We start from the raw sequence: 56,731 nt of genomic DNA on the forward strand, positions 1-56,731 counted from the left end.
CCGGTGACTCGGCGCGGATCTGGGGCAGCCGGTCGTACTCCTCGGGCGCGATCACATCTTCGAGGAAGAACAGCCGGTACGGCTCCAGCGCGCGCGCCAACAGCACCACCTGCTTCGCGGTGAGTCGACTGTGCACGTCGTGCAGCAACTCGACCTCGTCGCCGAGCGCGCTACGGGCGGCGGCGAAGAGCGCCGGTGTGGTGCGCAGGTACTGCTGGACGTCCCAGCCGTCCGGGTACGGCTGCCCCGGGTAGCCGCCACCGACCCCGGCGGCGCCGTACGCGCCCAGGCCGGGCTGGCCCACCTGGAGACGTACGTGCCGGTAGCCGGCGGCCATGATCTCCCGGGCCTGGTCCAGGGTCTCGTCCACGGTCGCGCCACCGGCGTGCAGGTAACACTGGGCGGCGGTGCGGACCCGCCCGCCGAGCAGTTCGTAGACCGGCATCCCGGCCCGCTTGCCGGCGATGTCCCACAGTGCCAGGTCCACCCCGGCCAGGGCGTTGTTCGTCACCGGCCCGTTACGCCAGTACGACGAGAAGTGGACCATCCGGAAGATGTCCTCGATGTCGGCCGGGTGTCGGCCGATCAGCATCGGCGCCACGTGCCGCTCGATCGTGGCGACCACGGCGGCGAAGCGCTGGGTGAAGGTGGCGCAGCCGAGACCGTACAGTCCGGGTTCGTTGGTGTCGATCCGGACCACCACCAGCGGCGGTCCCTCGGGTGCGGTGACGATCGCCCGTACCCCGGTGATCCGCAACCCGTCGCGGGCCGGCCACGGAGCCTGGGTCTCGGGCAGTACGGGCAGCTCGACTTCGGTCATCGGTCCTCTTCGGCTCGCTGGGGGACGGTCACGGGGCCGGGTCGGCCAGGAACCGGTGTTCCGGCTGGAAGCCGAGCAGCTCCCGGGCGGCCTGGGTGTCGATCAGCGAGCGACGGCCGGGCAGGTCCGCGCGTCGGGGCACATCCGGGTGATAGCGGTCGAGCAGTTCGGCGGTGGGGAAGGGGGCGAGGGTGTCGTCGGCGGCGACAAAAACCACGTGTGCCCCGGGGCCGGGGCGGGTCAGCCCGAGCCAGCAGGCCCGGGCCGCGTCGCGTACGTCCAGGTAGCTCCAGAGGTCACGGGCGCCGACCCCCGGGTCCTCGGCGAGTTCGGCGGCCCGGTGGGCCAGCCGGTCGTCGTGGTGGCCGACAAACGGCAGCCGCAGTGCGACGATGCAGCCGCCGTGCCGGCGCGCCATCATCTCGACGGTCGCCTCGTCGGCCTGCTTGCCCAGCGCGTACGCGTCGGTGACCTGCAACGGCAGCCGCTCGTCGACCGGCACGTAGGCGGGGTGCAACTCGACCTCCGCCCAGGGCAGGCCGGTGACGGAGAAGCTGGAGGCGACCACCGTCCGCCGTACCCCGGCCAGCCCGGCCTGCTCCAGGACGGCGAAGGTCGCCCGGGTGTTGCGGGTGAAGACGCCCTGCGGGGTGTCCAGGGTGGGCGCCGGGATCGCGGCGAGATGCACCACGGCGTCCACCCCGACCAGCGCCGACCGGACCGTCTCCGGGTCACCGGCGTCACCGGTCACCACCCGGTCGGCCGGCAGGTCGGCAACCCGGTCGTCGGCCTCGTCGTTGCCCCGGTTGTCGGTTTGGTTGTCGGTTCGGTTGTCGGTTCGGTCGTCGATTCGGTTGTCGGTTTGGTTGTCGGTTCGGTTGTCGGTTCGGTTGTCGGGCAGGTCGTCGGTTCGGTCGTCGGTTTTGTCGAGGACGAGCGCGGTCGCCGGTACGCCCCGGGCGGCGAGGTCGGCCAGGACCGCCCGGCCGATCAGACCGGCGGCGCCGGTCACCAGGACCCGTCGTGGAGCTGAGCTGGTCACGTCTGTGCTGTCTCCCGGTGTACGCGGTGCGAGAACGGCGCGGTTCGTGTCGCCCGGAGCGGCCGCTGCCCCGCTCGGTCGGAGCTGGTGTCGCCCGGCGTCGGGTGCGTCCGCCGGCCCGCTCAGCCGGTGGTCGTCGCGGCGAGCCGCCGGACGGCGAGTTCGGCCAGCAGCGCGGCCCCGTCGGCGAGTACGCCGTCGTCGAACGCGGCCCGGGGCGAGTGGTTGCTCGGTGCCGACTTCGGGTCGTCGGTGACGCAGGCGCCGAGGAAGACGTACGCGCCCGGCACCCGGTCCAGCACCCGGGAGAAGTCCTCCGAGCCGGTCATCGGGTCGGCCAGGTCGGCGAACCGGTCGTCGCCGAAGACGTCGCGTACGGTCGCGGCCGCGAAGGCGTGTTCAACCGTGTCGTTGACCGTCGCCGGGTACTCCTGCTCGTACCGGACCTCGACCCGCATCCCGTGTGCGGCGGCGATGTGCTCGCACAGGGCCACCGCGTACTCGCCGGCCTGCGCGCTGGTGGCGGAGGAGAAGCTGCGTACGGTCGCCTCGAAGCTCGCGTCGTCGGGGATGATGTTGCGGCGGGTGCCGGCGTGGAACACGCCCACGGTCAGCACCACCGGGTCGAACACGTTGAACCGGCGGGTGACCATCGCCTGTAGGGCGGTGACCATCTCGGCGGCGACCGGGATCGGGTCGAGGGTGTGGTACGGGGTGGATCCGTGTCCGCCGGCCCCGACGACGCGCACGAAGAGTCCCGCCGACGCTGCCATCAGCGGCCCCGGGCGGGACGAGAAGACACCGCGCGCCAGGGTGCCGGCGAGCACGTGCAGCCCGTACGCGGCGTCGACCGGGCGACCGGCGGCGGTCAGCACCCCCTCGGAGATCATCGCCCCGGCACCGTCGAAGCCCTCCTCGCCGGGCTGGAACATGAAGACCACGTCACCGGCGAGTTCGTCGCGCCGCGCGCTGAGCAGTCGGGCGGCGCCGACCAGGCCGGCGGTGTGCAGGTCGTGGCCGCAGGCGTGCATCACCCCGTCGTGGCGGGAGGTGAAGGGCAGCCCGGTGGCCTCGGTGACCGGCAGCGCGTCCATGTCGCCCCGGAGCAGTACCGCCGGTCCCGGGCGGCCACCGCGCAGCACGGCGGTGACCGAGGAGAGACCGGTCCCGGTGGTGATCTCCAGCGGCAGCGGGCCGAGCGCGGCCAGCACCCGTTCCTGGGTACGCGGCAGGTCGAGGCCGATCTCCGGAATCTGGTGCAGCTCCCGGCGCAGCAGCGCCAACTCGTCCTGGATCGCCGCTGCGTCCTCGCGTAGGCCCATCTTTCCTCCCCAATCGCACCGCCCGGGCACCCCGCGTCCAGCGCGCTGGCGCCGGGCGGCGCACGACCGAATCCTAACGACCTTGACCGTCGCCAAGCCCCTTCCGCCACCGTCGGATGTTAGGAAGGGGCCCTTCCTCTACCAAAGACGATAGGAAGGGGCCCTTCCTTGCATCTGGTGTTGGGTTAGCGGTGTTGGCGGCGCCAGGCGGTCTCGCGGGCCTCGTGCGCTAGGTGCTCCTGCAACACCGCCTCCCGGACGCTGCGGCGCGAGCTGGCGAACAGGACGAGTTCGGTGCCGACGAGCGCGACGCAGATCGCGGCCAGCAGGGCCAGGGCCGCGAGCGCCGGTACCACGACGGCGAGCGGGATCAGCCCGCCGGTGAGCACGATCGCGCCCACCCGGGTCCAGGTGACCGTGCCCAGCATGCGTAACTGGAAGCCGAGGTGGCCGAGGAGGTAGAGGGCGAGTCCGCCGAAGAGCAGGGTGACCGCGATCGGATGCATCGGGCGGTGCCCGAGGTCGGGGTTGCCGACGTGTTTGAGTGCCTCCTTGCCGCCGAGGGAGAGCAGCATCAGCCCGGTGATGATCGGCAGGTGCAGGTAGATGTAGGCGTCCCGGGCGAGTCGTACCCGGTGCATCCCGCGCGCCGCGTGCAGGGCCTGTTCGGCGGCGAGCGCCACGATGTCGAAGTAGGCCCACCAGAGGGCGGCGCTGACCACGATGCCGAGCACCGCCGCGATGATCAGTGGCCAGGTGATCGGGTGCGGGATCAGGGTGCCGCCGACGCCGACCGAGATGATCAGTTCGCCGAACGCGACCAGCAGGATCAGGGAGAACCGTTCGGCCCAGTGTCCGGCCGAGGCGATCCGCCAGCCGTGCGGCGCGGCGAGGAACCCGGCGCTGTACTCGACCACGACGGCGAGCACCCAGAAGCCGATCTGGGTCCAGGTCCGGACGGTGCCGGCCGGCAGGTGCTCGGGCACCAGCGCGGCCAGCAGCAGGAACCCGGTGGCGAGTCCGATCGTGGTGCCGACCCGGGGCATCTGGGCCCGCAGGTGGCGCTGGTCGGCGGCGACGTTCCACTGCAGGACCACGAAGAGGATCCGGACCACGAAGTAGCAGCAGGCGAAGACGAGCGGACCGGAGAGGCCACCGCTGATGTCGACGAACGCCTCGGAGATGGTCAGGGCGATGACGAAGATGGCGGCCATGACGGTGAACAGCACCACCGGCACCATGCCCTCGCTGGAGCGGATGCTGTTGCCGGCCCAGGCGTAGGCGATCCAGCACCACCACAGCAAGGAGATGATCAACAGGGCGTGGACCAGGCCGACACCGGTGAGGTTGTCGGTGGTCGCGCGGGCGATGTTGAACAGGGCGTAGACGAAGACCAGGTCGAAGAAGAGTTCCAGCCGGTTGACCCGGCTGCCCTCGGCCGCCGCCCGGATCCGCAGCGGGCGCCGCGCGCCACCGTCGCCCATCGTCACGATCCCGCCTCCGTCGGCAGCAGGTGACGCACCTGCGGTGCCCCCTCGGCGAGCGCGACGGCGCGCTGTTCGGCCGCCCGGTCCTCACCGGTGAGCCGCCCGCCGTGCTGGCGCAGGTGCTCGTCCCAGGAGGGCAACTGGTACACCTCGACAAAACAGGCCGGGGACTCGCCCTCCCGGTACAGGCCCCAGCGGCTCGCCCCGGTACGTTGCCGCGAACCCCGTACGAGTTCCATCGCGTCGACGAACGCCACCTCGTTCTCGGCCCGGACCACGTAACTGACGATGACCACGACCGGGCCGATGCGCGGGTCGGGTTCGTGGGTCAGCCGCAGCGCCGGCCAGTAGCTCTCCGGGTCGAGTTTGCTGCCGCGCAGGTCCGGCAGCGGCCAGAGCCGCACGGTGCACGCACCGAGCAGCATCAGCACGGCGGCGGCCAGGTGCGCGGCGACCAGCCCGGCCATGTCGCCGACCACGCCCCAGACCAGCGCGCCGACCGCCTGTCCACCGGCGAAGACCACCTGGTAGACCGCGAGTCCACGGGCGCGTACCCAGCCGGGCAGGTAGAGCTGGATCTCGGCGTTCAGGTTCGACAGCACGGTCACCCAGGCCACGCCGGCCGGCACGAGCGCGACCAGCACCACCGGCAGGTTCGGCACCAGTGCGACCACGATCAGCGCCGCGCCGTAGAGCAGGCCGGCGACGAGCAGGAACGTACCGGCGGTCAGGTGCACCCGTACCCAGGGCAGCAGCACCCCGCCGACGATCGCGCCGACGCCGAGCGCGGCGAGCAGTATCCCGTAGCCGCTGGAGTCGAGGTGCAGTCGCCGGTTGGCGACCAGCGGCAGCAGCGCCCACAACGCGCTGCCGGGGACGAGGAAGAGCAGCGCCCGGAAGAGCAGCCGGCGTACGACCGGGGAGTGCCGGACGAACCGGCCACCGGCGCGGAGCGCGGCGGTGAACCGTTCCGGCACCTCGACCGCGCGGGCGTTCTCGGTACGCCAGCGGTAGAGCGCGGCTCCGAAGACCAGTACGGCGACCGCGTTGAGCGCGAACACCGGCGCGACGCCGGCCCGGGCGATCAGCAGCCCGGCGATCGCCGGTCCGATCGACCGGGCCGCGTTGACGCTGATCGAACCGAGCGCCGAGGCCGACTGGAGCTGGTTGCGCGGGACCAGTTCCGGGATGATCGCCGCCCAGCAGGGCAGGGTCAGCGCCTGTCCGACGCCGATCGCGAAGGTGAGGGTGAGCAGCAGCGCCGGTGGCATCCGGCCGGTCGCGGTCAGCACGGTCAGCAGCAGCCCGACCGCCGCCAGGTAGAGCTGGACCGCGATCAGCAGGTGACGCCGGTCGAACGCGTCGGCCAGCGCCCCGGCGGGGAGCGCGAGCAGCAGGATCGGCAGCATGCTCGCGGTCTGTACCAGCGACACCAGGGTCGAGGCGTTGCGCTCGTCGATCAGTAGCCACTGGGCGCCGACGGTCTGCATCCAGGTGCCGATGTTCGCCGCGAGCAGGGCCAGCCAGAGGTTGCGGTACGCGGCGCCACGCAGCGGCGCCCAGGCCGAGGTGGTGGGCTCGGCGGTCGCGGGGCCGGCGCTTACCACCTGCCGTCGGCGCGGAGGACTTCCTGGCCCGAGACGTACAGGTCGTCCGGCTCCAGGAGGAGCAGGCGTACGACCTCCCGGGCCACCTGCTCGGGCTCGGCGTACACCTCGTCGAGGAACTCGGCACCGACCCGCTCCTGGAGCCTGGTGTGCATCGGGCCGGGGTGGATCTGCATCACCTTGATGCCGCTGCTCCCCTCGGCCTGGGCCAGCGACTCGACCAGGCTCTTGCCGAAGTTCTTGGTGGCCCGGTAGACCGGGATGCCCGGTCGGGGCTTGTCCACCGCCATCGCGCCGATGACGACGATGTTGCCCCGGCCCCGCTCCCGCATCCGGATCAGCGCCTCCCGCAGCAGGTACGCCGTGCCGAGCACGTTGACCTCGATCGCCTCGCGCAGCGCCTCGGGCGCCATCTCCTCCAGCGCCCCGCCGGCCCACCTGGTGGCGCAGTGGGCGAGGCCGTCGACGGCGCCGTATCGGTGAGTGACGTCGGCGAAGGCGCGGGCCACCTGGTCGTACGAGGAGACGTCGCAGGTCATGCCGGCGCAGTCGAGCTCGCTGGTGGTGGCCTCGACCTCGTCGGTGACGTTGCCGAGGACGAAGACCCGGTGGTCGGAGGTCAGCATCCGGGCGACCTCGAGTCCCAGCCCGCTGGTGCCGCCGGCCACGACAAACGTCCTGGCGCCCATGTCACCTCCCGGTCGGCGGTGCCGTACCCACCGAGCCTGTCACCGACGAATCGGATTCGGGCCGCTAACCGGGGAAGTCGTCCGATCGGGGGGCGGCGCCAGGGGGTGGTCCGGCGGTGACCCGGTGGAGCCGCGGATGGTCCGGGGTGACCGGGAACCCGGCGCGAGGGCCGGCATGATCCACGGCCGCGTCATCTACTGTTGCCGGAGGCTTGGCAGGCCCGTACCTCTCCCTCAGGATGGACATACATGGCAAACCCGGCGATCCTGACCGTCGACGACGATCCCGCGGTGTCACGTGCGGTGGCGCGCGACATCCGGCGCCGCTACGGCGACCGCTACCGGGTGGTGCGCGCGGACTCCGGTGACGCGGCGCTCACCGCGCTGCGGGAGATCAAGTTGCGCGGCGAGCAGGTCGCGGTGATCCTCGCCGACTACCGGATGCCGGTGATGAACGGCATCCAGTTCCTCGAAGCGGCCATGGACCTCTTCCCGCAGGCCCGGCGGGTGCTGCTGACCGCGTACGCGGACACCGACGCGGCCATCGACGCGATCAACATCGTCGACCTGGACCACTACCTGCTCAAGCCCTGGGACCCGCCGGAGGAGAAGCTCTACCCGGTGCTCGACAGCCTGCTGGAGATCTGGGCCGCCACCCCGGACACCACCGCCACCGAGACCCGGGTGATCGGGCACCGTTGGTCCGCGCCGTCGTTCGCCGTACGCGACTTCCTGGCCCGCAACCTGGTGCCGTTCCGGTGGCTGCTCGCCGACGAGCCCGAGGGCGGGCGACTGCTCGCCGCGGCCAACCTCAGCGCGAGCGACGTACCGGTGGTGATCACGCCGGACGGCAAGGCCCTGGCCACGCCGAGCGAGGCGGATCTGGCCAGCCATGTCGGCCTGAGCACCACTCCCGCCTCCGACTTCTACGACGTGATCGTGGTCGGCGCCGGCCCGGCCGGTCTGGGCGCGGCCGTCTACGCCGCCTCCGAGGGACTGCGTACGGTGCTGGTCGAGCAGCGGGCGACCGGGGGACAGGCCGGACAGAGCAGCCGGATCGAGAACTACCTCGGCTTCCCCGACGGGGTCTCCGGGGCCCAGTTGACCGACCGGGCCCGCCGGCAGGCGCTGAAGTTCGGCGCGGAGATCCTCAGCACCCGCGAGGTGGTCGGACTGGAGGCCGCCGGCACCGCCCGGCTGCTCCGCTTCGGCGACGGCACCTCGCTCGCCGCGCACGCCGCCGTGCTCGCCACCGGGGTCGCCTACCGGCGGCTCGACGCGCCCGGCCTGGCCGACCTGACCGGCCGAGGTGTCTTCTACGGCTCGGCGGCCACCGAGGCACCGAGTTGCAGCGGCGACGACGTCTACATCGTCGGCGGCGCCAACTCGGCCGGGCAGGCGGCCCTGCACTTCGCCCGGTACGCCCGCCGGGTGCACATCCTGATCCGGGGCGACAGCCTCGCCTCGTCGATGTCGCGTTACCTGATCGAGCAGGTCGAACGCTCACCCTGCATCACCGTGCACCCGAACACCGAGGTCGTCGGCGGGACCGGTGACGAGCACCTGGAGACGCTGACGCTCTGCGACCGTCGCACCGGCACCACCCGTACCGTCGAGACGTCCTGGCTGTTCATCTTCATCGGCGCCGAGCCCCGGACGAACTGGCTCGAGGGTGTGCTCTCCCGGGACGAGCGCGGCTTCATCGTCACCGGACCCGCCCTGCTGCGCGACGGCCAGCGCCCCGCCGGCTGGTCGCTGCCGCGCGACCCGTACCACCTGGAGTCGAGCCTGCCGGGAGTCTTCGCCGCCGGGGACGTGCGCGCCGACTCGGTCAAGCGGGTCGCCTCCGCCGTCGGCGAGGGCGCCATGGCGGTCACGGTGGTCCACCGCTATCTGGAGGCGCAGTGAGTGACCAGGGCACGACCCTCCCCGCCGGGTCCGACCCGGCCGCCGCCGACCCCGGCGCCGAACGGCTGGACCGGGACCAGTTGCGCACCCTGTTCCTGTTCGAGAAGCTCACCGACGAGCAACTCGACTGGCTCGCCGAGCAGGGCCGGGTCGAGCACCGCGAGGCGGAGACCACCATCTTCGCCGAGGGTGAGGCGGCGACCTGCTTCTACGTGCTGCTCAGCGGCACGGTGATGCAGCTCGGCCGGGTCCGTGGCGAGGAGGTCGAGGTCACCCGGACCAGCCAGCGCGGCGTCTACGGCGGGGCGATCCGCGCCTACATGCCCGACGACCCCGACCAGCGGTACGCCAACACCCTGCGGGCGATCACCGACTGCGACCTGTTCGTGCTGCCGGCGACCACCTTCGCCACCGCCATGCGGGACTGGTTCCCGATGGCGGTGCACCTGCTGGAGGGGCTGTTCTACGGCATGCGCCGGACCCAGACCCTGCTCGGCGAACGGGAACGGTTGCTCGCCCTCGGCGCGCTCTCCGCCGGCCTCACCCACGAGCTGAACAATCCCGCCGCGGCCGCCGTACGCGCCACGGCGACCCTGCGCGGGCAGGTCGCCGGCATGCGGCACAAACTCGCCATGATCGCCGACGGTCGGCTCGACGGGTCCCGGCTGCACCACCTGGTCGAGTTGCAGGACGACGCGGTCAAGCGGGCCGCCACCGCCCCCGAACTCTCCGCGCTGGATACCAGCGACGCCGAGGACAACCTCGGCGACTGGCTCGAGGACCACGAGATCGGCGAGGGCTGGCGGCTCGCCCCGACCCTGGTCGCGGGCGGCATCGACACCGACTGGCTGGACCAGGTGGCGCTCGCCGTCGGCACCGAGAACCTCGACCCGGCCGTACGCTGGCTCACCTACACCGTCGAGACCGAGCAGCTCATGCGGGAGATCGACGACGCGGTCGGACGGATCTCCGGGCTGGTCGGCGCGGCCAAGCAGTACTCGCAGCTCGATCGGGCGCCCTACCAGACCGTCGACGTGCACGACCTGCTCACCGCCACCCTCACCATCATGAAGGCGAAGATCCCGGCGGGCGTACAGAAGGTCAAGCACTACGACCCGAACCTGCCCGCCATCCCGGCGTACGCGGCCGAGCTGAACCAGGTCTGGACCAACCTCATCGACAACGCGCTCGGCGCGATGGGGGAGACCGGCACGCTCTCGGTGAAGACCGGCAGGGAGGGCGACATGCTGGTGGTCGAGATCGGCGACACCGGGCCGGGTATCCCGGCCGAGATCCGGGACCGGATCTTCGAACCGTTCTTCACCACCAAACCGGTCGGCGAGGGGACCGGCCTCGGCCTCGACATCTCGTACCGGATCGTGGTGACCAAGCACCGGGGCGACATCCGGGTCGACTCCCGGCCGGGTGACACCCGGTTCCGGGTCTACCTACCGATCGACCCGCCGCCGGTCGTCCTCGCCGACGCCGAATCCGCGCCCGCCGAGTAGCACCGCCGGGGCGGAAAACGGGTTGCACCGGGGACTACGGTGCGAAGGATGAGCGACGACCGGGAAAAGGTGCTGCGTACGTTCCTCAAGGACGATCGACTCGTGACGATCCCCGCCAAGGCCGGCAAGCGCCGGGTGCTGCTGGAGCACATCGTCACCGCGTTCGAGCCCGGTGTACGGCTGACCGAGCGCGAGGTCGACGCCGTGTTACGGGGCTTCTACGAGCCCGACTGGGTGTCACTGCGCCGCTACCTGATCACCGAGGGACTGATGTCCCGGGAGAACGGCGTCTACTGGCGCACCGGCGGCCCGGTCGACGTCTGACCACCCCGCCACCGGCACGGGTACCCCGCCACGCCCGAACGCCGCACGGGTCCGGCACGCGACGCGCCGCCCCGGGTGGCCGGCAGGACCACCGGATGCTGGCAGGATTCATCCGGCAGCGCCCAGTTCCAGCCACCCCACGCGGAGGACCAGCGCGGATGCGCGACGACAAGATTGGCGACTTCCTGGACCGGCTCGCCGAGCGGATCCCCGCCCCCGGCGGCGGCGCCACCGCCGCCCTGCACGCCGCCCAGGCCGCCGCCCTGATCGGGATGGTCGCCCGCTACAGCACCGGCGAGCGGTACGCCGCACACGCGACCACCATCGACCGGATCCGCGACACCAGCGACGCCCTGCGCGAGGACGCGCTGCGGCTCGCGGCCGAGGACGCGGCCGCCTTCACCGCGGTCACCGACGCCCACCGGCTGCCGAAGGAGACCGACCCGCAACGCGCCGAACGCTCCGCCGCCATCGCGACCGCCCTGGTCGGGGCGGCACAGCCACCCGCCCGGGTGATCGCGGTCGCCGCCACCGTGCTGGCGTTGGCCGAGGAACTGCTGCCGATCGGCAACCCGAACGTCAGCACCGACGTCGCCGCGGCCGCCGAGGCGGCCCGGGCCGCCGCCACCACCGCCCGGGTCAACGTCGAGGTCAACCTCGCCAGCGTGCACGACACCACCGCCCGCGTCCCGCTGGTCGCGGCAACGGACCAGGTCGACGAACTCACCACCCGCGCGGACCGGCTGACCGCCGACGTACGGGAGGGGATCGCCGGATGAGCGGGCTGATCCTCAGCGGCCGGGAACTCGCCGCGACGATCCGGGCCGACACCGCCGAACGGGCCGCCGCGCTCACCGCCGCCGGCACCCCACCACGGCTCGCCGTCGTGGTCGCCACCGACGACGCCTCCAGCGCCTGGTACGTCCGCTCGATCAGCACCGCCGCGGTGAAGGCAGGCATCGTCTGCAAGGTCCTCGACCTCGGTGCCGACGCCGAGGTGGAGACGATCCGCGCCACCCTGGCCGACCTCAGCGCCGACAACATGGTGCACGGCATCGTGTTGCAGACCCCGCTACCGGCCGGGGCGAGGCTCGAAGACCTGGCCGGGGCGATCACGGTGGAGAAGGACGTCGACGGGGCCAACCCACTCAGCCTCGGCCGGCTCGCCGCCGGGCTGCCCGCGTACCCACCGGCGACTGCGGCCGCCGTAGTGGCGGTTCTCGACCACCACGAGGTCGAACTGGCCGGTCGGCGGGCGGTGGTGGTGGGACGCTCCACCGTGGTCGGTAAGCCGGTCGCCCACCTGCTGCTCGACCGGCATGCCACGGTGACCGTCTGCCACTCCCGTACCCCGGATCTGGCCGCCGTCACCTCGACCGCCGACATCCTGGTCGCCGCCGCCGGCCGGGCCGGCCTGGTCACCGCCGACCACGTCAAGCGCGGCGCGGTCGTGGTCGACGTCGGCACGAACCCCACCGAGGACGGCGGGCTGGTCGGCGACGTCGACGCCGAACCGGTCGCCGAGCAGGCCGCCGGCCTCACCCCGGTCCCCGGCGGGGTCGGCCCGGTCACCACGGCACTCCTGCTGAACCACACCGTACGGGCGGCGTCGACGCTGGCCTGAGCCGAGCGACGACCACGGTTCGGGCGACCCACGGTTCGGGGCCCGAGCTGACCGTCCACGGTTCGGGTGACCCACGGCTCGACCGGAACCATTGACCCGGTGGTTGCCGGCATGCTCCGATGGTCGGTATCGCCACGGCGTCGGGGGCAACCGCGCCGATCGGCGGAGCCGGATCAGACACCAGGTGGTCGCGACCGCCGTGTCCAGTGGCACCCCGCCGGGCCCGATCGGGAGCCACCGGACACCGAGGGCCGCTGCCGCCACCGCGCGAAATGACCGTGCTGGCGCTGCCGCCGGGGTCTCCGATCGGTGATGGGAAATGATGCAGGCTTCTCCGGAAAGAATCGAGTCCACCACGCCCGCCGTCTGGTGGCGTAACCGCTTTGTCTGGGTCGGCGTCATCCTGCTGGCGGTGTCGGCCACCGTCGTCCTCCTGGTCGACCGGGCCGGGTCGGGGCCGGCGCCGGCCGACGACCTGAACGCGCAACTCGACCGGCGGCTGGTGGCGACGCTGGAGCAACTCGACCCGGAACAGCACCAGGGCCACGGCGAGCACGCGAAGGACGTGACGGCGGAGACAAAGGTCGTCTGCGGCGTACGCGTCTTCGGCTTCGAACCGGCCGGGGCGACCGCCGTCTCCGAGGTGCGGACCGCGTACGGCTTCCACCTCTGCGGTGTCGCCGAACCGAACCGCCCCTGGGACTGGGCGGTGAAACTGGTCGGACCGATCGTCGTGGCCATGGGCACGGAACCGCCGACGGTGCAGGTGGCCGAGGCGACCAACGAGGTGTCGTTCGCTGACCGGGTCGGGCAGCTCTTCCCCGAGCAGTACCGGGAGCAGGCGCGGAAGGAGTCGCTGGGCGACGAGCGGATGCGCGAGCTGCGCCAACGCTACGACCAGGCGGCCGGCGTCTCCTGACCGTTCGACCGGGTGGAACCGGTGGCTATTCCGTCGGCCACCCGAGCGGGTTGGTGACCGACTCCCGGGAGATGCCGGAGCCGGTATCCGGCCACGTGTCGAAGCGCTCCAGGTGCAGGTGCGCGAAGAAGTAGCAGAACTCCTCGCAGTCGGCGTCGAGGACAGCCACCGCCGGATTCGCCTGGACCGCCTCATAGAACTCCCGGCCCATCGCGACTATGAACCCGCGCGCATACAGGAAGCCGTCGTTGGAACCGTCGGTAACCTCGTGAATGTCTGCGCGGTCGATGTCGTACAGCTTTCGCTCGACGACCCGGTCCAGGGCGACCAACTCCGCGGCGGAAAGCCCGCCACACTCCTCGCGCAGTGTGGCGAGGAAGGGAGCGAGCCACGCGTCGATCGCGTACAGCTCGCCGGTTTCGCTGCTGTTCGGATCCCGGTCGAGCAAGAACCGACGCAGGCCCGCCGGTTCCGGTCCCAGTCGTGCCCACGCCTCCTCCACCAACTTCCAGAAACGGTCCTCCTCCTGGGCTGTTGGCAACGAGTGGGAAAGAGCAGGATCGTCATCAGTCACCGGCAGACGATAACCAGACCCACCGACAACGAGGCTCGTTGCCGGCGGCCGTCTTCCCGACCCGACGGCTCGTTGTCAGCCGGAGCGCGGGCGGCGGCATGGCGGCTACGTCCGGTAAGGGGTGGTCGCGTCGCGGGTGACCGCACCCGTGGGCTGCGTGGATTTCCGGGCCGGGGTCTTGATCAACAGTTGGCGAGCGTCCGCCCGGTGGATCCATCGACGTCAGACGTTACAAGGCACCAACTCTAACTAGAGTTGCCGAGTAATTGCCAGATTACGTTCAAGAAACAACAACATGTACGTTAGTTCTTGCGAGCACCCACGAGGGGGCATACCGTACGTTGGTCGATTGCTGGGACGGCACGGGGGTGCGGATGGGCGGCCGTAGCGGGCGGGAAGAAGCGCGTCAAATTCCTATCGATTCCCTGGTCCCGGGGGATTCCCCCCGGCTCGGCGGCGAGGACTCGGAGCACGTCCGGCTGCTGGCGCAATCCGACGATCCGCTGCCGCCGATCCTGGTGCACCGCGCGAGCATGCGGGTGGTCGACGGGGCGCACCGGCTCCGCGCGGCCGTACTCCGTGGCGAGGAGACGATCGCCGCCGAGTTCTTCGACGGCGACGAGCGGGACGTCTTCGTCGCGGCGGTCCGCGCGAACGTGGGGCACGGGCTCCCGCTGACACTCGCGGACCGGGAGGCCGCCGCGGCCCGAATCGTCGCCTCGCACCCGCAGTACTCGGATCGGGCGATCGCCGCGATCAGCGGGCTGGCGGCCAAGACCGTCGCCGCCATCCGGAGGCGCGGTGGCGGAGGCAACGAGCAGGTCACGGCGCGGATCGGCCGAGACGGCCGAGTGCGGCCGTTGAGTAGCGCCGAGGCGCGGCGCGTCGCGAGCGAGACCATTGCCCGGCACCCGCAGGCATCGCTGCGGGCGGTGGCCCGGCTGGCGGGGCTGTCGCCCGCGACGGTACGGGATGTCCGCGACCGCTTGGGGCGGGGCGACGATCCGGTGCCGCCCGGGCAGCGAGAGGAGGGCCGAGGGCAGCTACCCGGACGCCGGCATCCCGGACCGGAGCGGCGTCACCCCGGTGCCGAGAACCGGGTCGGCCGTCCCGGCGGCGGTGTGGGGCGCGACCGGGCGACGCTGCTGCGCAACCTGAACCGGGACCCGTCGCTGCGGTTCAGCGAGTCGGGCCGGCACCTGCTGAGGTGGATACTCTCCCGGGCCAGTGGGCCTGAGGGCTGGGAGCAGGCAACCGAGAAGATGCCGTCGCACTGCGCGTACGTGGTCGCCGAGGTGGCGCGCGGCTGCGCCGAGGAATGGCTCGCTTTCGCCGATCGGCTGGAACGGCGGATGCGCGAAACCGGCTGACCGGAACGGCGGATTCAGCACCGCTGAATTGGCTGTCTGTTCATTCCGTCCGCCCGAGGAAGCTCCGTGGCTCTCGCCAATGGACCGGGTCCCGATTTCCACCGGTCCCGATTGCGGCTGAGCTTCTCCGGCGGGTCGGCGGGCTGGCCGTCACACCCGCCGCCGGCCGGGACGGGGCAGGTCCGCGACGCTCAGCAGCCGCTGTTTCAACGCGGTGAGCAGTTCGGCGACGTCGGCCAGGGCGTACCGCACCGGGTCGTGCCAGCACTCGATGGTCAGGACGTCGGCGCCGTGGCCGAGCATGAAGTGCAGTCCTGCCTCCTCCGCCAGTCCACCCTGGTCGGGGCGGCCGGTGAGGCGTGCCGATCCGAGCCGTACCGGTGGACCCGGCGTGTAGGCGTTCACCGTGACCACCGAGGGTCGGTGGTCGCTGATCGTCCGATCCGGCTCCACCCGCCGGAGCACCAGCGGGTACGGGACACCCTGGTGTGGCAGTTGTCGAGACCACGTCTCGCGGACCTCGGCGAGCAGGCTGACGAGATCGAGGGGGTCGGCGAACCGGAGGCGTACCAGCACCATGTTCGCGAACCAGCCGACGGTCCGGGTGAACGGGGGCCGACGCCCGTGCGTCAGGACCCGGAAGGTGACGTCCCGCTCGCCCGAGGACTCCGCCAGAACCGCCGCCACCGCCGCCAGGTACGCCAGGAAGACGGTGACCCGCTGGGAGGCCGCGGCCGAGACGACCGACCGGCGTTCGTGATCGTCGAACTCGATCCGGGCCGAGGTTCGCCGCCCGGAGAGCGGACCGGTCGGGTCGAGGCAGAACTTCGGTACGACGGGCCGGTTGAGCGCGGTACCGGCCAGGTGTTGCCGCCAGTAGCCCAACGAGGGCGGGTCGCCGGTGCCGTACCGCGCGTGTTGGTCCGCCGCGAACGCGCCGTACGAGTCGGGTCCGTCGGGATCCGGCGCCCGGCTGGCACCGGCGGCGAGGTCGGTCAGGACGATGTCGAGCGAGCTGGCGTCCATCACCAGGTGGTCGAAGGCGAGCGTGAGTACCTGGTGCCCGTCGTGGCGGGTGAGTAGCTGACCGGACCAGAGCGGCCCCTGTCGGCGGTCACGGAAGCGGTCGGCCTCCGCCGTGATCTCGGCCTGGACCTGGTCGGCGGTGAGTCCGGTCCGCACGAGCAGGTCCGGTTCCACCTCGTCCGGCACCAGCATGGCGGTGCCGTCCGGTGTCAGGTGGCCCCGCAGCGCCGGATGGGCTCGCGTGAGCCGGGTCAGCGCACGGCGCAGCCATTCCTCGTCCAGGTGACCGTCCACGTCGAAACTGGCATTGACATTGAAGGGGACGGGGCCGTGGATCCGGTCGCGGGCGAGGCGTGCGCTTTGCGCGTACGACAACGGCCAACGCTGTATTCCACCCGTCATCGGCCCCCCCATATACTGCGCGCACCCACGCCTGCGGGCAGGTTATCCGAGGAAGCGGAACGGCGGAAGGAATGCGATGGCGGAGTTCGACGTGCTCGTGGTCGGCGGAGTGGGCGTCGATACCATCGTCCGCATTCCCGACCTCGAAATACCGTCCGGCGACCACTACGCCGTACCGCCTATCCTGGACTACGTCGCACATTCGGGTAACGGCGTCGCGCTGGGCTTCCACGCACTCGGGCTGCGGACGAAGTTCGTCGACTTTCTCGGCGACGACGCCCAGGGCGCGCAGGTGCTGGCCAGGTACGCCGAGGTTGGACTGGACTTCGCCCACCTGCCCGCGCCGTCGGGCACGTCCCGCAGCGTCAACCTGGTCGACGACCAGGGCCGCAGGTTCTCCTTCTACGATCCGCGCCACCCGGCCGACCTGCGCCTGCCGGCGGACTTCTACCTGCCTTTCCTCACCCGGGCCAGGCACGTGCACGTCGCCTCGGAGCGGGGCGTCGGGGCGTTCGCCGACGCACGGCGGCTGGGGCTCACCACGTCCACGGACATCCACGCGTGGGACGGCGTGCGGTCGGGCCCGCTGGTGCGGGCCCGCGAGGCCGACCTGATCTTCCTCAGCGCGGCCGCGGCGCCGACGAAGATCGAGGACCTGATGTACACCCTGCTCGACGGGGGTGGCACCGAGGTGGTCGTGGCGACCGAGGGAGCGGCCGGCTGCCGTGTGCTGACCCGGGCCGAACGCAGGGTCCGCCGGTTCCCGGCGGTGGTGCCGGAGCGTCCCGTGGTCGACAGCAACGGCTCCGGTGACGCGTTCAGCACGGCCTTCATGAGCCGGTGGTTCGCCGGACGGCCGGTGGAGGAGTGCGTGCTCGCGGGAGCGGTGTCCGGTGCGTACGCCTGCGGCGCGGCCGGTACGCACGAAGAGCTGATCTCCGCCACCCAGTTGGAGGAGGCCGTCGCACGAGCGGCGGAGAGCCCACAGTGGCGGGCTGGCCGCCGCTAGAGGTGCGGGGTGCCCCGCCGGGGTGCGCGGGAAGACCCTCGACCGTGCGGTGGGCTGGAGAACCGGATGGGCCGGCGGACCCGGTGAGACCCGGCCCGCCGGCCCGCTGTCCGGCTGGACGGATCATGCCGGGGTGAAGTCGCTCAGCTCCGCCATGTGCTCGTCGCTGAGCCGCACCGCCGCCGCGCCGCAGTTCTCCGCCAGGTGCTCCAGGTTGGTCGTGCCCGGGATGGGTACGACCACCGGCGAGCGTTGCAGCAGCCAGGCCAGCGCGACCTGCGACGGCGTCGCGCCGGCCGCCTCGGCCAACGTGACCAGGCCACCTCCGTCACGGGCCAGCACGCCCTTGCCGAGAGGGAACCACGGGATGAAGCAGATCGACTCGCGGTCGCAGTACGCGAGCACCTCCTCCGAGCGGCGCTCGGTCAGGTTGTAGAGGTTCTGCACCGAGGCGATCGGGGTGATGGCCCGGGACGCCTCGATCTCGGCGACGGTCACCTCCGACAGTCCGATGTGCCGGATCTTCCCCTCGTCCCGCAGCGCGGACAGCTCGCCGAGTTGGTCGGCGAGGGGCACGTGCGGGTCGATGGTGTGCAACTGGTAAAGGTCGATGCAGTCCAGGCCGAGCCGGCGCAGGCTCATCTCCACGCACTGGCGCAGGTACTCCGGACGACCCACCGGCACCCAGACACCCGGCCCGGGCCGGACCACGCCACCCTTGGTCGCGATGGTGACGTCCCGGTACGGGTGCAGTGCGCGCCGGATCAGGTCCTCGCTGACGTACGGGCCATAGCAGTCGGCGGTGTCGACGAAGGTGACACCGAGTTCGACCGCGTGGCGCAGTACGGCGACGGCGTTCTCCGGGTCGGCCGGCAGCTCCCAGATCCCGGGCCCGGAGAGTCGCATCGCGCCGTATCCGAGCCGGTTGACCGGCAGGTCGCCGCCGATCGCGAACGTCCCGCTGGCCCGGGCGGGTTGCGTGGTGGAGGTGGTCATCTGACGGATCCCTTCGCTGGTCGGACTGGCGGTGGTGGGTCGAGCCGGCGCTGGTCCGGCGGATCGGTTGCCGTGGCCAGGTCGAGCAGCCAGGCGCGGCACGCGGCGGGGCTGTCGAGCACCACGTCGGCCAGGCGTTCGGTGTCGGGGTGCGCACCCGGTGTCCGGACGTGCGCGCAGCCGGCCAGCGCCAGCCTGCCCCGGCGGGCGAGCGCCCGGGCGGCGCGCAGCATCGGCCCGTCGCCGTGGTCGTCGCCGACGACCGCCAGGCGCCGGGGGCGGAACCGGCGGACCAGGTCCCGTACCGCGTCGCCCTTGTCCGGCAACGACGGTGGCCGGAACTCGGTCCAGCCGCGTCCGCGTATCTCCTCCAGACCGGCGTCGCGGGCCCGGGCGGTCACCGCGGCGAGCGCCTGGGCCGCCGCGTCGGGCGGGTCTCCCGGGTGGTGGATGGTCAGCATGAGCTGCTTGTCCTCCACGTGCATGTGGGCCGGGCAGGAGCGTCGAAGGTCGGCGGCGAGGGCGGCGAGGGCGCGGTGCGCCGCCACCGGTACCGGATGCCGTACCGGCACCCGCGAGTGCGGCGTCAGCGTCTCGGCGCCGTGCAGCCCCACCACCCAGGTGGATGCGCCGAGCACCCGGCGAGCGCTCTGGGCCCGGCGCCCGGTGACGCAGACGAACGTGACGGCGCGGGCCGTGGCGATCCGACGGCAGAAGCCGGGCAGCAGCTCGCGTTCGGTCTGCCAGTCGGGCGCGGCCGAGGTCGCGGGAACCAGGGTGCCGTCCAGGTCGGCGGCGATCAGCAGATCCACCGGCGGGTACCGGAGCAGCGCGGCGGGGCGCTCGATCCCGGTCACCTCGGCGCGGCGGTCACCGGGCGGTCGAGCAGCCGGAGCTGTCGTCCGGCCCAGACCGGCAGGGCGATGCGGGCGCCGGCGTCCCGCATCCGGGCCGCGCGGGCCCCGCGCTCGGCGGACGGCATGTCGATCGCCCTGTTGATCGCCCCCGCCAGTTCGACGAGGTCGAAAGGGTTCACCAGCAGGGCGTCCGCGCCGAGTACCTCGCTCGCGCCGCAGGTCGGCGTGATCACCAGGACCGGGTCGCGGGTGCCGATCACCGAGCACTCGAAGGCGGTCAGGTTCTGTCCGTCGATCACCGAGTTGACGAGCACCACGTCGGCCCGGGCCAGGCAGCCCAGCGTCAGCCGCCGGTCGTCGCCGACGAGCAGGCGTACCCGCTCCTCGCCGAGGCGGTCGTTGGCCTCGGCGACGGCCCGTACCACCCGGTCGCGGTAGTCCGCGTTGGCGGCGATGCCGAGCCGGTGCGGCTGGAGCCGTACCAGCAGCCGGGCGTCGCTGGACGGCCGCTCGGTCACCGCGTGGGCGAAGGCCGCGACCGCCCGATCCGCGTTCTTGATCGGGTCCGTCCGGCCCGCGTGCACCACCAGCGGGCGGTCGCCGGCCCACCCGGCCAACTCCTCCGGCCACAGCGGCGCCAGGCCGGACATCGCTTCGGCGCTGTAGCTGAGCGGCTCGACCGCGACCCGGGTCACCCGTCCGGCGTGTTCGACCGTGCAGTTGGCGTGGTCGACCCGGGCACCCGGCACCAGTTCCTCGACACCGCGCAGGAACTGCCGCCGCCAGCGGTCGGCGAAGAACGCCACCACGTCCGCCGCGAGCACCCCGGCGATCAGGTCGTCGACCATGGTGGTGGGCAGCATCGCGAGCCCGCTCGGGTCCGGCCAGGCGATGTGGTGGAAGTAGAGGATTCGCGCGTCGGGGTCGGCGTCGCGCAGCCGCCGTGGTACCAGGCTGAGCTGGTAGTCCTGAACGAGGTAGACGGCGCCGCGACGACCGGCTCGCCGCAGCAGCGCCGCCGCGATGTCCCCGTTGAGCGCGTGCAGCGACTCCCAGGCCAGCCGGCTCCGGGTGTCGAACGTCGGCTCGGTCGCCCCGTTCCACAGTCCGTGCATCGAGTGCCAGAGCAGCTCGGTGACCAGCCCGTACCGTTGCGGAGAGAGCGTCTCCGGGGCGTGCCGGACCAGGTGCAGGCTGATGTCCCGGCCGCCGGCCGAGCGTACGGTGAGGCCGTCCGGGTGACGGCGGGTCATCTCGATGTCGGCGTCCGTCGCGGCGCTGGCGACCACGGTGACCGCGAAGCCGCTCGCGATGTCGCCGGCGACGCTGCCGGTGCTGCCGTTGAGCCGGGGCACCACCTCGCCGTCGACCAGCTCGTGGGCGACCGGGGCGGCCTTGGCGGCGACGAGCACCGGCGGTTGGTCGGTTTGCATGGACTTGCTCCTCCCTCAGAATCCCGCCCGGTCGGACTCGACCCGCTCGCCGTCGAGGACGATGCTGTCCAGTACGGACACCCCGTCGGCGACGGAGCCGCCCGGCAGTACGACGCTGCGGCGGACGCTGGCACCGGCGCCGATCCGCACCCCGGGATAGATGACCGACTCCTCGATCGAGCCCTGGTTGCGCAGGTCCGTCGCGTAGAGGCTGTCGCGCAGCCCCGGACCGGTCGACACGGTCGAACGGACCAGATCCGGCGCCAGGGTGCGCGGCATCCGCTCCGGCAGCATGGTCGGCTCCGGACCGAGTAGCCGCAGGTGGGCCCGGTGGTAGCGGTCGACCGTGCCGATGTCCTCCCAGTAGTCCTCGACCGGGTACCCGGCAATCCGCTCACCCGCCGCCAGCATCGCGGGGATGACGTCGCGGCTGAGGTCGTACTGCCAGTCGGTGGTCCTCAGCTTCGTCAGATACCGGTCGAGCACCGCCTGGTCGAAGAGGCAGAAGGCGCTGAAGACGAGGTTGCTGGTCGGCCGCGCCGGCTTCTCCACGAACGCGGTGAGCCAGCCGTCGGCGTCGAACTCCACCATCCCGAAGAGCTTCACGTACTCGGGCAGGATCTCCTGGTAGCCGATGGTCAGGGCGGCGCCGGTGGACCGGTGGTGGGCCAGCATCGGCTGGTAGTCGTAGTGGTAGACGTGGTCGGCGTGCAGTACCAGCACGTCCCGGTACCGGTCGGTGAAGATGAACTCGGCGTTGGCCAGCAGCGCCTCGGCGGTACCGCGCTCGGGCGGGCGCGGCGCGAGCGCGGCGAGGTCCCGGCCCGATCGGACGTCGCGGTCGTGCGGGCCGAGGTGGATGTGCAACCGGCCCGGCAACTCCCAGGTCGACCGCAGATAGTCGATCAGCCGGTCCTCGTTGAAGTGTGACAGCAGGAGCACCTCGGTCAGCCCGGAGCGCAGCGCGTTGGCGATGCTGAAGTCGATGAGGTGGCACTGCCCGCCGAAGGGGACCAGCGGTTTCGGACGTTGGCCGGTCAGCCGGCCCATCCGCTCACCCCGACCCCCGGCGAGCAGCACCGCGCGTACGTCGTCCATCCCGGTCACCACGGCCTTCCCGCCCGTCACCATGTCCGCCCCTCCGGCGTCCCCGCCGGCAGCAGGGAACCCAGCAGCGCCAGGCCACGGGCGAGGCTCTGCTCCCTGGGCAGCAGGACGTCCTCGTGCTCCACGTACACCACGCCGGTGAAGCCCTCGTCGAGCAGCGCCGCGACGATCGCCGGCCAGTCGAGTTCGCCACAACCGAGCGCCCGGAACCGGATCGGTGGCTGCGGGCCGTACCGGCTCCACCCGTTGCCCGGCGGCTGTCCCGCGTGGCCGGAGCGCTGGAGGTCCTTGGCGTGTACCGCGTACATCCGACCCGCCCAACCCGTCACGGCGGCGACCGGGTCGTGGCCCATCGCGGCCAGGTTCGCCGGATCGACGCAGAGGTCGATCAGTTCCGCGTCCGGGTGCGCGGCGGCGAGCACCGAGGCACTGCTGATCCGGTCGTAGACGATCTGTTTGGGGTGCGGCTCCAGCAGGATGCGCAGGCCACTGTCCCGGGCGGCCGCCATGATCGGCTCGGCGTGGGCGAAGAAGTCGGCGACGTTCCGGTCCCAGCCGCCGGGGTCGCCCGGCCAGGAGAGCCAGTAGGCGAAGTCGGGGCAACCGACCAGCAGCCGTACGGCCGGCGCGCCGATCCGTTCGGCCAGCCGGATCGATCCGAGGGCGCAGTCGACGGCGTGTTCGCGCTTGCGTGCCGGCGTCCCGGTGGCGACCGGATCCGTGTGTCGACCGTGCGGCCCGAGCAGGAGTTGGGCGTCGCGGCTGTTGCTCACGCAGCCCACCCGGGCACCGACCAGCGCTTTCGCCACCTCGTCGAGGTAGTCCCGGTCACGCAGGCAGCGGCGTGGGTCGACCAGCCCCAGCGGGGTGTCGGTCGGCAGGTCGAGCCAGAGGTCACCGAGGTCGCTGGTCACCTCCAGCGCACGGCGCAGACCGAGGGGGGAGTGGGCGGCGAGGCAGACGCCGAGCTGGATACCGGCCGTGTTCACGGTCGTACCAGGCGGACGTGCGGGCGTAGGGCGGTCGGCGGGACGAGCCGGCCGCCGGTGTCGACGACGTGCCGCAGCGCGTCGGCCACCGTGGTGACCGTGTCGGAGATGAGTTCCACCCTGTCGACTCCTTCCGTGCTGAGCCGGGCGCGTAGCGCGGCGAAGAACTCGGGGCAGCCGGTCAGCACCCCGCCCACGGCGGCGACCGCGTACCCGGGCGGCAGTTCGAGCCGCTCGGCCACGGTGCGGACGCCGAGCGCCAACTCGGCGACGGCGGCCTCGACCAGCCCGGTGGCGACCGTGTCGCCGCCCAGCCACGCTCGGCAGACCACCGGGGCGAGCCTGGCCAGGCGCTGCTTCGGGAAGGGCTCGCCGGCCAATTCCCGGGCCAGTTCGGTAACCTGGCGACCGGCTCGGGCTTCGAGCGCGGCGACCAGGCCGGTGGCCGGTCCACGGCCGTCGGCCGCGCGGACCGCCGCGCGCAGCCCGCGCCAGCCGAGGTCGAAGGCGCTGCCCTCGTCGCTGCCGAGGTACTCACAGCCACCGACCCGCCGGGTGCGACCGCGGTGGTCGGCACCGAGGAAGCCCGAGCCGGTGCCGCAGACCACGGCGACTCCGGTGCCGCGCAGGGCCGGCGGCCCCCACAGCATCGGCACGATGTCGTTGGAGAGCACCAGCTCGAGGCCGACCCGGTGGTGTGCGGCGACCCGCCCGACCCGGACGGACTCGCCGCGCAGGCTCTGCTCGTCGGCCGTCGCGCTGGCCAGCCAGCCCACGCCGGGGTCGGCCCCGATCCAGTCGCGCACGTCGGTGAGGATCCGGGCCAGTACGGCGTCGGCCTCGTCCGCCGCGACGGAGGCGCGGTTGACCGTCGGGTATTCGGCGATCCGGGGCGGGCCACCCACCGGCTCGACCCGTACCCGGGTTCGGCTTCCGCCCGCGTCGATGGCGAACCGGGCGGCGGTCATGGTGCCGCCGCGTCGGCGGGTCCCGACACCATGCGTCGCAGCCCGGCGGCCGGGCTCGCGGGCGGCCAGTGCGCGGGTAGCAGGGCCGCGTAGTCGGTGCAGGCGAGGCTGGAGTAGCGGGGCCGGGACGCCCACGCGGTGTCCCGGCGCAGGCAGGGGAGGACCAGATCGGGATCGGCGCCGGCGGCCGCGTAGGACAGCCGGGCGAACTCGTACCGGCTCAGCTCCTGGTGCCCGGCCAGGTGCTCGATCGTTCCGCCCGCTGATCCGGCACCCGCCGGTGTCTCGACCCGGGCCGCGACGACGCGGGCGACGTCGTCGACGTGGATGGGCGTGAACGACTGGTCGACGGGGGCCGGGAGCGCGGCACCGGCCGCCGCGGCGGCGAGGCAGAGCTGGGCGTACGTCGGCCGGTAACCTGGGCCGGCGGTTCCGTAGACCAGACTGACCCGGAGCACGTCGCCCCCACCGGCCAGCACGATCCGTTCGGCCTCGACCTTCAGTCGGCCGTACGCGTTGCGGGGCGCCACCGGATCGGTGGGGCGCATCAGGCCCCGCTCCCCGGAGAAGACGTTGTCGGTGGAGATGAGCAGGACCGGTACGCCGGAGCCGGCGGCCAGCCGGGCCACCCCGCAGTGGATCCGGGCGGCCCGTTCCTCGTTCTCCTCCATCCAGCTCACGTCGCTCGGTCCGTGGGTGAGGACGATCCGGCCCGGCCCGATCCGGTCGAGGTCGGCGCGGAGCGCGGCCCGGCCCGCCGGCAGGTCGAGGTCGTGCCGCAGGTGGGCCCCGGTCGACCGGGCAGGGTCCGGGTCGCCGGTCCGGGCCGAGCGGGCGACCGTCACCGGGGCCCGTCCCTGCCCGCTCAGCTCGCGACGGACCGCACCGCCGATCAGGCCCTGCCCGACGACGACGGTGGTCATCGTCGCGACCCGGCGAACTCGTCCAGCGCGATCTGGATCTCCCGGTCGGCCACGTCGTCCGCGATGACGACCTCGCCCAGCGCCGTCGGCAGCACGAACCGCAGGCTGCCGTCACGGATCTTGCGAATCTGGCCCAGCGCCGCGACCACGGCCGCCGGGTCGACCTCGACGGCGAGCCCCGGCAGGCTGGTCGGGAGTTCGACCCGGGCCAGCAGGTCGACGAAGCGGCACAGACTCTCCCGGTCGAGCAGCCCACGACGCTCGGCGATCTGCGCGGCGGTGACGATGCCGATGGCGACGGCTTCGCCGTGCAGCACCGGGCCGTAGCCGGTGACGGTCTCCAGGGCGTGCCCGACGGTGTGCCCCAGGTTGAGAGGGCGGGCGAGGTCCAACTCGTACGGGTCACGCTCGATCAGACGGCACTTGACCGCACTAGCGCCGTGGACGAGCCGACGCAGCGTGTCCGGGTCACGCGCCAGGATCTGCTCCCGCTCGCTCTCGATCAGCTCGAAGAGGTCGGGGGAGGCGATGATGCCCTTCTTGATCGCCTCGGCCAGGCCGGCACGTAGCTGCCGGTCGTCCAGCGTGTCCAGATAGCCGATGTTGGTGACGACCGCCTTCGGCTGGTAGAAGCCCCCGATCAGGTTCTTCGCGCTGTCGTGGTCGACGGCGACCTTGCCGCCGAGCGCCGCGTCGACGTCGGCCAGCAGGGTGGTCGGCACGTTGATGTACGGCACACCGCGCATGTACGCGCTGGCCACCCATCCGACGGTGTCGATCACCACGCCACCGCCCACCGCCACCACGACGTCGCGACGCCGAACCTCGCTGCCGGCCAACCAGTCGAGCAGCCCGATCGCGGTGGAGATGCTCTTGTTGGCCTCGCCGGGTGGAAAGGACGTCATCGACACGGAGACGCCACGGGTCGCGAGGGTTTCGGCCAACCGCCGGGCATGCCGGGCGGCGACGATGTCGTCCGTGACGATGGCCGCGCGCCGACCGTCCAGGTCGTGTACGAGGCGCTCAATGGCTTCCGACTCGTCGCGAACGATGTGCACCGGATACCAGTCGGACCGGATCGCCGTACTCATCAACGTTCCGGCGTCCACGTCAGGAATGGTGAGGCGATCGGACACGAAATGGTATCCACGTGCTCGACCTGCCATGCGTGAGCCCCCGTACATAGGCCGGAAGAAATGCGGAAGCGGCGCACGCCGCTAGCGGTGGAGCGGGCGGCATCGTGATTGGTCCGCGTTCGTCATGCCATGGTTTCCAGCGCCCCTCGACATGTCAATGCTTCGATCCGAGTCGCTTCCCGTCGGCCGGGAAGAGGCTGATACTTGCCCCTGCGATTGGCTGTCCTGAACCGGCCTGTTGCTCGATCCCCGGTAGCTGGAGGAAACCCGTGAGTGTGGACGAGCCCTGTGTCGTCGGCATCAACTTCGGTCATGACGGTGGAGCGGCGCTGCTCACCCCGACCCGGATGGTCGCGATCGGTGAGGAACGACTCAACCGGAGCCGGTACTCGCCCGGCTGGCAGGCATCGTTGCTCTACTGCCTCCGTGCCGCCGGGTTGCGGCTGTCCGACGTGGACCTCGTGGTGGCCAGCAACTACGGCCAGCAGATCACGGTCGCCGAGACGGGCCTGTCATTCCTCGGTGTCCCGGACGACCGGGTGCGGGTCGTCGACCACCACCTGTCGCACGCCTACACGGCCTTCTGCCTGAGTGAGTTCACCCACGCCACGGTCATCGTCGCCGACGGGGGCGGCAACAACACCGACACCGAGACGTACTACGCGGGCACCCCGGACGGGCTCGTCCGACTGGGCGGCAATGACCCGGGACGCCCCCGGGCCGGCGCGATCGGCGCCACGTACGAGGCCTTCACCGAGTACCTGGGCTGGAACTTCCAGGAGGCGGGCAAGACCATGGCGCTCGCTTCGTTCGGAGATCCGACGACGTTCGCCGACGTGCTCTTCGACGTGGTGGACGGGCGGGTGACCGGACGGCTCGACCAGACGCACGCGCGTGGCGTGGTCGAGTACGCCCGCCGGCACGGGTTGGACTTCGGCCCGCTCGGCTCGCTCGGCGCCGACCAGCGGGGGATCGAGGCCGCCGCGTTCCTACAGGCGGAGGTCGAGAGGGCGCTCTGCGCACTGGTGACGCAGAACGTGGCCGAGGTCGGGTACGACAACGTCTGCCTGGCCGGCGGGGTCGCGCTGAACTGCGTGGCCAACGACCGCATCCGCCGCCTGCCCGGCGTCGCCGACCTGTTCGTGCCGCCGGCCGCCTCCGACCGTGGCCAGGCGTTGGGCAACGCCCTGTACGGCATGCACCTGCTCACCGGGGAACTGCCCCGGCCGGCGTTCAGGTCCGACTCCCTCGGCCGCGCCTACAGCGACGCGGAGATCGAGCTGACCCTGCGTCGGGATCCCCGGTCCGGTCTGGTCGAGCGGCGCTTCGCACCGTTCAGCTACCGGCGGGAGAGCGACATCGCGGCCTGCGCCGCCCAGCTCATCGCCGACGGGAAACTGATCGGCTGGTTCACCGGTGGCAGCGAACTCGGCCCCCGGGCCCTCGGGTACCGGTCGATGCTGGCCGACCCGCGTACCGTCGAGAGCCGCGACGCCCTGAACAACCGGATCAAGCATCGCGAGCCGTTCCGGCCGTTCGCCCCGGCGGTGCTCGTCGAGCGCTCGACCGACTGGTTCGAGCTGGACGGCCCGTCGCCGTTCATGCTGCTGGCGCCGGCCGTCCGGCCGGAGCGCCGGGACGCGATCCCGGGCGTCGTGCACGTCGACGGCACCGCGCGGGTGCAGACCGTCGACCCGGCGGTCGCGCCGCAGTTCGGCGCGCTGATCGAGCACTTCGAGAAGATCACCGGGGTGCCGGTCGTGCTCAACACGTCGTTCAACGACCGGGAGCCGATCGTCGAGACCCCGGCCGACGCGCTGGCGACGTTCCAGGACAGCGACCTCGACGCGCTCTGCCTCGGCGACTACCTGGTGGAGAAGGTGTGAACACCGGACCGGACGGCGTCCGAGGCGACGGGTGTTCAACTGCGGTACGGCCGCGGTTGAACACCGGCGTTCCCGGTGCACACGGCGTTCCCGGTGCACACGGTGTACCCGGCGCTCCCGGCGCAGACGGTCACCGGTAGCGGAAGCGCTGGATCTTCCCGGCGTGTGACCGCTCGAACTCCGCGATCACCTCGATCGAGGTCGGCACCTTGTGCGGGGCGAGCAGTCCCGCGCAGTGCGCGCGCAGGTCGGTGGTGTCCGGCACGCTCTCGGCGTCGGCCGGCACGACCAACGCGTGCACCCGCTGCCCCAGCAGCCGGTCCGGTCGACCCACCACCAGCGCCTCGCCGACCGCCGGGTGCGCGACGAGGGTCTGTTCGACCTCGCGGGCACTGACGTTGGCGCCACCGACGATGATGACGTCGTCGACCCGGTCGACCAGGAAGAGGAAGCCGTCCTCGTCCAGGTATCCGAGGTCGCCGACACTGAAGTAGCCGCCCGGTCGACCCCGCAGATGCCCGGTCTGGGCCGCGGAGAGCCGACGGGTCCCGGCGGTACGGAGGTAGACCTCGCCGACCTGTCCGGGGGGCAGGACGAGGCCCTTCTCGTCGAGGATCCGCACCTGTGTCATGTAGGGGCGCCCCACCGTGCCGGGGCGCTGCAACCAGTCCGTACCCCGGCTGACGACGGCGCCGACCATCTGGGTGCTGGCGTACAGCTCGTACACCCGGTCGGCGCCGATGCTGTCCATCCACAACCGCTTCACCGCCGCCGGGCACGGGGCGGCGGTGTGCAGGAGGCCGGCCAGCCGTGCGCCGAAGCTCCGCAGGAACGCCGGATCGGCGCCGATGACCGCCATCTGGTGCGGGGTGAGCTGGCACCACGTCGGCGGTACCCGGCGTACCGCGTCCCGTACGGCACCCGGCGCGAACCGGTCGACCAGCACCACGTGGTTGCCGTGCACCAGGCCGGTGAGCGCGCAGGTGAAGGGGGCCGCGTGCGACAGTGGACCGAGCACCAGGTGGTCCGCGTCGGGTCGCCACCCCACCGCACCCAGCAGCGTCGACTGACCGGAGAGCTGGTCGGCGGGACGACCCGGGACGGGCACCAGGCGGGGCAGGCTGGTGCTACCGCCCGACGGCAGGTACCAGGCGACCGCCGGCTCGGCGGCACCGACCGCCACGGTCGCCGCCGTGCGGCCCGCCGTCGTCGGCGCGGACGCGTCCCGGACCGGTGCGACCAACTCCGACCCGTCGAAGGCGAAGATCTCCTCCCGGGGACGGCCGACGCTGCTGAACAGCCGTACCAGCTCCGGCGCCGTGCTCTCCGGCGGGACGACCAGCGGCGTACGCCCCGCCCACCAGGAGGCGAGCACCGCCACGAAGAACCCGATGCCGTTGGGGAGCGCCACCACCGTGTACGGGCCCGGCGGCTCGGCCAGCAGCCGGGCGGCCTGCGCCTCGGCGAGTGCGACCAGCTCGGCCCGGGTCAACGAGGACCATCCCCCGTCGGCGCCCCGGGCGGACACCGCCGTCCGGTCCGGCTCGACTCCCGCCAGCTCCCGCATCCGCCGGTACGTCGACAGCGGCCCCGGGGGCAGCACCGGGGTCACCGGGCCGTCCCGGCATCGACCTGCGCGGTCAGTTGTCGGACGGTCCCGAGCTGGTACAGGTCGGCGGCGAAGACGGCGATGCCGCACTCCTGTTCCATCCGCTCGGCGATCGCCACCGCCGCGAACGAGTCGCCGCCGAGATCGAGGAAGTCGTCCTCGGCGCCGACCCGGGGCAGCCCGAGCCCGTCGGCCCAGATCGCCACGACCGCCTCCTCCAGCGGGGACGTGGGAGCCGCGTACCGGTGCCGCTCGACCTCGACCTCGCGCCAGTCGTCGCCGAGCAGACCGGCGCCGTCGCGGGGGATGTGGTCGACGACGACGACGGTCTCCGGCGCCTCGGCCGGGTTCGCCGTTCGGTCCACCCGCAGCCAGGCGTCCAGGGCGGTCAGCCGACCGGCGGCGGCCACCAGCAGCACCCCGCCCTCCTCGACGAGTGCGTGGTCCAGGAGATCCCCGTCGACCGTGAGGGCGTCGCGGAGCTGTGCCTGCGTGACCATGTCACCTGCCTCCGTCCGCTGGTTCACCGTGCTGGGTCCGGGTCAGCCCGTCCAAGAGCCGCGCCACCGGTTGGTTGCGCCGGGTCAGGAGCGATTCCGCGAGCCTGGTCAGCTCGCCCAACAGCCGTTCGGCCGGCTCCCCGTCGTAGTGCCCCGGATCGTGCCAGAGCACCAGGTCGAGGTTGCCGTCGTCGTCCGGCGTGCCCTCCAGCGCCAGCGGAACGTCGAGATAGCCGGGCTGGTCGGCGCGGATCCTCCAGCCACCTCGGGCACCGCCGAGCTGGATCGTCCCGGCGATCCCGGTGCGCAGGCAGACCAGTGCCAGGGGTGCGTCGGCCGCCGGGGTGTCGGTGGGGTCGCCCGACCGTGGCTGGTGCGAGCCGTACGGAGCCGAGGCGAACGCGGCGCGGTCGTCGCGCTCGCGTCGGACCGCGCGCAGCACCTCGGTCACCGGCACCGTGCCGTCCGGTACGAGCGTGAGCAGGGCACGGGTGTGCACGGGACCGACCAGCTCGCGGGTCCGGGGGTCGTCGCGGTTGTCGAGCGGCACGCAGACGCGTACCGGGGCGCCGGACGCGTCGGATCGCCCGAGTGTCAGCCCGAGGAGCAGGGTGAGGACGTCGTCGAGCCCGACGCCGCACTGCTCCGCCAGCCGGGACAGCGCCACCAGCGAACCGGCGGGCCAGCGGGTCCGGGCCGCGAGCCGGGCCACCGGCCGGGCCGCCGCCGGAGCTCCGGCCCGCTCGGCCGGGTACGTCGCGCGCTGCCAGGCCGCCCAGTCGTAGAAGCCGGGCGCGGCTGCCGCCAGTGTCGTCGCGCCGCTGTTGTAGGCGCGGGCCAGGTCGGCCAGGAGGATCGGCACCGACCCCTCGTCCGCCACCAGCCGATCCAGCGACAGCGACAGCTCCGTGTGCCCATGCGCCGCTTCGAGTCGGGCTCGCCAGAGCGCACCGGAGGTGCCCGTGCCGTGCGTCGTCGGGTGGGTCGCCGGCCGTTCGTCGACGGCGTCGAGCAGCACCGAGGGGCTGTCGTGCAGGGCCAGCTCGCCGGCCGGGCCGAGGAACGTACGCAGCACCTCGTGGCGGGTCGCGACCGCCCGCAGCGCCCCGCGCAGCCGTTCCTCGTCCAGCCGTCCGGTGACCCGCACGTCGACCTCGACGGTGGCGCCACGTGGTCCCGGCCCGGCCCAGGGCCCGTCCGGACGGAGCCGGGCGAGTTGTGCCCAGCTCTCCTGCGGAGGTCCCGGCGGTCGGGCGGGTAACGCCGCCGGGGGGTCACCGTCCCGTTCCGCCGTCAGCCGCGAGTACACCTCGGCGAGATCCTCCGCGAGGAACAGGTCGGACGGGTCGAGCACGACATTCCAGCGGGCCTGGATCTCGGCGGCGAGGGCCGTGATGGTCAGTGAGTCGGCACCGAGTTCGAAGAGGTTCGAGTCGAGCGTCGGCTCGGCCGTGGTGGCGGGCAGAAGGAACGCGCACAGCTCCAGGAAGGCCGCCGCCGACGGCGACTCACCCGCCGAAAGTGCGGCGTCGAGTTCGACGTTGATAGATCCCATGTGTACGCGTGCACACTCCTCTCGACCCGCGCTGCCGCCCCGACCAGCCTGTCTCCGCGCGACACAATGCACCGCCGGAACACGCTCGAAGTGTGTCGGTGGCGCGGACCCTTATGCAAGGCACTCGTTCTTCGCATGATGGGGATCAGCAACCGCCGTGGCCGTGTCGGCGGTCCCTGCCGCGTGCGATTCCACGGGGGTGCGACTTGCGATCCGTCCATCGTTTCGAGCTGCCGGTCACCGGCGGCCGTAGCGCACAGGCCCCGATGACGTGGGGGCAGATCGCCATCTGGGAGGTGCTGGCCTGGCTGCCCCCGGGCGACGCGAGCACCAACCTGGTGCTGCACTGCGAGGTGCCGCCCGGCACGACGTCGTCCGAGGCCGGCGCGGCCGTTGCCGCGCTCGTCGCGCGGCACGAGTCGCTGCGTTCGCGTTATCTCGACCTCGACGGCGAGCTGACCCAGCGGGTGGTCGGCGAGGGCACGGTCCCGGTCGAGGTCTTCGAGATCGGTACGGCCGGCACGACGGCGGGTGCCGCCACGGTGGTGGCGAACCGGATCCGTGTCGTCAACTTCGATCCAGCCACCGATCCACCCCTGCGCCTCGGCATGATCACCCGTGCGGGCGCGCCGGTCTGGCTGGTCCTCGTCCTCAGCCACCTCGCGGTCGACGGGTGGAGTCTGCGGATTCTCAAGGAGGATCTCACCGTCCTGCTGCGCGGCGGTCCGTCCCCTCTGCGTCCGGCCGGCACCCAGCCGGTGGAGCGGGCGGGCTGGGAGCGATCGGAGGCGGGCCGGCAGCGTAACCGGCAGTCGCTCGACTTCTGGCGCGGTCACCTCGAGCACCTGCCGCCGACGGTGCTCGGCAGCGACACCGGCGTGCCGGGCGTCCACCTGGAGTGGTCGGAGCTGCGGTCCACCGCGCTGACCACCGCCGCGACCAGCCTCGGCCGAAGGCAACGGCTCAGCCCGGCCCTCGTGGTGCATGCGGGCCTGCTCCTGGTGATCGGCGCGTACCTGGGGGAGCGGCAGGTGGCGACGCGCACGATCGTGGCCACCCGGTTCGCCGCCGAGGAGCGTCGCCTGGTCGGTGCCTTCAACCAGAACGCCCTGCTCAGCCTCACCGTGGCCGACGAGCCGTTCTCCAGGTATCTGCTGCGGGCGGCGGAGGCCGAGCTACTGGCGTACCGCCACAGTGAATGCGACCCCAGGGCACTCGACGAGCTGGTGTCCGAGATCGGTGCGGCGCGAGGGACACCACTCAACGGCTCCTGTTTCTTCAACGACGTCCGCCAGGACGTGGGTGGCCGGCAGGGCGCGGGTCGCGCGACGCCCGAGCCCTCGGCCGAGTTGCTGGCCGAGCAGTTGGCCGCGTCCAGGATCAACCGCCTCGCCGTGGACCACCGAGCCATGAAGGCCCAACTCTTCTTCTACCTGCACGTTCTGGCGCCGAAAGCGTTCTGCTCGGTCGGCGTCGACCCTGGCTTCGCGCCCGGGCGGAACTCGGCCGACCTCCTCGCGGACCTGGAGTGGCTGCTGCTGGAGGCCTGCCGCGCCGACAGCTCGGCCGAGACGCTCTGGCGGGCACTGGCCGGCGCGCGGGCGGTAGCAGGTGTGCAACCGCGGAGGATCGCCAGTTGAACACTCCGGTGCTCGCTCACCTGGTGCCCGGCACCTCGTCCAGGGCCGCGAGGGCTGCGAGGGCCGCGTAGTCGACCTTGTTCGTGCTGGTGGTGGGCACCCGGTCGAGCATTCGGACCGTCACGTGCGACACCGGTACGCCCAGCGCCCGGCAGGCCCGGTCGAGTGCGGACCGGAGTGTGGCGGGGGGATCACCGGCGTGGAAGACCACCAAGCGTTCGTCCCTGGCGATGACGGCCACCCGAGCGTCGGCGGCGAGACTCTCCTCCAACTCGTCGAGGTTGACCCGCCGTCCCCCGGTCTTCGCGATGCGCTTGATCCGTCCGGTCAGCTCCAGGTAGCCGTCCCGCAGCCGGCCGACGTCGCCGGTCGGTAGGACGCCCCCCAACTCGTCCCCGTCGGCGAGCTGGGTCCGGTCGGCGGCGTACCCCATCATCACGTTGGGGCCGGCGTACACCACCTCGCCCACGTCGCCGGAGGCGTCCGGTCGCAGCGGTCTGATCTCGAAGCGGCCGTCGGGGATCGCCCGCCCGGCCGAACCGATCCCGGCCGGATCGGCCACGACGTCCACGCAGGACATCCTGGCGGTGGCTTCGGTCTGGCCGTACATGACAAAGAACCGGGCGCCCCGCTCACGTGCCAGGTCGGCGTACCAGCGGACCAGGTCCGGGCGGAGACGACCGCCGGCCTGGGTCAGCGTACGCAGGGTCGCCGGCCAGGCCCGGCGGAGCGGACCACGCAGCCCCTCGTACGTCAGCGGCACCCCCGCGAACGAGCTGACCTCCCGCTCGGCGCAGGTACGCCAGAAGGCGCCGCCGATCGGGTTGTCCGCGCTGAGGACGATCGACGCGCCGGCATACAGGTGGCTGTGCAGGACCGAGAGCCCGTAGCTGTAGTGCAGTGGCAGGGCGGTGACCGCCCGATCGGCGGCCGTGATGCCGAGCGACTGCCGGATGCTGGCCGCGTTGCGGTGCAGGTTTTTCCAGGAGAGGCGTACGCCCTGCGGTCTGCCGGTGGTGCCCGAGGTCAGCAGCACGAGCGCGAGGTCGGGGTGGAGCGGGCCGACATCCGGGCCGCTTCGGACGTGGACGAGGAGTGACCCGTGCGGCGTGGCCGGACGGTAGCCGTCCGGAACGTCCGGCCAGTTCGGCGCGGCCGACGCGGCCGAGGGCCGGACCAGCACCTCGGGGCGGAACGCGTGCAGCAGCCGGTCCAGCGCCGCGCCGTCGAGGCCGGGGCTGACCGGTACGACCGGATGCCCGTGCCGCAACGCGCCGAGGTACGCCAGCACGAAGTCGACGGTCGGGGTGGCCGCCATCAGCACCAGTGACCGGTCAGCCGGGCCCTGGGCCAGCCAGACGGGCTCCCGGGCGGTGGCCGCCGTCAGCTCACCGTAGGTCACGATCCGGCCGTCGGAGGAGATCAGGGCGGGCGCGCCACTGACGCCGCCGGTCAGGAAGGTCGCGCCCGGCCGATCGGCTCGGCGTTCGAGCCCCCGTCGGGGTACGCCGTCGGTCACGTCGACGCGGGGTTCCTGGCGTGTCACATCCATCACCACACCAATACGGCAAAACCCAGCCGCCGTTAAGAGCCGACCTGACCGGCTCGACCCGACCGGGTCGACCCCATCGAGTCGGCACCGTCGAGTGGGCACCGTCGCGACCGGGACCGGACAAGCGCGATCTGGCCGCTTGTTCGCTGAGCGGAAATGCTCAGACATGGATCGTTGAGCGGCGATTCGTGCCGCTCCTAGGCTCGGGTCCGAGAGGCGGTGGGCGTATGACCGACAGGCGCCTGAGCGCAGGAGCCGGCGGATGACCCTGGAGTCCTTCGCCCTTGCCAGTGGATCCGGAGCCACCCTGACGATCGACGGCGCGACGGTCTGCAAGAGCGTGCCGTCCGGTCAGCTCGACAAGTTGGTGGCGGAGGGAGCCTGGCTTCAGTGGGCGGCCGCGGCGGGCGGCCCGGCGGTCGGCCGTCACCTGCCGGCCGTGGTGGCCACACCCGACGACGCGACCCGTACGTTGGTGCTACGGCGGGTGCCGGGTGTCGACGCCCGCCGAGTGGTCATCGAGAACGCGGACCCGGTCTGCCTGGAGCTGATCACCGAGGCAGTTCTCTTCGGGTTCGAGAAGCTCTGTGTGATCGGCGGTCGCCAGCCAGCCTGGGACACGGGTGGCTGGTGCGCGTCACACCTGGTCTCGAGCCTGAGCACGGCCCGGAAGATCCACCCGGTCGTCAATGCCGTCCTCGCGGCGCGGCACGTGTCGATCGACGCGGTGAGCCTGCCCAATCCGCTCCGGGACGGCGCGGTCGCGGTGACGGAGTCGCTGGCCAGATGTAAGCCCTCGTGGACCCAGGTACTCCACGGCGACCTGCATCTGGGCAACATCCTCGTCGACCGGGGCGGACGGACGTTCTACCTCGTCGACCCGCGAGGCGGCTGGGGAACCCAACTCACCTTCGACCCCGCGTACGACATCGCCAAGCTGCTGCACGAATCCTGCTACGTGGCGTTCCGCCAGTCCCTCACCGACGTACGAACAGTGGCGAGCCCGGCCCACGTCGCGTTCGTCGGCAGCACCGGCCGCGACGACCACGCTCCACTGCGGTCGCTCGCCGACTGCAACGCCCGGCTCGCCCAGATGGTCTGCCGCCGCTTCCTGGGCGCCGATCCGCAGTTGGCCAGCCGGGCCACCCTGATAACCGGGGTGCTGCTGCTGTCGGTCCTGCGCCTGCCGCACACCAGCCGGCAGGCGTGGCAGGTGCTGCTCGCGTACGGGCTGCGCTGGCTGGTCGCCGGCGTGCGCACGCTGCGCGACGGCTACGACCTGCAGCGCTGCGTCCGGCTGTGGCGCGGACTTGCCATGGCGGGGCCGGTGCCGACATGACCGCCCCCGACATCCTGATCACCGCCGCGGGCAGGGGGAGCCGGCTGACCGGCGTGGCACCCATGATCCCCAAGACGCTGATGCCCATCTGTACGGGCCGGTCGGGCTGGCCGGAAAGCGCCCTGGCCCGGCTCGCCCGGCAGTTCTCCGACAGTGGCGCGGCGCGGATATGGGTTGCCGTCAACGCGCACCCGTGGTTCACCGCACTACCGGAGGGTGGTGGTCTGCGGACCTTCCGATCGAGGCCACTGGGGGAGTGGGCAGCGGTGGCCGACTGCCTGAGCGTGCGGGCGTCCGACGGTCCCCTCGTCGTGGTCTCCGGTGACAACGCCTTCTCCGACGCGGACATCGAGCGGTTTGTCGACGCGCTGACCTCGGACCCGGCCGGGTGCCGGGTCGCCTGCGCCGACGTCGAGTCCACCTCGGGCCTGACCAAGCTCGAGCTGGACGGCGGTCACGTTGTCAGGCTGCACGAGAAGCCACCGGAGGGCGGTGCCGGTGTGGCCAAGGCAGGGCTCTACTACTTCAGCGCCGACGCTCTCGACTGGGCGGCGGGCTGGGCCCCGCGGCTGGACCGGTTCGGCGAGCAGTCGATGACCGAGATGCTGCGTGCCCTGCTGCGCAACGAATTCGAGCTGCTTGGCCACCGGCTCAGCGAGGGCTTCCACGACATCGGTACGCCCGACGGGCTCGCCAGGGCGATCCAGCACCTCGCCGCGACCTCCGAATCCGAAAGCTTCGAAACCGAAAGCTTCGAAACCGCGAGCCGTGGATCTCGGTCGGTCGCCGTCACGAGCAGCCTGCGGGGGAGCGAGGTTGACCACCGCTCGCTCCAGCGGAAAGGGGACCCCTCGGTGAACCAGGTGGCCGAACTCCTCGCCAGCCGGAAGATCCTGAGCGCCGTCGAGGCGGCGATCGACGCCGGGGTCCTCACCCAGATCGCCACGGGCCCGGTCCCGACCCAGGTGTTGGCCGCGCGACTCGACCTGGATCCGGGGCCGCTCGAAGCCCTGCTGCGGGTGCTGCTCTGGAACGACCTCCTCGTGCGGGACAACGGGGACTGGCGACTCGCGCCGCCGTACGACGGTCTGCTCGGGGAGCATCCGGGCAAGACCATGTTGCCGCTGTTGCGTATCGAGAGCTGGGCACACGGAAGCCATGTCAACGGACGGGGCATCCGGGCCGCCCTGGGCGGTGAGCAACGGCCCACCGAAATCCCGGACGACGAGGTCGGTGACCTGGCGGCGGCGATGCTGGTGGGCTCGCGAAGTTCGGCACCGTATCTTGCCCGGCTGCCCGAACTCAGAGCCTGCCGGTCACTGGCCGACATCGCCGGCGGCAGCGGCGGGTACGCGCTGACGTTGACGCGGATCCATCCGGAGCTGTCGGTCGTCGTCTACGACCGGCCGGCGATGTTGCGGCACGCCGAGAAGTTCGTCGCCGAGTCGAGTTCCGACGGACGGATCCTCTTCGTACCGTGGAACCTGCACACCGACGACGTACCCGAGCACGACAGTGCGCTGGTCTCCCACGTCCTGCATCTGTTGCCCCGTGACCAGCGCGTGGAGTTGCTGCGGCGGGTAGCCGCAGGGCTGCCCCGACGAGGTCTGCTACTCGTGCACGACTTCGTCTACGACGATCCGAGACCCGGCAGCGCGCTCGCCGCGTCCGCGGTCGACTGGCTTGCCACCGGCGCCGGATTCGCGCTGACCAGCGACGAGCTGCGGGCAGAGCTGGGAGAGGCCGGCTTCGAGGTCGATCGGACGACGAGCCTGCCGCTCGCCGGCACCACCCTGGCGATCGCCCGGCGGACATGAGGAGGCTGGAGCATGCTGACCGGATCGACCATCCTGATCGCGGCGTGGGCCGTCGGGGGAAACGCGGTTGCCTACGAGTTCGTCGCGCGGAAACTGGTCGCGGCGGGCGCCCGAGTGGTGGTGCTGGGCAACGAGCCGATGCGCGTACGGGCCGGGCAGGCCGGCGCGGAGTTCCTGCCGTACGAGCGGGCGCCGCACGAGACGGCCGCACCGCCCGGCCGGGACGCACCGGGGTCCTGGCAGAACGCGGGCGTGTCCGATACCGCTCGGGCTCTCTCGGAACAGCTCCTGTTCGGTCCGGCACACCTTTTTCTCGCCGACGTCTCGGCGGCGATCGAGAAGTTCCGCCCACATCTGGTAATCGCCGATCACGTATTGTTGGGCGCCCTGTTGGCCGCCGAGCGGGCCGGTATTCCCCACGTCGTCTGCGTGACCACCGTGTATCCGCTGCCCACCGGGGCGCCGAATCGCGCCGGCGACATCGGCAGTGGCCCGTACCGTATCCTCTATCAACGGATGCTCGACAAGGGACTCGGCCGGTTCAACCAAATTCGCCAGGACCACGGACTGACGCCGACCTCAACCGTGTCCGGCCAGTACGGACGGGCGGACCGGTGCATGGTGCTGAGCTACCGGTGCTTCGATCCGGCGGCCTCGTCCGTGCCGGATCGGGTGGTCTATGTCGGCGCCCCCGTCGAGTTGCCGAGGTGGCCACTGGTCGACACCGCGGCCCGGGACGCCAACCTGGTGATCGGCCTCAGTACCCTGGCCGATCCGTCCGGCTCCGCGCAACTCGACCGGCTGCTGGCGGCGGTGGGCGGGCTGGCCGCGCGGGTGTTCGTGCTGGGCGAGGTCGACGCCGCGACCCGGACGATCCCGCCGAACGTAACGTTGACCGGCTTCGTCCAGCCGTCGGACCTCTTCGCTCGCGCCACCGGGGTGGTGACGCAGGGCGGGCACGGGACCGTGCTTCGGGCGCTCGCCCACGGGGTGCCGATATTGGGCATCCCGTCGATGATCGACCAGTACGAGAATGTGCGGCGGGCGGTTTCCCTGGGGGCGGCGATAGAGGCCCGCTGGGATGCTCCGGCAGATGAGCTGCGCGATCGTCTGCGGAACCTGTTGACCGACGACGCGTATCGGGTGCACGCGCGCCGAGTGGCCGAGGCGTTGCGCCGCGAACACGATGAAAACGCCATAGTCGACCTGGCTGTCGAGGTGCTCGACCGGCGATCCGCGTCGAGTTAGACTCCCTCATGCGAATCAGCTTTGTGCGGCTACTCGTCTCCGATTTCCCGGCCTGTTTCCGGTTCTACCGCGATGCCATGGGGTTTTCCGTGGTGTGGGGCGATGAGGACGGGGTCTACGCCGAGTTCGACACGGGCACCGGCACCCGGCTCGCCCTCAATCACTACCGCGTCATCGCCGGGGCGGTGGGCACCGACGGAAAGGACGTCGCGCTGCCGAGCACCGACCGGTTCGCCGTCGTGTTCGAGGTCTCGCCCGGCGAAGAGGAATTGGAAAAGGTCGCCGCGCGGGTGCAGGAGCACGGCGTCACACTGATCCACCCGCCGACCGACTATCCGGACTGGGGAATCAGGGCGGTGCATTTCCGCGATCCGGACGGCTATCTCGTCGAGGTCAACGAGATCCTGGGGTAGCTCCTGCACGGCGTCCGGCACCGACTCCGCGACCGAGCCTCGAGATTGGACCGTGATGACCGTTCTTGACCACGGCAGCCGTACGCCCAGTGTGATGACCCTGCGGTTCAGTGCGGACCGTGCCGGCAGGGCCCCGCTCACCTGGGGCCAGATCGCCATCTGGAACGTCTTCGAGCAGTTGCCGGCCACCGACTACTCGCTCAACATCCTGGCCCACTGGGAGCTGCCGTCCGGTCTGTCCGTGCCGGAGGTGCTGACGGCCCTGCGACGTACGGTGGAACGACACGACTCGCTCCGGACCCGTTTTCCCCGTACGGCGCAGGGGCCGTGCCAGGAGGTCTGTGCCGACGGCGATCTGCCGGTCGAGGTGCACGAGGTAACCCCCGACGAGCTGACGTGGACGGCGGAGACGGTCGGTGAGGGGCTACGGCAGGTGCCGTTCGACCACGCCGCCGACCTGCCGGTGCGTATCGCGATCCTGACCTGCGGCGGCGAACCCAGGACGCTGGTGGTCGGGGCGAACCACATGGCCCTGGACGGTTGGAGTCTGGGCATTGTCAAGGGCGATTTCGAACTCCTGCTCGCCGGTGACGCGCTCGGGCCGTTGGGCCTGCAACCCCTCGACCGCGTGGCGTTCGAGGAGAGCGAGCCCGCACTGGGCCGCGAGGCGAAGGCCCTCCAGTGGTGGTGCCGGTCGGTGAACAACCTGCCGAATCGGCTCCTCGCCAGTGTTCGTGAGGTTGGCGAGCGGCAGTCGTTCACCTGGGCGCAGCAGGAGTCCGCCGCGATCGTCCTGGCGGCCCGGTCCGTGTCGCTGCGCACGGGTGTGGCCGCGGGGCAGGTGGTGCTCGCGGCCGCTGCCCTGCTTCTGGCGGCCTACACCGATGCGCGGCACGTGGCCCTTCGGACGATCGTGGCGACCAGGTTCCAGACCGGCACCCGGGACCTGGTCGGCGCCTTCAACCAGAACGCGTTGTTCTACCTGGAGATCGTGCCCGAGTCGTTCGACGAGTTCGTGCGTCGGGCCGCAGGCGCGGCGCTGCGAGGTTACCGCAACAGCGAATACCATCCGGACAAGCTTGAGTCCGTGGTCGCGGAGATCCTGGCCGAGCGGGGGATCCCGCGTGCCGGCTACTGCTTCTTCAACGACGTCCGGTTCGCGCTGGGCGACAAGATCACCGGCGTGGACCCGGCCGGGGCGGCGGCAGCGGCCGCCGGCATCGCGGACGCCCTGCCGAAGACGGTCATCACCTCCGTTTCGCGGGACAACGATCCCTTCGTGGCCAACTTCTTCCTGTACCTGTTTGAACTGTCCGACCAGGCGCTGCTCCAGCTCGGCATCGAAGACGGCTTCTTCGGTCCGCGTGAGCCGGCCGATTATCTGCGTGACCTGGAGAGCCTGTTGACACGGGCCGCCCTCGGCGAACTCTCGGTGCCGCAGCTCCTGGCCCACTACCGGTGATCCGCACAGCCCGGTGGTCTGCGCGCCGAAATGTTGTCAGCGCAGCATCGCCCGGGTCATCCGACGGGTGGCGACGTACATCGCGATCGACCCGAAGGCGACGAGGTAGACCACCGGGATCAGCAGATCCCAGCCGAGGCGGCCCAGCGCCGGCTCGCGGACGAGTTCGATGCTGTGATAGAGCGGCAGCGCCTGGATCAGCGGCTGCACCGCCTCCGGGTAGACCGACAGCGGGTAGAACGTCGTCGCGAAGAGGTACATCGGCAACATGAAGAGCTGGATGTACTGGAAGTCGGGAAAGTCGCGCAGGTACGTCGTGACGGCCAGGCCGCCCGCGGCGAACGCGTACGAGATCAGCACCGACGCCGGTAGGGCCAGTAACACCCAGGCCGAGGTGACCAGCCCACCGGCCGCCATGAGGGCGAGGAATCCGATCGACGTCAGCAACGCGTTGATCATCGCGCTGGTGACCTCGCCGACGGCGATGTCGGTGACGGAGAGCGGTGTCGGCAGGATCGCGTTGTAGGTCTTCTCGACCTTCATCCGGGTGAAGACGCCGAAGCTGGTCTGGTTGAACGCGGTGTTCATCGCCGTCGTGGCCAGGATCGCCGGGGCCACGTACGCGGCGTAGGAGACCTCGACCCCGGGTACCGTGCCGACGAGCAGCCCGACGCCGACACCGATCGACAACAGGTACAGGATCGGCTCGACGAGCGCGTTGAGCAGCGGCGTTATCGACCGGCGGTAGACCATGAAGTTGCGTTCGATGAGAGCCAGGGTCCGGCGTGTCGTCCAGGCGGGTACGGCGACGGTGGTCATGGTGTCTCCACGGAGGTCTGGACGTGGGCCGTCATGGGTGCAACCTTCGGCGGTAGGCGATCCGGGCGACCAGGAAGCCGCCGACCGCGAGCGCCAGCAGGTAGGCGATGTGGATAAAACTGCCGCTGATCGTGGCCGTGCCGAGGCTGAGCGTGCGACACAGTTCCACGCCGTGCCACAGGGGCAGCACGTAGGAGACCGGTTGGATCCACTCCGGTAGCTGCGAGACCGCGAAGAACGTACCGGAGAACATGTAGAGCGGCATGATGACGAAGCGGAACATCGTGTCGATGTGACGCAGCTTGCGTACGCCCACCGCCCACGCCGCGGCCGGTGCCGCGAACGCGACCCCGGTCAGCGTCGCGCCGAACAGGGTGCCGACCGCCCACCACCCGCCGACCAGCCCGAACGCGGCCATCACCAGGATGAAGGCGGCGCTGGCGACGAGCACCCGGAAGGCGATGAAGAGCAGGTGCCCGGCGGCGATCTGTTCGGGTTCGAGTGGCGTCGGCGTGGCGCCCCGGTAGGCCCCGTAGCCGGCGGCCCGGGCGACCCCCGCTGACCCCTCGAGGAACGCGCTCTGCATCGCGGCAGCGGCCAGCATGCCCGGAGCGAAGAACGCCGCGTAGGAGACGCCGGCGATCTGGGCCGGTGCGTTGTTGTCGACGAGCGAGCCCAGGCCGGCGCCGATGCCGATGAGGAAGAGCAACGGGTTCAGCACGCTGATCACGATCGAGCCACGCCAGGTGCGCCGGTAGAGCGCGATCCAGTATCCGAAGGCACGAAGCACCGGTGGTCTCCTGCTATTCGATGAGCGATCGGCCGGTGAGCTTGAGGAACACGTCCTCCAACGTCGCGCGGCGGACCAGAGCGGTGAGCGGGGTGAGTGACATGGCGTGCACCGCGGAGAGGGCCGCCTCGCCGTCGGTGGCGTAGACCAGCACCCGGTCGGGGAGCAGTTCGACCCGGCCGTCGGTGTCGGTGCCCCCGGTGGCCAGCGCCGATGTCTGGAGCTTCTCCGCCGCGGTGTCCCGTTCGTCGAGGTGGAAACGGAGTTCGAGAACCTCTCTGGTGGCGTACCGGGTGATCAGTTCACGAGGGGAACCCTGCGCGACGATCCGGCCGTGGTCGACGACGATGAGCCGGTCGCAGAGTTGCTCGGCCTCGTCCATGTAGTGGGTGGTGAGGATGAGCGTGACGCCCTCCTGCTTGAGCCGGAAGAGCCGGTCCCACAGGATGTGTCGAGCCTGTGGGTCCAGCCCGGTGGTTGGCTCGTCGAGCAGCAGGATGTCGGGTTCGTTGATCAGGGAGCGGGCGATGGTCAGCCGTCGGCGCATGCCACCGGAGAGCGTCTCGACCTGCTCACCGGCTTTCTCCGTGAGCTGGGCGAAGTCCAGCAGTCGGGTCGTGCGTTCGCGAATGACGGCCCGGGGCAGGCTGAAGTACCGCCCGTAGATGTGCAGGTTTTCCCGGACGGTGAGCTCGTTGTCAAGGCAGTCGTCCTGCGTCACGACGCCCAGCCGGGCGCGGATCTCCGGCCCCCGTCTCATCGGGTCCATTCCGAGCACCCGCAGGCTGCCTCCGCTGATCGGCGACGTCGCGGCGATCATGCGCATGGTGGTGGACTTGCCGGCACCGTTGGGGCCGAGAAGTCCGAAGGCTTCGCCCCGCTGGAGTTCGAAGTCGATGCCGTCGACGGCGCGGAACTCCGCTGTCGACCCGCGTGCAGGATAGATCTTGGTCAGATTCTTCGCCTCGACCAGGGGAAGTTCGCTCACCACGGCAGCCTACGAACGAGGACAGCATCTTGCAAGATTTGAGCAGAGGCTTGTAATTTTCTGGCGTAATCATTAGCTTTTGGTTCGGCCGGTCTGCTCCGTGCAGCCAACACCCATGCGAAGGCTCGTCCGTCATCACCGACTGTGCGTCGAACCCTCCTGACTTTCGCCGGCCGACCGCGAGGGCCGCCGAGGGTGGTCAACCGGGTCGTGCACCCGAGAGGGACAGCGAGGCTGAACGACGCGCACATGACCATGGGGAGAAGGGAATGCTCGAACCGATAGGTCTGAGCCCGACGCTAGAGGCCATTTACCGCACCATGCTCCGCCACCGCGACTGGAACACCGAACAGATTGCCGAGCACCTGCGCCTCAGCGTCGCCGAGACCAAGTCGGGACTGGACGAACTGGCGCAACTGATGCTGCTCGCCCCCGCCGAATCCGCCGATCGAGAGTTCCGTCCGGTCAATCCGGCGCTCGGTCTGACCACCCTGCTCGCGCACGCGGAGGAGGAGGTCGAGCAGCGGCGGCGACAGATCTCCGCGGCCCGCTCGGCGATGGCCGTGCTCGCCGCCGAGGCCGCCGACGGCGCCAGCCGGGAGGGGTTCGTCCGCCTGGAGGGGATCGACGCGGTGCGCGAGCGGATGGAGCAGATGGCAGTCTCGGTGCACGTCGAGTGCGTATCGATGAACCCGGTCGCGGCCCAGTCGCCGACCGCCAAGAGGGCCAGCAAACCGCTCAACCAGCTCCTGCTCGAACGGGGTGTCTCGGTACGCTCCATCTACCAGCAGAGCTTCAGCAACGACGCCGATCTGGTGGACTACGCGGAGTGGCTGACCGGGCTCGGTGGCGAGCTGCGGACCGTGCCGATCGTGCCCACGTTGATGATCATTTACGATCGCAAGGGCGTCCTCGTCCCGATCGATCCCACCGCGACGCACCTCGGCGCGATCGACGTGACCGGGCCGGGCGTCGTCGCGCTGGCAACCGCGCTGTTCGAGCAGATGTGGCAGGGCGCGGTCCCGTTCGGCGCGGCGGTGCCGCGCGACCAGGAGGGACTGAATCCCACCGAGCGGCAGATGTTGTCGCTGCTGTCGGACGGGCACACCGACCAGGTGGTGGCGCGGCGGTTGGGAGTCTCGCTGAGCACGGTGCGCCGGCTGATGGCCGGGATGATGGAGCGGCTCTCCGCGCGAAGTCGCTTCCAGGCCGGCGTCAAGGCCGCCGAGCGGGGCTGGTTCTGCTACTGACCACGGGAGGCAGCGGCTGTGGGCCGGGGGCCGTCCGTCGTTCCCAGGGCAGTTCAACGGGCTGCACCGGGCCCCGGGTGCTTTCCTGTCTGCGCCGCTGCGGGCGGCGCGTCGACGGTCCCGCGTGAAAGGTCGCCGCCGGTCGACAGCGAGGTGGCGAGCGCGTCCACCGCGAGAAGGTAGCCGTACGCGCCGAAGCCGGCGACCACTCCCAGGGCCAGCGGCGAGATGACGGAGTGGTGGCGGAAGGACTCGCGCGCCCAGACATTGCTCAGGTGCACCTCGACCCACGGCGGGTCGTAGGCGGCGAGCGCGTCCCGCAGGCTCCACCCGGCGATCATCAGTGCACCGGGATTGACGATCGCCCCGGCGGTGTCCCGGTGGCGGTGCAACGCCCCGAGCATCTGCGCCTCGCCGTCGTGCTGTTCGGCGCGCAGCCCGTATCCGACCTCGGCCAGGCGACGGCGGACCGCGTCCTCTATCTCGGCCAGCGTGGTGTGGCCGTAGATCTCCGGTTGCCGGGTGCCGAGTACGCCGAGATTGGGTCCGTTGAGCAACAGGATGTCCGCCACGGTCAGCCCCGTACGCCGATCAGGGCGGCGAGCTGCTCGCGTAACTGGGTGCAGGACGACGACACCAGGTCCGGCGAGCAGGCCAGCAGTTCCTCGGTGGAGCCCTGCCCCCACAGGGCGGCAGCGACCCGGGTGCCCGCCGCTTGGCCGGCCCGCAGGTCCAGGACCGAGTCGCCGACCATCACCGCCCCGTCCGGTTCGGCGCCGACGCGCCGCAGCGCCAGTAGCACGATCTCCGGCGCGGGTTTGCCGTCGCGGACCTCGTCGCTGCCGCAGACCGCGTCGATCCGGTCGAGCAGGCCGACCGACCGCAGCACCAACTCGGCGCGGTCCCGGGCCTTGCCGGTGGCGACCGCGATGGCCAGCCCGGCCGCGCGCAGCTCTTCGAGCAGGAGGTCCGCCCCGGGGCTCATCGGCACCCGGTGTACGAGTTCGGCGCTCTGTCGGACGAAGGCGGGGTACATCTCCGGCGGCAGGTTCATGATCTTCAGGATCTCGGGCATGTGCCGGCCCAGGTGCGGCAGGTACGCCTCGAAGGGGGCGGGTCCGTCTCCGACGACCTCCGCGTACGCGTTGACGAATGCCTCGCGCATGACGTCGATGCTGTCGACGAGAACGCCGTCCAAGTCGAAGACCACCGCGTTCAATGGCGTCGAAAGCATCGGCTGAGGTCACCTCTCCCTTGTGTTCGACGGACGATCGGTCCGACGATCAAGGGGATCACCGTCACTTCCGCGCTGTCCAGAGAGCCGCGATGAGCTGTCCATCTCTTGAATGGAACCGCTCAACCCGTCCTATTGACGCTGCGCTCGGGAATGACGAACCATGATGCCAACAGCCGCTTTCCCTCTCATCGGTTTCCGCGTCCACCCGATGGAGCGGCGGCCCGCGCGAGGGGATCTCGACGATGATTGAATCGCTCGTCGGCAACGATCTGGTCGTCAACGAAGACTCCTGCAACCTCAGCTGCACCTACTGCCTGACGGGTCAGAGCAATCTCAAGGAGTCGCACAACGAGCAGTTGATCTTCGGCCCACCGGTCAAGGACCGGTTCACCCCGGGGTCCCTGCTCGGCACCCGCCTGCCGCTGATCGACAAGCGGATCGACCAAACCTTCGGTGTGCCGCTGCTCAAGGTCACCGGCGGTGAGATCTTCCTGGTCGCCGGGATCATGGACTTCCTGCGTGAGCAGGCCGCACATCACGAGGTGCTGGTCGTGCAGACCAACGGCGTGCTGGTCCGTGAGGAGCACCTGGCCGAGTTCGCCGCCTGGGGCAACGTCGTCCTGCAGGTCTCACTCGACAGTCATCTGCACACCGGCAACTCCTACCGGGTCGCGACCGAGTCGTTGCACCGCAAGACGATGCGCCACATCGAGGCCATCCTCGACAGCGGGCTGCCGGTCGAGATCTATTCGGTGCTCAACGACCGCAGTGTCGTCGAGATGGAGCAGTTCGCCGAGTGGCTGACCGCCCGCGAGCACCGGCCCGTCTACTTTCCTTTTCCGGTCCGCGGTCCCGACGCGGAGCAGTTCAAGGTACGGGCCGACCAGGTTGCCCACATCGAGCGGTTCGTCCAGCGGTACGACGACTTCGCCGCGATCCTGCCGCCGATGGCCTATTTTCAGCGGCTGATGAGCTTCTACAACAACGGTAAGCGCATATTCCGCTGCCACCTGCCCCGGCTGGTTATTTCGACGTTCAGCGACGGCATGATAACCCCGTGCCCCAACATCTGGTTCTCGAACATGGGCAGCATGATCGAGGACGGCTATGCCAAGTCCCTCGAGGACGTCGGCACCAGCGGCATGTACCAGGCGCTGCTCGCCCCACGCCCCCGGTTGAAGGCGTGCCACGGATGCTTCACGCCGTGGGACACGTTGTCGATGTACTTCGAGGACGAGATCACCCTCGATGAGCTCTGCGCCGCGCCGACCTACTCGCCGCCGGTCATCCGTGCCCTGTTGGAGCAGCGCAAACGCGAGTATGACGAGGGCGTGAGGGCGGGTGTCGACCCGGACACCAAGATCGCCATCGGATCACCCCAGTGGGACGACCCCGAAGGTGTGCGGGTCGAGGCCGGCTATGCCTGAGGTCGCGGCGGTACCGTACCCCGCCGTGGTCGACCTGGCCGGCGGGGTCCGTCCTGGTGAGGTGGTCGCCCTCGTCGTACCGAACGGGCCACTGTGGCTCGCCGGCTACCGCGCGCTGCTCGCGGCGGGGGCGGTGCCGCTGCTCCTCGACGCCGACGTGCCCGCGCCCGAGCTGACCCGCTGGCTGGCCCTGGCCGGCGGCACCCGGACCCTGTCACCCGACGGCGGCGGCGATGGCGAGGGCGAGGGCGACGGCGACGGCGACAAGAACCGCCTGTGCCTGACCGGCCCGCCACCCGCCGATCGCCTCCACCCCAACGGGCAGCCCGAGGGTGTCGCCCCGGACACGTCCGGGTCGAACGGCGAGTCACGGGTGCTCCTGTGCACCTCCGGTACGACCGGCGCGCCGAAGGTCGTCGCCCGGTCGTTGGCCTCACTCGACGCCGAGGGGCGCCGCCACGCGGCCTGGTCCGGGCTCACCCGCGATGACACGGTCGCGCTCCCGCTGCCGATGTGGCATGCCTACGCGTTGGGCTGGGTGCACGCCGTCGATCAGGTCGGCGGTGAGCTGGTCGCGATGGCCGCGAGTGCGCTCGGGCGCTGTCAGCAGGTGATCAGGGACGGGGCGACGGTACTGGTCCTGGTGCCGAGCGTGGCGTCGCTCCTGGCCCAGCGCATCCCGCCCGGATCGGCGCACGATCACCGGCTTCGCCTGGCCATGGTCGGGGCGGGTCCGGTGACCGAGTCGCTCGACCAGCGGTTCCGGGCGGCCTTCGGCATCGGGCTGGCCCGCAACTACGGCTCCACCGAGACCGGGGCACTGTTCAGCGGCGCACCCGGGCTGCCGGAAGGGTGCGTCGGCGAGCCGCTGTCCGGCATCGAAGCCCAGGTCGTCGACCCACACGGACAGCCCCTGCCCGCTGGCGACGTCGGTGAGCTTCGGGTCCGCGTCACCGACTTGCCCGCCGACAAGCCCGACGGGCAGGTCCGCGTTGCCCACCCGCCCGGCGACGAGCCCGACGGCAACGACCAGGCGGCCGACGGCGGGGCGCCCCGGGACGGCTGGCGGCGAATGGGGGACCTCGCCGTCTTCGACGAACACGGGCTGCGCATCGTCGGCCGCAACTCCAGCGCCATCCGCCGAGGCGACCGCTGGATCGCCCCCGAGGAGATCGAAGCGGTCCTCCTGCGCCACCCGGCCGTCGTCGACGCCCGGTGTGTGCCCGTACCGGGCCACGGCGGTGCGACCAGCCTCGAAGCCGAAGTGGTCGCCGTCCGCGCCGACGCCACCGACCTTTCCGACCTGCGCGCCCATCTGGCGGCCAACCTCTCCGCACACAAGACACCCCAACGGGTACGCGTGGTCGGCGAGGTGGTACGCGGCGCCTCCGGCAAACGCCTCCCGCCGCGCTCCTACGCCCTCGCCGACTCCGCCAACCTCGTCGAAGCCGCCCAGGCGTACAAGCGCAGTGAGCTTCTCTTCGCGCTGCTGCGCCTCGGCGTCCTGGACCTCCTGGCGGCCGGGACGGCCGACGCGTCCTCGATCGCCCAGGCGCTCGACCTCGACGCGGGCGCCTGCGAACTCCTGCTCCGGACCGCCGTCGAACTCGGCCTGGTCCAGGTCGCCGCGCCGGTGGCCCCGGAGCAGCGGGTGGACGCCCTTGCCGAGCAGACCAGGTCCATCGTGGAACTCGAAGCGGCCCTCTCCCGAAGCTGGGTCAGCCGGGAGAAGCTCGGCGACGTCGCCTCGGTCGGTCTCCGGCGGCGGGCCTTCGAGAACGCGATCGTCGACGACGGGTTTCGCGACCTGTACCAGCGCGCCATCCACTCCCGTGCGGCACACCGACGGGTGCGCGTCGGGCTCGCGATCGGCGGGTACCGGGCCGGTGACCGGCTGCTGGAGGTCACCTGTGGACCGGGCCGGTACGCCGCCGCCTGCCCGCCGGACACCAGCAGGCTGCTGCGGGTCGGCTGGCTCTGGACCTCCGACGGGCCGCCCGTCGCGCCGCCCCCGGAGCCCGGCGACCGATTTGATCTGGTCGTCGTCTCCAACGCCGTGCACCTGACCGGTCCCGGCAGCGACCTGGTCGACCTCTCCTCCCGGCTGGCGCCCGGTGGTCGGCTGCTGATCGACGACGTGTACCTCGACGCGGACGGCGTACCCACGACGGTCCGGCTCGACTGGCTGACCCACGGCGGCCTCTTCTGGCCCACCGTGGGGACACTGACCGCCGGGCTCACCCGCGCCGGCCTGGCGACCCGTCGCGTCGTGCACACCGGAACCCCACCCGCCACCCTGATCGTCGCGGCGGCCGAACCGCCGGAAAGCGAGCGAGCATGAGCCCGGCCGACCTGTCCGGCAAGGTTGCCCTGGTCACCGGCGTCAGCGGGTATCTCGGCGGCGCGATCGCCCGGACCCTGGCCGGACGTGGCGCGACGGTGGTCGGGACGTACCACCGGTCCGCGCGGCGCGCCGAGGATCTGGTCGCCGAACTCCGAGACAAGGGCGGACAGGCCCATGCCGTCGCCGCGGACCTCGCCGAGCCGCGCGCCTGCGCCGACATCCTGGCCCGGGTCCGTGCGGCGGCCGGGCCGCCGGAGATCCTTGTCTGCGCGCACGGCGGCACCGAACGACGCGGGGTCCTGGAGACCCGGGACCGCGACTCGGCGGCCCGGCTGTGGCGGGTCAACGTCGACGCCGCCGTCACGGTCGCCGGGCTCGCCGCGAAAGCGATGATCCGCCGACGGTCCGGGCGGATCGTGCTGGTCGGCTCCCGCGCCGGGATCGCCGGTATGCCCGGCCAGGCGGACTACGCGGCGGCCAAGGCGGCGCTGCAAGCATGGGCAGCCAGTGCGGCGTGGGAACTGGGCCCGTTCGGCATCACGGTGAACGTGGTCGCGCCCGGCGCGATGGAGGCCGACCCGCTCGGCCCGGCGGTCTACTCGAAGGAGGAGAACGAGGTGGCAGCCGGTCGTACGGCAGCCCGCCGACTGGGCACGGCGGCCGAGGTCGCCGCGACGGTCGCGTTCCTGGCCAGCGCCGGCGCGGCCTACGTCACCGGGCAGACGATCGCCGTCGACGGCGGTGCCCGCTGGTGACCCGCCGCTCACCGGTCACGGTAACGGACCCGAGCGGTACCGTCAGAGCACCCCGGTTCGACCGGCCGGTCCCCACTCCTGCCACCGCGCACCGCGATCGTCGTGCCGGGCGTAGCGGGACAGTGCCCTGGTGAACGGGATGCCACCGGCGAACATCGCCTCCACCTGGGTGCGGTAGGCCAGCGCGGCGCGCAGCCAGATGCCGAACTCGACCGGATAGTCGCGGGGGACCAGGCCGTCCGGTGGCGGCGGACCGTAGGGGAACTCGCGGTAGTAGCGCAACCGGTGCGGCGCGGCGAGCCGGTCGGCGGCGTGGCGGACGATGGCGTGGTCGACGTGGGTGCCGACGCCGAGTGGTGCGATGACCAGATCCGCGGCGCTGACGTACGGCGCCAGGGCAACGGAGACAGCCTGTGCCAGCGGTTCGTCGGCCGGGTGCGGGGCTCGGCGCAGGGCCAGCATCGAGCGGTAGAGCGGCTGGCCGGTGTCGGCGGTGCGCATCGCCGCCTCGGTGAAGCCGAGACTGGCCCGGGTCACCCCACAGATCGCGAGCGCGATCGCGTCCTCGTCACGACGGACCGACATCGGCGTGTCCACCCGTGCCCGGGTGGCCGGGGTGCCGTCGGCGTCGAAGACGGTGGCCACGGTGACCGGTGTGCCGATCGCCGCCCAGGCCGAGAGTGCCCCGCCGCAGGACCACACCGCGTCGTCTGCGTGCGGGCTGATCACCAATACGTTCATGGTGGTCGAACCTCGTCTACGAATCGGAACAACCATCAGTCGCGAGTGTGAATCCGGGGCGCGCGGTGTTTAGCGTAGGGCGTCGCCGGGGCGGGTGTCCAGCATCTGACCCATCCGGTCGTGGCTGCTCAGATGGTGTGCGCCCGGTCGCTGGCGAGAGCTTGTGGTCGTGGTTGGAAGTGGTCACGCCGAAGCTTTGATATTCGATCAGATTCATCCATAGCATCCGATGCAAATAGCCGAGTAGCTATTTGGAATCGCCATGCCAAGGGAGCTGCCGTGTCCGACGCCGGTGTCATTCCACCGAAGGCGCTGATTCTGGGGATCGACGGTGGGAGCCTGGACGTCATCGAGCCGCTGCTGGCACAGGGGCTGCTGCCGAACCTCGGGACGCTGCTCGGCGTCAGCCTGCACGGTGCCACCACGACGACCTGGCCGGCCCACACCGCGCCCGGATGGACCACGTTCGTCACCGCCCGGCAGCCGGGCGGTCACGGGATCTACCAGTTCTTCGACACCCAGCATCCGGAGTACGGCGACCGCATCGTCGGCAGCGGCGACTTCGGCTGCTCGACGGTCTGGGAGTGGCTGGCCCGGCAGGGGCTTTCGGTCGGGCTGGTCAACGTACCGATGTCGCACCCCCCGATCGACGTGCCCGGCTACCAGGTCACCTGGCCCCTGGTGCAGACCCTGCGGTACAGCCGTCCCAGCGGCCTGCTCGGCGAGCTGAGTGCCGCCGGCGCCCCGTTCACCTCGGACCTGCTCACCATGTACCAGGGCGACCTCGGCTACGCCGACTTCGCGGTCGCCAACGTGCACGCCCGGAGCCGCTCGATCCGGCATCTGCTGACCACCCGCCCGGTCGACGTGGTGATGGCCGTGCTGACCGAGGTGGACCGGGTCTGCCACCACTACTGGCACTTCGCCGACCCGTGTCACCCCCGCCACGACCACGCCCCCCGGGACGACGACTGGGCGCAGGCGATCCGGCGGACGTACGCCGCTGTCGACGAGATGGTCGGCGAGGTTCTGGAACTGGTCGGTGACGAGACAACCGTGGTCGTCGTCTCCGACCACGGCTTCGGCCAGGGCCGCCAGCACGTCGGGGTGAACACCGTGCTGGCCGAGGCCGGGCTGCTGGCCACCCGCTCCGCTGCCAACCCGTACGCGAGCTGGTTCTCCGCCGAGGGCCGGACGGTGGACTTCGCACGCACAGCGGCCTACATGCCGACGCCGGGGTCGTACGCGATCAATTTCAACCTCGACGGGCGCCAGCGGGAGGGCCGGGTCACCCAGCGCGACCTTCCCGCGCTGACCGAGGAGATCAGCGGCATCTTCGCCGGGCTCACCGATCCGCAGTCCGGACGCAGGACGTTCGCGGCGGTGCTACCACGCGCCGAGGCGTACCCCGGTGCGATGGGTCATGCCGCGCCGGACCTCCTGCTGGTTCCGGCGGACCAGGGGGTGCTCGCCGACCCGTCGATCGGTGGGGACGTGTGGCGGTCCAGCTACCAGAGCGGGATGCACCGCTACAGCGGGATGTGGGCGATCCGTTCGCCTCGGGTGACGCCCGGGCGCCACCCGGATCCCGTGGCACTGCACGACGTGATCCCGACGCTGCTGCACGACCTGGGGCTGCGCCAGCCCGGGTCGGTCGCGGGCCGGCCGATCCCGGCCGTCACGGCACAGCACCCGGATGTTCAGCCCTACCTGCCCGACGTGGCGTCGGTGCGGACACCGGGTGACCCCGACCCGCGACGTGTCCGCGACGACGACCTCACCGCCAAGGCGCTGGCCGCAATGGGATACCTCTAGAGGAGCGAACGATGGCACAGACGGAAACCAAGGACAGGCTCCGCAAGACACTGGTCGACGCGCTGCGACTGGACCGGGATCCGGCGACCGTCCCCGACAGTGATCTGCGCCAGAAGCTGGACATCGACTCCATCGCCGCGCTGGAGCTGCTGATCTGGGTCGAGAACGAGTTCGGCATCCAGATCGACGACGAGGATCTCAGCGTCGCGCTGGTCGACTCACTCGAGACGCTCGCCGCCTACGTCGACGCCCGCCTCGCGGCGACCTCTGGAAAGGCCTGATCGATGGCGCGCAGCCGGGCGATAGTCCTGATCGCCGAAGGTGTGGAGACGAGCCTGGTCGCCCGGTGGGGTCCGGAGAGGCTGCCGAACTTCCACCGCCTGTTCGCCGAGGGCGCGGGCGGACTGATGCACTCCGAATTTGTCCCGTACGAGCCGTCGGGCCTGTTCACCGCGTTCACCGGCGTCGAGCCGGCGACCCACGGCTGCTTCTCCTACTGGGAGGTGCACACGCCGGACTACGTGCCACGGGTGCTGGACAGCGGCGACAGCCGCCGGCCTTTCCTGTGGCACCGTCCGGAGCTGGGGGACCGGACCGTCGCCGTGATCAACGTCTTCGGTACGCACCCGGTCCAGCCGGTGAACGGGCACGTCATCAGCTATCCGATGCGCAGCACCCTGCACGCCTGCCATCCCCGCGACCTGCCCATCCAGCTTGCCGAGGTGGGTATCAAGCCGGTCCACGACGTCACCGTCTGGTTCGCCGGGCAGCCCAAGTCGGAACGCGTACCGCTCATCCTCGGCGCGGACGAGCAGCGGGCCGCCGCCGCCCTGCACCTGCTGCGCGGCGGGCTCGGCACTCCGCCGGACCTGACCATCGTCAACATGACCGCGATCGACCGGCTGTCGCACTTCTACTGGCAGGAGTTGGAACCGGGCAGTCAGGTCGCCGAGGACGACCAGGCGATCTTCCAGGCGTACCAGCTCTGCGACCGGTTGCTGGGCGAGCTGCTCGACCTGGTCGACGGATCGACGAGCCTGTTCTGCTTCTCCGAGATCGGCTTCGGACCGCTGCGGTCCTACCAGTCGGTCAACGACGTGCTGGCCAAGGCTGGCCTGCTTACCTATGCCGCCGACGGGGTCATCGACTTCACCAGGACTCGGGCCTTCGAGGCGGTACAGGGCGCGGCCGGGGTCAACCTCAACCTCGTCGGGCGCCAGCGGGACGGCGTGGTGACGGGGGCGGAGTACGACTCCGTCCTGGCCGAGGTGCGGGCCGTGCTGACCGAGTACGTCAACCCGCTCACCGGCAGGCTCTTCCTCGCCGACGCCATCCCGCGCGACAAGATCCATACCGGGCCGGCCATCGAGGAGGCCCCTGACCTGATCATGGAGCCCGCCGACTGGCGCTACCTGGCCTTCGGCGACATGTACTGGGTGTCGCGGGTCACCCGGTGGCTACAGAGCGGCTGGCACCGGCGCGACTCCTTCTGGGGAGGCGTCGGTCCGGCGTTCGTCCCGGGTTCGGGCGGCGCGGGCAGCCTGACCGACGTCATGCCGACGATCGCGCAGATGCTCGACCTGCCCGCCTTCGCCGACACCTCCGGAACACCGCTCGGGCACGCCCCTGGCGGCCCCGCCCCCACCTGGCGCTGAACCCACCCACCCGACGATCCCCGACCGACTGTTGCCGCCGCGAAGGAGACGACGCCATGAGAGCTGCCCTGCGGGAGCTGGAGAACGAGGCCGTGCACCTACTGCGTGAGGTGCAGCAGCGGTTCGAGCGTCCGTCCCTGTTGTGGTCGATGGGCAAGGACTCCACCACCCTGCTCTGGCTGGCACGCAAGGCGTTCTTCGGCGAGATCCCCCTGCCGGTGTTGCACATCGACACCTCTTACAAGTTCCCGTCGATGTACGCGTTCCGCGACAAGATGTCGGCCGAGTGGGGCCTCGACCTCAGGGTGCACCGCAACGAGGCGGCGCTCGCGTCCGGAATGGGGCCGGGCGTGGGGGGCAAACTCGCCTGCTGTACCGCCCTGAAGACCAACGCCCTGCAACAGGCGATCAGCGGCGGCGGCTACGACGCGGTGATCCTCGGCATCCGGGGAGACGAGCACGGGGTACGCGCCAAGGAGCGCACCTTCAGCCCGCGTGACGCCTCGTTCTCCTGGGACTACCAGAACCAGCCGCCCGAGTTCTGGGATCTGCACCAGGCCGCGGTCAGCGACGACGGGCACATCCGGGTGCACCCGCTGCTGCGCTGGCGGGAAGTCGACATCTGGGAGTACATCGAGGCCGAGGCCATCCCGGTGCCCGACCTGTACTTCGCCGAGGACGGCCAGCGATACCGCTCGATCGGCTGCGCCTGCTGCTGCTCACCGGTGCGGAGCAGCGCTTCGACCGTGGTGGAGATCCTGCTCGACGTACGCCGGTCCACCGAGGGCGAGCGCGCCGGACGCGCCCAGGACAAGGAGGACGCCGAGGCCATGCAGAAGCTCCGCGCCCTCGGATACATGTGAGGCGGGCATGATCGACCAGGACGAACCCGACCAGGACGTGCGCGAGTGGCGCGCGGACACCCTACGCGTCGCCTTCGTCGGCGAGGTCGACCACGGCAAGTCCACCCTGCTCGGGCGGATCCTGCTGGACGCCGGCGCGATGACCCCCGACCGCCTCAACGCCCCCGTCCTCGACGGCGGCCTGGCGTTCCTCCTCGACGGGCTGGCCGAGGAGCGCAACGGCCTGTTCACCCTGGACACCGCCCAGGCCGTCATCGAGCAGGACGGACGGCGGCTGACCCTCATCGACGTGCCGGGCCACCTCGAACTGCTCAAGAACATGGTGACCGGGGCGTCCACCGCCGACGTCGGGGTCGTCGTCGTCGACTGCGAACAGGGGATCGTGCCGCAGACCAAACGGCACATGCGCATCCTCGAACTCCTCGGCGTGACCACCTGCGTCTGCGCGGCGACCAAGATGGACCTGGTCGACTACCGGTCAAACGTCTACGACGACCTCGCCGCCACCATGGCCGCCGTCGCCGCCGAGTGCGGTATCCAGCTCGTGGCGACCGTCCCCGTCAGCGCCATCGACGGCACCAACATCACCGCCCCGATCCCGCCCGGCCACCCGCTGTCCTGGTACGCCGGCAGCCACCTCGTCGAGACCCTGCACGCCCAGGGCCAGCGTCGGGCCGAGTTGGCTCGGCTGCGGTTCGCCGTCCAGACGGTCCTGAACCGGGGCGGCAGCCCCCTGGTCGTCGGTCGGATCGAGAGCGGCCTGCTGCGGCCCGGCCGGGAACTTGTCGATCCGCGTACCGGGGCCACCTGTCAGGTCACGTCGATCGAGCGCTTCGGCGAACCGCCGCTGGCCGTGGCCGGTCCCGGCGACAGCGTCGGCCTGCGTATCGACGGCACCCCACCCCCGTCCGGCGCGATCCTCGCCCCCGGCGACGAACCCCTGAGCCTCGGCGACCTCTGGTACGCCCGCGTCCTCAACGTCGCCG

At 71.2% G+C, this 56,731-nt stretch carries 50 protein-coding genes (2 of these 50 only partly in view); 24 read left to right on the forward strand and 26 right to left on the reverse strand.

Annotated elements, in window-relative coordinates; all coding sequences use genetic code 11:
* The 6 genes from ACI2K4_RS03235 to ACI2K4_RS03260 form a co-directional block, all read right to left on the reverse strand.
* Positions 1–820: the 5' portion of an enolase C-terminal domain-like protein gene (locus ACI2K4_RS03235; protein WP_404508319.1), read on the reverse strand. Its footprint begins 455 nt before the window's first position; the window shows 820 of its 1,275 coding nt (coding positions 1–820); its start codon is at positions 818–820; its stop codon lies off the left edge, out of view.
* Positions 821–848: 28 nt separating this feature from the next.
* On the reverse strand, positions 849–1,862 hold the full coding sequence (locus ACI2K4_RS03240) for an NAD-dependent epimerase/dehydratase family protein (protein ID WP_404508320.1): 1,014 nt from the start codon (positions 1,860–1,862) through the stop codon (positions 849–851).
* Between the two features lie 122 nt (positions 1,863–1,984).
* Complete coding sequence (locus ACI2K4_RS03245) at positions 1,985–3,184, reverse strand: M20 family metallopeptidase (RefSeq protein WP_404508322.1); 1,200 nt, start codon at positions 3,182–3,184, stop codon at positions 1,985–1,987.
* Between the two features lie 185 nt (positions 3,185–3,369).
* Positions 3,370–4,668, reverse strand: coding sequence for a low temperature requirement protein A (locus ACI2K4_RS03250; protein ID WP_404509168.1), 1,299 nt, complete (start codon positions 4,666–4,668; stop codon positions 3,370–3,372).
* A 2-nt stretch (positions 4,669–4,670) separates the two neighbouring features.
* Positions 4,671–6,278: an MFS transporter gene (locus ACI2K4_RS03255; protein WP_404508324.1), complete on the reverse strand. Its 1,608-nt coding sequence runs from the start codon at positions 6,276–6,278 to the stop codon at positions 4,671–4,673.
* On the reverse strand, positions 6,272–6,967 hold the full coding sequence (locus ACI2K4_RS03260) for an SDR family oxidoreductase (protein ID WP_404508326.1): 696 nt from the start codon (positions 6,965–6,967) through the stop codon (positions 6,272–6,274). Before ACI2K4_RS03260 ends, ACI2K4_RS03255 begins: the two co-directional genes overlap by 7 nt.
* 249 nt (positions 6,968–7,216) lie before the next feature.
* On the opposite strand from ACI2K4_RS03260, the gene ACI2K4_RS03265 reads away from it, so the two are divergent.
* The 6 genes from ACI2K4_RS03265 (at position 7,217) to ACI2K4_RS03290 (ending at position 13,250) form a co-directional block, all read left to right on the forward strand.
* Positions 7,217–8,875: an FAD-dependent oxidoreductase gene (locus tag ACI2K4_RS03265; RefSeq protein ID WP_404508328.1), complete on the forward strand. Its 1,659-nt coding sequence runs from the start codon at positions 7,217–7,219 to the stop codon at positions 8,873–8,875.
* On the forward strand, positions 8,872–10,383 hold the full coding sequence (locus ACI2K4_RS03270) for an ATP-binding protein (protein WP_404508330.1): 1,512 nt from the start codon (positions 8,872–8,874) through the stop codon (positions 10,381–10,383). Before ACI2K4_RS03265 ends, ACI2K4_RS03270 begins: the two co-directional genes overlap by 4 nt.
* Positions 10,384–10,431: 48 nt before the next feature.
* Positions 10,432–10,707, forward strand: coding sequence for a DUF2087 domain-containing protein (locus tag ACI2K4_RS03275; protein ID WP_404508331.1), 276 nt, complete (start codon positions 10,432–10,434; stop codon positions 10,705–10,707).
* Between the two features lie 158 nt (positions 10,708–10,865).
* Positions 10,866–11,486, forward strand: coding sequence for a cyclodeaminase/cyclohydrolase family protein (locus ACI2K4_RS03280; RefSeq protein WP_404508333.1), 621 nt, complete (start codon positions 10,866–10,868; stop codon positions 11,484–11,486).
* Positions 11,483–12,331, forward strand: a complete 849-nt coding sequence (locus tag ACI2K4_RS03285; RefSeq protein WP_404508334.1) for a bifunctional 5,10-methylenetetrahydrofolate dehydrogenase/5,10-methenyltetrahydrofolate cyclohydrolase — start codon at positions 11,483–11,485, stop codon at positions 12,329–12,331. The genes ACI2K4_RS03280 and ACI2K4_RS03285 overlap by 4 nt, the downstream gene beginning before the upstream one ends.
* Before the next feature lie 319 nt (positions 12,332–12,650).
* Positions 12,651–13,250: a hypothetical protein gene (locus tag ACI2K4_RS03290; protein ID WP_404508336.1), complete on the forward strand. Its 600-nt coding sequence runs from the start codon at positions 12,651–12,653 to the stop codon at positions 13,248–13,250.
* A gap of 25 nt (positions 13,251–13,275) precedes the next feature.
* Here ACI2K4_RS03290 and ACI2K4_RS03295 read toward each other — a convergent pair whose 3' ends face one another.
* Positions 13,276–13,824, reverse strand: coding sequence for a DUF4240 domain-containing protein (locus tag ACI2K4_RS03295; protein WP_404508338.1), 549 nt, complete (start codon positions 13,822–13,824; stop codon positions 13,276–13,278).
* A gap of 374 nt (positions 13,825–14,198) precedes the next feature.
* On the opposite strand from ACI2K4_RS03295, the gene ACI2K4_RS03300 reads away from it, so the two are divergent.
* Positions 14,199–15,194 (forward strand): transcriptional regulator protein, encoded by a 996-nt coding sequence (locus tag ACI2K4_RS03300; RefSeq protein WP_404508340.1) that lies wholly within the window; start codon positions 14,199–14,201, stop codon positions 15,192–15,194.
* Positions 15,195–15,344: 150 nt separating this feature from the next.
* On the opposite strand, the gene ACI2K4_RS03305 is transcribed toward ACI2K4_RS03300, so the two are convergent.
* On the reverse strand, positions 15,345–16,595 hold the full coding sequence (locus ACI2K4_RS03305) for a condensation domain-containing protein (protein WP_404508341.1): 1,251 nt from the start codon (positions 16,593–16,595) through the stop codon (positions 15,345–15,347).
* 103 nt (positions 16,596–16,698) lie between these two features.
* Here ACI2K4_RS03305 and ACI2K4_RS03310 point away from each other — a divergent pair, with 103 nt between their 5' ends.
* Positions 16,699–17,631, forward strand: a complete 933-nt coding sequence (locus ACI2K4_RS03310) for a carbohydrate kinase family protein (RefSeq protein WP_404508343.1) — start codon at positions 16,699–16,701, stop codon at positions 17,629–17,631.
* Between the two features lie 123 nt (positions 17,632–17,754).
* On the opposite strand, the gene ACI2K4_RS03315 is transcribed toward ACI2K4_RS03310, so the two are convergent.
* Genes ACI2K4_RS03315 through aroB form a run of 8 tightly spaced genes read right to left on the reverse strand, consistent with a single transcriptional unit; the run spans position 17,755 to position 26,013 of the window.
* Positions 17,755–18,627: an aldo/keto reductase gene (locus ACI2K4_RS03315; protein WP_404508344.1), complete on the reverse strand. Its 873-nt coding sequence runs from the start codon at positions 18,625–18,627 to the stop codon at positions 17,755–17,757.
* The gene (locus ACI2K4_RS03320; protein ID WP_404508345.1) at positions 18,624–19,484 is read right to left on the reverse strand and encodes a trehalose-phosphatase; all 861 of its coding nucleotides are present in this window, start codon (positions 19,482–19,484) and stop codon (positions 18,624–18,626) included. The genes ACI2K4_RS03315 and ACI2K4_RS03320 overlap by 4 nt, the downstream gene beginning before the upstream one ends.
* Positions 19,481–20,917, reverse strand: coding sequence for a trehalose-6-phosphate synthase (locus ACI2K4_RS03325; RefSeq protein ID WP_404508347.1), 1,437 nt, complete (start codon positions 20,915–20,917; stop codon positions 19,481–19,483). The genes ACI2K4_RS03320 and ACI2K4_RS03325 overlap by 4 nt, the downstream gene beginning before the upstream one ends.
* 15 nt (positions 20,918–20,932) lie before the next feature.
* Positions 20,933–22,048 (reverse strand): sugar phosphate nucleotidyltransferase, encoded by a 1,116-nt coding sequence (locus tag ACI2K4_RS03330; protein WP_404508349.1) that lies wholly within the window; start codon positions 22,046–22,048, stop codon positions 20,933–20,935.
* Positions 22,042–23,013 carry a sugar phosphate isomerase/epimerase family protein gene (locus ACI2K4_RS03335; protein ID WP_404508351.1) on the reverse strand — a complete coding sequence of 324 codons (972 nt, stop codon included), beginning with the start codon at positions 23,011–23,013 and terminating at the stop codon, positions 22,042–22,044. Before ACI2K4_RS03335 ends, ACI2K4_RS03330 begins: the two co-directional genes overlap by 7 nt.
* Entirely contained in the window at positions 23,010–23,981 is a 972-nt protein-coding gene (locus ACI2K4_RS03340) for a BadF/BadG/BcrA/BcrD ATPase family protein (protein WP_404508352.1), read from the reverse strand. Before ACI2K4_RS03340 ends, ACI2K4_RS03335 begins: the two co-directional genes overlap by 4 nt.
* Positions 23,978–24,904 carry an SDR family oxidoreductase gene (locus ACI2K4_RS03345; RefSeq protein ID WP_404508353.1) on the reverse strand — a complete coding sequence of 309 codons (927 nt, stop codon included), beginning with the start codon at positions 24,902–24,904 and terminating at the stop codon, positions 23,978–23,980. The genes ACI2K4_RS03340 and ACI2K4_RS03345 overlap by 4 nt, the downstream gene beginning before the upstream one ends.
* On the reverse strand, positions 24,901–26,013 hold the full coding sequence (aroB, locus tag ACI2K4_RS03350; protein ID WP_404508355.1) for a 3-dehydroquinate synthase: 1,113 nt from the start codon (positions 26,011–26,013) through the stop codon (positions 24,901–24,903). The genes ACI2K4_RS03345 and aroB overlap by 4 nt, the downstream gene beginning before the upstream one ends.
* A 296-nt stretch (positions 26,014–26,309) precedes the next feature.
* Between aroB and ACI2K4_RS03355 the strand changes: the two genes are divergently transcribed.
* Positions 26,310–27,926, forward strand: coding sequence for a carbamoyltransferase (locus ACI2K4_RS03355; RefSeq protein WP_404508356.1), 1,617 nt, complete (start codon positions 26,310–26,312; stop codon positions 27,924–27,926).
* Between the two features lie 130 nt (positions 27,927–28,056).
* Here the strand turns inward: ACI2K4_RS03355 and ACI2K4_RS03360 are convergent, their stop codons facing one another.
* The 3 genes from ACI2K4_RS03360 to ACI2K4_RS03370 are packed head-to-tail and all read right to left on the reverse strand — an operon-like array spanning position 28,057 to position 31,590.
* Positions 28,057–29,538 (reverse strand): class I adenylate-forming enzyme family protein, encoded by a 1,482-nt coding sequence (locus ACI2K4_RS03360; protein ID WP_404508358.1) that lies wholly within the window; start codon positions 29,536–29,538, stop codon positions 28,057–28,059.
* On the reverse strand, positions 29,535–30,035 hold the full coding sequence (locus ACI2K4_RS03365; RefSeq protein ID WP_404508360.1) for a phosphopantetheine-binding protein: 501 nt from the start codon (positions 30,033–30,035) through the stop codon (positions 29,535–29,537). Before ACI2K4_RS03365 ends, ACI2K4_RS03360 begins: the two co-directional genes overlap by 4 nt.
* A 1-nt stretch (position 30,036) precedes the next feature.
* The gene (locus ACI2K4_RS03370) at positions 30,037–31,590 is read right to left on the reverse strand and encodes a phosphopantetheine-binding protein (RefSeq protein ID WP_404508362.1); all 1,554 of its coding nucleotides are present in this window, start codon (positions 31,588–31,590) and stop codon (positions 30,037–30,039) included.
* A 266-nt stretch (positions 31,591–31,856) separates the two neighbouring features.
* Between ACI2K4_RS03370 and ACI2K4_RS03375 the strand changes: the two genes are divergently transcribed.
* Positions 31,857–33,230: a condensation domain-containing protein gene (locus ACI2K4_RS03375; protein WP_404508363.1), complete on the forward strand. Its 1,374-nt coding sequence runs from the start codon at positions 31,857–31,859 to the stop codon at positions 33,228–33,230.
* Between the two features lie 16 nt (positions 33,231–33,246).
* Here the strand turns inward: ACI2K4_RS03375 and ACI2K4_RS03380 are convergent, their stop codons facing one another.
* The gene (locus tag ACI2K4_RS03380; protein WP_404508364.1) at positions 33,247–34,782 is read right to left on the reverse strand and encodes an AMP-binding protein; all 1,536 of its coding nucleotides are present in this window, start codon (positions 34,780–34,782) and stop codon (positions 33,247–33,249) included.
* Positions 34,783–35,044: 262 nt separating this feature from the next.
* Here ACI2K4_RS03380 and ACI2K4_RS03385 point away from each other — a divergent pair, with 262 nt between their 5' ends.
* From ACI2K4_RS03385 to ACI2K4_RS03405, 5 genes are read left to right on the forward strand one after another with little or no spacing between them, the layout of a single operon-like run.
* Positions 35,045–36,121, forward strand: a complete 1,077-nt coding sequence (locus tag ACI2K4_RS03385) for a phosphotransferase (protein WP_404508365.1) — start codon at positions 35,045–35,047, stop codon at positions 36,119–36,121.
* Complete coding sequence (locus ACI2K4_RS03390; protein ID WP_404508366.1) at positions 36,118–37,938, forward strand: methyltransferase; 1,821 nt, start codon at positions 36,118–36,120, stop codon at positions 37,936–37,938. Before ACI2K4_RS03385 ends, ACI2K4_RS03390 begins: the two co-directional genes overlap by 4 nt.
* Positions 37,939–37,950: 12 nt before the next feature.
* Positions 37,951–39,186 carry a nucleotide disphospho-sugar-binding domain-containing protein gene (locus tag ACI2K4_RS03395; RefSeq protein ID WP_404508367.1) on the forward strand — a complete coding sequence of 412 codons (1,236 nt, stop codon included), beginning with the start codon at positions 37,951–37,953 and terminating at the stop codon, positions 39,184–39,186.
* A gap of 8 nt (positions 39,187–39,194) precedes the next feature.
* On the forward strand, positions 39,195–39,599 hold the full coding sequence (locus tag ACI2K4_RS03400) for a VOC family protein (RefSeq protein WP_404508369.1): 405 nt from the start codon (positions 39,195–39,197) through the stop codon (positions 39,597–39,599).
* A 55-nt stretch (positions 39,600–39,654) separates the two neighbouring features.
* On the forward strand, positions 39,655–41,061 hold the full coding sequence (locus ACI2K4_RS03405; protein ID WP_404508370.1) for a condensation domain-containing protein: 1,407 nt from the start codon (positions 39,655–39,657) through the stop codon (positions 41,059–41,061).
* 36 nt (positions 41,062–41,097) lie between these two features.
* On the opposite strand, the gene ACI2K4_RS03410 is transcribed toward ACI2K4_RS03405, so the two are convergent.
* The 3 genes from ACI2K4_RS03410 to ACI2K4_RS03420 are packed head-to-tail and all read right to left on the reverse strand — an operon-like array spanning position 41,098 to position 43,661.
* Positions 41,098–41,880: an ABC transporter permease gene (locus ACI2K4_RS03410; RefSeq protein WP_404508371.1), complete on the reverse strand. Its 783-nt coding sequence runs from the start codon at positions 41,878–41,880 to the stop codon at positions 41,098–41,100.
* 31 nt (positions 41,881–41,911) lie between these two features.
* On the reverse strand, positions 41,912–42,670 hold the full coding sequence (locus ACI2K4_RS03415; RefSeq protein WP_404508372.1) for an ABC transporter permease: 759 nt from the start codon (positions 42,668–42,670) through the stop codon (positions 41,912–41,914).
* Between the two features lie 13 nt (positions 42,671–42,683).
* A complete protein-coding gene (locus tag ACI2K4_RS03420; RefSeq protein WP_404508373.1) occupies positions 42,684–43,661 on the reverse strand; it encodes an ABC transporter ATP-binding protein in 978 nt (325 codons plus the stop codon).
* A gap of 266 nt (positions 43,662–43,927) precedes the next feature.
* Between ACI2K4_RS03420 and ACI2K4_RS03425 the strand changes: the two genes are divergently transcribed.
* Entirely contained in the window at positions 43,928–44,908 is a 981-nt protein-coding gene (locus ACI2K4_RS03425) for a LuxR C-terminal-related transcriptional regulator (RefSeq protein ID WP_404508374.1), read from the forward strand.
* Positions 44,909–44,961: 53 nt separating this feature from the next.
* Here ACI2K4_RS03425 and ACI2K4_RS03430 read toward each other — a convergent pair whose 3' ends face one another.
* Both ACI2K4_RS03430 and ACI2K4_RS03435 read right to left on the reverse strand, forming a co-directional pair.
* Positions 44,962–45,480, reverse strand: a complete 519-nt coding sequence (locus ACI2K4_RS03430) for a type II 3-dehydroquinate dehydratase (protein WP_404508376.1) — start codon at positions 45,478–45,480, stop codon at positions 44,962–44,964.
* 2 nt (positions 45,481–45,482) lie between these two features.
* Positions 45,483–46,142, reverse strand: coding sequence for an HAD family hydrolase (locus tag ACI2K4_RS03435; protein WP_404508377.1), 660 nt, complete (start codon positions 46,140–46,142; stop codon positions 45,483–45,485).
* Positions 46,143–46,387: 245 nt separating this feature from the next.
* Between ACI2K4_RS03435 and ACI2K4_RS03440 the strand changes: the two genes are divergently transcribed.
* Genes ACI2K4_RS03440 through ACI2K4_RS03450 form a run of 3 tightly spaced genes read left to right on the forward strand, consistent with a single transcriptional unit; the run spans position 46,388 to position 50,671 of the window.
* Positions 46,388–47,572 carry a radical SAM protein gene (locus ACI2K4_RS03440; RefSeq protein ID WP_404508378.1) on the forward strand — a complete coding sequence of 395 codons (1,185 nt, stop codon included), beginning with the start codon at positions 46,388–46,390 and terminating at the stop codon, positions 47,570–47,572.
* Complete coding sequence (locus ACI2K4_RS03445) at positions 47,565–49,913, forward strand: AMP-binding protein (RefSeq protein ID WP_404508379.1); 2,349 nt, start codon at positions 47,565–47,567, stop codon at positions 49,911–49,913. Before ACI2K4_RS03440 ends, ACI2K4_RS03445 begins: the two co-directional genes overlap by 8 nt.
* On the forward strand, positions 49,910–50,671 hold the full coding sequence (locus ACI2K4_RS03450; protein WP_404508380.1) for an SDR family NAD(P)-dependent oxidoreductase: 762 nt from the start codon (positions 49,910–49,912) through the stop codon (positions 50,669–50,671). Before ACI2K4_RS03445 ends, ACI2K4_RS03450 begins: the two co-directional genes overlap by 4 nt.
* A 42-nt stretch (positions 50,672–50,713) precedes the next feature.
* Here the strand turns inward: ACI2K4_RS03450 and ACI2K4_RS03455 are convergent, their stop codons facing one another.
* The gene (locus tag ACI2K4_RS03455) at positions 50,714–51,412 is read right to left on the reverse strand and encodes a PIG-L deacetylase family protein (RefSeq protein WP_404508381.1); all 699 of its coding nucleotides are present in this window, start codon (positions 51,410–51,412) and stop codon (positions 50,714–50,716) included.
* A gap of 279 nt (positions 51,413–51,691) precedes the next feature.
* Between ACI2K4_RS03455 and ACI2K4_RS03460 the strand changes: the two genes are divergently transcribed.
* The 5 genes in view from ACI2K4_RS03460 to ACI2K4_RS03480 are tightly spaced (at most 56 nt apart) and all read left to right on the forward strand, a layout consistent with a single transcriptional unit that may run on beyond the window.
* Positions 51,692–53,227, forward strand: coding sequence for an alkaline phosphatase family protein (locus tag ACI2K4_RS03460; protein ID WP_404508382.1), 1,536 nt, complete (start codon positions 51,692–51,694; stop codon positions 53,225–53,227).
* 11 nt (positions 53,228–53,238) lie between these two features.
* A complete protein-coding gene (locus ACI2K4_RS03465; protein WP_404508383.1) occupies positions 53,239–53,508 on the forward strand; it encodes an acyl carrier protein in 270 nt (89 codons plus the stop codon).
* 3 nt (positions 53,509–53,511) lie between these two features.
* Positions 53,512–54,882, forward strand: coding sequence for an alkaline phosphatase family protein (locus tag ACI2K4_RS03470; protein ID WP_404508384.1), 1,371 nt, complete (start codon positions 53,512–53,514; stop codon positions 54,880–54,882).
* A gap of 56 nt (positions 54,883–54,938) precedes the next feature.
* Positions 54,939–55,745, forward strand: coding sequence for a sulfate adenylyltransferase subunit CysD (gene cysD / locus ACI2K4_RS03475; protein ID WP_404508385.1), 807 nt, complete (start codon positions 54,939–54,941; stop codon positions 55,743–55,745).
* Between the two features lie 7 nt (positions 55,746–55,752).
* A protein-coding gene (locus ACI2K4_RS03480; RefSeq protein ID WP_404508386.1) for a GTP-binding protein crosses the window boundary here: on the forward strand, positions 55,753–56,731 show its 5' portion. 320 nt of this gene lie beyond the right edge of the window; the window shows 979 of its 1,299 coding nt (coding positions 1–979); its start codon is at positions 55,753–55,755; its stop codon lies beyond the right edge, outside the window.

Source organism: Micromonospora sp. NPDC050397, from assembly GCF_044901685.1.
Lineage (GTDB): Bacteria > Actinomycetota > Actinomycetes > Mycobacteriales > Micromonosporaceae > Micromonospora_G.

What these genes read in the sequence shown, in the direction of transcription:
- ACI2K4_RS03455 (WP_404508381.1), bottom strand. Translation starts at nt 51,412, where the DNA reads ATGAACGTATTGGTGATCAGCCCGCACGCAGACGACGCGGTGTGGTCC.
- ACI2K4_RS03345 (WP_404508353.1), bottom strand. Translation starts at nt 24,904, where the DNA reads ATGACCACCGTCGTCGTCGGGCAGGGCCTGATCGGCGGTGCGGTCCGT.
- ACI2K4_RS03340 (WP_404508352.1), bottom strand. Translation starts at nt 23,981, where the DNA reads ATGACCGCCGCCCGGTTCGCCATCGACGCGGGCGGAAGCCGAACCCGG.
- ACI2K4_RS03310 (WP_404508343.1), top strand. Translation starts at nt 16,699, where the DNA reads ATGGCGGAGTTCGACGTGCTCGTGGTCGGCGGAGTGGGCGTCGATACC.
- ACI2K4_RS03325 (WP_404508347.1), bottom strand. Translation starts at nt 20,917, where the DNA reads ATGCAAACCGACCAACCGCCGGTGCTCGTCGCCGCCAAGGCCGCCCCG.
- ACI2K4_RS03250 (WP_404509168.1), bottom strand. Translation starts at nt 4,668, where the DNA reads ATGGGCGACGGTGGCGCGCGGCGCCCGCTGCGGATCCGGGCGGCGGCC.
- ACI2K4_RS03280 (WP_404508333.1), top strand. Translation starts at nt 10,866, where the DNA reads ATGCGCGACGACAAGATTGGCGACTTCCTGGACCGGCTCGCCGAGCGG.
- ACI2K4_RS03465 (WP_404508383.1), top strand. Translation starts at nt 53,239, where the DNA reads ATGGCACAGACGGAAACCAAGGACAGGCTCCGCAAGACACTGGTCGAC.
- ACI2K4_RS03425 (WP_404508374.1), top strand. Translation starts at nt 43,928, where the DNA reads ATGCTCGAACCGATAGGTCTGAGCCCGACGCTAGAGGCCATTTACCGC.
- ACI2K4_RS03435 (WP_404508377.1), bottom strand. Translation starts at nt 46,142, where the DNA reads ATGCTTTCGACGCCATTGAACGCGGTGGTCTTCGACTTGGACGGCGTT.
- ACI2K4_RS03445 (WP_404508379.1), top strand. Translation starts at nt 47,565, where the DNA reads ATGCCTGAGGTCGCGGCGGTACCGTACCCCGCCGTGGTCGACCTGGCC.
- cysD (WP_404508385.1), top strand. Translation starts at nt 54,939, where the DNA reads ATGAGAGCTGCCCTGCGGGAGCTGGAGAACGAGGCCGTGCACCTACTG.
- ACI2K4_RS03470 (WP_404508384.1), top strand. Translation starts at nt 53,512, where the DNA reads ATGGCGCGCAGCCGGGCGATAGTCCTGATCGCCGAAGGTGTGGAGACG.
- ACI2K4_RS03450 (WP_404508380.1), top strand. Translation starts at nt 49,910, where the DNA reads ATGAGCCCGGCCGACCTGTCCGGCAAGGTTGCCCTGGTCACCGGCGTC.
- ACI2K4_RS03290 (WP_404508336.1), top strand. Translation starts at nt 12,651, where the DNA reads ATGATGCAGGCTTCTCCGGAAAGAATCGAGTCCACCACGCCCGCCGTC.
- ACI2K4_RS03245 (WP_404508322.1), bottom strand. Translation starts at nt 3,184, where the DNA reads ATGGGCCTACGCGAGGACGCAGCGGCGATCCAGGACGAGTTGGCGCTG.
- ACI2K4_RS03365 (WP_404508360.1), bottom strand. Translation starts at nt 30,035, where the DNA reads ATGGTCACGCAGGCACAGCTCCGCGACGCCCTCACGGTCGACGGGGAT.
- ACI2K4_RS03300 (WP_404508340.1), top strand. Translation starts at nt 14,199, where the DNA reads ATGGGCGGCCGTAGCGGGCGGGAAGAAGCGCGTCAAATTCCTATCGAT.
- ACI2K4_RS03330 (WP_404508349.1), bottom strand. Translation starts at nt 22,048, where the DNA reads ATGGTGACGGGCGGGAAGGCCGTGGTGACCGGGATGGACGACGTACGC.
- ACI2K4_RS03380 (WP_404508364.1), bottom strand. Translation starts at nt 34,782, where the DNA reads ATGGATGTGACACGCCAGGAACCCCGCGTCGACGTGACCGACGGCGTA.
- ACI2K4_RS03395 (WP_404508367.1), top strand. Translation starts at nt 37,951, where the DNA reads ATGCTGACCGGATCGACCATCCTGATCGCGGCGTGGGCCGTCGGGGGA.
- ACI2K4_RS03400 (WP_404508369.1), top strand. Translation starts at nt 39,195, where the DNA reads ATGCGAATCAGCTTTGTGCGGCTACTCGTCTCCGATTTCCCGGCCTGT.
- ACI2K4_RS03410 (WP_404508371.1), bottom strand. Translation starts at nt 41,880, where the DNA reads ATGACCACCGTCGCCGTACCCGCCTGGACGACACGCCGGACCCTGGCT.
- ACI2K4_RS03440 (WP_404508378.1), top strand. Translation starts at nt 46,388, where the DNA reads ATGATTGAATCGCTCGTCGGCAACGATCTGGTCGTCAACGAAGACTCC.
- ACI2K4_RS03385 (WP_404508365.1), top strand. Translation starts at nt 35,045, where the DNA reads ATGACCCTGGAGTCCTTCGCCCTTGCCAGTGGATCCGGAGCCACCCTG.
- ACI2K4_RS03390 (WP_404508366.1), top strand. Translation starts at nt 36,118, where the DNA reads ATGACCGCCCCCGACATCCTGATCACCGCCGCGGGCAGGGGGAGCCGG.
- ACI2K4_RS03285 (WP_404508334.1), top strand. Translation starts at nt 11,483, where the DNA reads ATGAGCGGGCTGATCCTCAGCGGCCGGGAACTCGCCGCGACGATCCGG.
- ACI2K4_RS03315 (WP_404508344.1), bottom strand. Translation starts at nt 18,627, where the DNA reads ATGACCACCTCCACCACGCAACCCGCCCGGGCCAGCGGGACGTTCGCG.
- ACI2K4_RS03405 (WP_404508370.1), top strand. Translation starts at nt 39,655, where the DNA reads ATGACCGTTCTTGACCACGGCAGCCGTACGCCCAGTGTGATGACCCTG.
- ACI2K4_RS03265 (WP_404508328.1), top strand. Translation starts at nt 7,217, where the DNA reads ATGGCAAACCCGGCGATCCTGACCGTCGACGACGATCCCGCGGTGTCA.
- ACI2K4_RS03375 (WP_404508363.1), top strand. Translation starts at nt 31,857, where the DNA reads ATGACGTGGGGGCAGATCGCCATCTGGGAGGTGCTGGCCTGGCTGCCC.
- ACI2K4_RS03370 (WP_404508362.1), bottom strand. Translation starts at nt 31,590, where the DNA reads ATGGGATCTATCAACGTCGAACTCGACGCCGCACTTTCGGCGGGTGAG.
- ACI2K4_RS03260 (WP_404508326.1), bottom strand. Translation starts at nt 6,967, where the DNA reads ATGGGCGCCAGGACGTTTGTCGTGGCCGGCGGCACCAGCGGGCTGGGA.
- ACI2K4_RS03275 (WP_404508331.1), top strand. Translation starts at nt 10,432, where the DNA reads ATGAGCGACGACCGGGAAAAGGTGCTGCGTACGTTCCTCAAGGACGAT.